This window comes from Psychrobacter sp. UBA2514, assembly GCF_002341255.1.
Taxonomy (GTDB): Bacteria; Pseudomonadota; Gammaproteobacteria; order Pseudomonadales; family Moraxellaceae; genus Psychrobacter; species Psychrobacter pacificensis.
Genome location: NZ_DDNS01000038.1, coordinates 1 through 47,864 on the forward strand (window position 1 = coordinate 1; position 47,864 = coordinate 47,864).

Genomic DNA, 47,864 nt, shown 5'->3' on the forward strand with positions numbered 1-47,864 from the left:
GCTCCTTATTCCTGATTAGCCCCTTGATACGTTAGTATCAAGGGGCTTTTCTTTGCTTACGATATAGACTTATACTATTCAATTGATAAAAATTATTTTTAAAAGCTTTGAACTATAAAACATAGTTTTTTTTAAATCAAGGATGAAAAATGGATAGTTTTTTGGTTTCTTTAGTTGTAGGAATTAGTAGCAGCCTTTTTGCCACAGCTTTATTTATATTAGTTAGTGAGTTTTTTAGGAGAAAAGTTTTGCCTTGGTATGGCGACAAAATATATAGAGGAGTAAGAATTGATGGAGACTGGGAGGTATGCGAATTTAAGGGAGTAAATCTTAAAGACCTCAAAGATAGTGATGGTTTTATCAAGCTATCCCTTAAGCAAAGTGGTGATGTTGTTGAGGGTATATATTCTCATAAAGGAGGTGATGAAGAAATTGATCAGTATGTGCTTCAAGGTCGTATTAGGGATATGTACTTTCTTGCTACAGCAGTCCCAAAGTCTAATCGACATGTAGATGCTATTACATTACTTCTTTATATAACTAATAGTAAATCGCGACTAATTATGACTGGAGGGCTTACTCATAAAAGTACACCAGGTAAGGTTGACTGCACGTTAGGTGTTGAGTTTCAGTGGAAGAGAACCTAAAAATCCTATACTCTACAATACTTATCACATATTAATTTTATCTATTTTCTGTAATTGAATACATCGGCTGTATTGTATACATAATTTTCTCAATATTTATAAGTTTAGAGATTAATTTTCTACGTGAAAAATTCGAAGTGTTATGTATTTATCACAATTCTAATTCCTAAAACAACTCACCCATCTCAAACTTTTCTTCAAAATCAAATCCTAGCTGCTCATTTTTACGCAGCCGCATGAGCTCGATACGTAGTTTACGTCCTGCGATAAGCCTTAGCACCTCGCGTTGCTGCTCTGTCGTCATATCATGCCATCGTTGGCGCTCGGCTCGACTGCGCAGGCATCCAAAGCAATAGCCTTTTTTATTGCTTTGACAGACACCGATACAAGGGTTGTCAATGTCGAACAGCTCAAACTGTTGATTCATGGCGACTCCATTGCGATTACCGTCATTCCTTTGACTGGTACCGGACGATTATGACCATATTATTATGTCGCAAATATTGACTAATAGTGTGCCGTTTTATTGTTATTATTTTTGTGCATCGGGTGCTATGCTTAGCGTCACTGGTCTATATGAGACAATCATAACAAAATTAATAAGTGAGATGATACGTGAACCTGATTTATATCCATGGACTGGACAGCGATGCAAACTCGACTAAAGGGCTGCTGTTAGAAAAATATTGCCAGCAGTATCATCCTGATATCAATGTACTGCGTCCTGATTTGAATAAATCACCTGCGCAAGTGCGTGAGCAGTTATTGTCATTGGTAGAAGAACTAAGCAGTAGCAAAGACCAACAGACGGGATCGTCCAACACGGTATTGGTCGGTAGCTCATTGGGTGGGTATTTTTCTACCTTAATCAGTAATCAAATAGATTGTCCTGCATTGCTGCTAAATCCTAGCACGCAGCCTCACGTTACGCTACAGCGCTTTTCTGATAATTCAGCATCAAATCAAGATAGTAGTGATGAGTCATCGGATAATAAAGTCCTGCATACGACGGCAGGCGGTTGGCGTATTACGCCGTCAGATTTGCAATGGTTTGCAGATCATCGGATATCTCAAGTTATTTATCCCAATAAAGTTGCTGTACTGCTGAAACAAGGTGATGAGCTATTAAACGCTGAGTTGTCTCAGGCCTTTTATCAAAGTCAGGGCGCATCAGTAACCGTACAAGCAGGAGGAGACCATCGCTTTAGTGACTTTGGTGAGCAGCTACCGATGGTGATAGAGATGCTACGAGAGTTAGTAAGGTCTTAGATAGACGACATTATATGACGTGAACGATGGACTATTGACCTTAACGTCGCTGTTTTTGGTTATAATGGTTTTATAGAGTTAAACGCACATGAATAGTTAAGGATGCATTTGTGAGTCAATATAATGCGCAATCGTTAGAAGTTTTAGAAGGGCTGGAACCCGTACGTCGTCGCCCAGGTATGTATACCGATACTACGCGACCAAACCATTTGGCGCAAGAGGTCATTGATAACTCGGTGGATGAAGCGTTGGCGGGTTATGCCAAAACCATCAAAGTGCAGCTGCATAGTGATGGGTCGCTGTCTGTCGAAGATGATGGGCGCGGTATGCCAACCGATATTCACCCTGAGTTTGGTCAATCAGGGATTGAGTTGATTTTGACCCGTTTGCATGCGGGTGGTAAGTTCTCGACTTCTAATTATGAAGTATCGGGCGGTCTGCATGGTGTAGGTATCTCTGTCGTCAATGCGCTATCTACGCGCGTCGAAGTGACGGTATGGCGTGATAGCACCCAGTTTGATATGGCGTTCGAAAATGGCGCAGCCGTGACGCCGTTGACGGAATCAGTCAGCTCAAACAAACGCAAACGTGGTACCAGAGTGCACTTCTGGGCAGATGGTAGCTTTTTTGATACGCCCAAATTTAATGTTAAACAGCTCAAGCACAACTTGAAAGCCAAAGCGGTTTTGGCCGCGGGACTAACGATTGAGTTCACCGATGATATCAATGATGAAAAGGTCGTTTGGCAATTTACCGATGGGGTTGTCGAGTATCTAAGCGAGCAGCTAGACGGTCTTGAGACACTACCTGAAGCACCGTTTTATTATAATTATGATGCAAAAGCGGGCGAACGTGCGGGTGTGACCTTTGCCTTGTCTTGGCTGCCTGAGGGTGGTACACCGATTCAAGAAAGCTATGTCAACCTGATTCCGACAGCGCAGGGCGGTACCCACGTCAATGGACTGCGTACAGGTATCCTAGAAGCGTTGCGTGAGTTTTGTGATATTCATAATTTATTACCACGCAGTGTGAAGCTAACCGCAGAAGATGTGTGGGATGGGGTGAACTATATCTTATCCCTGAAGTTTTCTGAGCCGCAGTTTTCTGGTCAAACCAAAGAACGTCTCTCTAGCCGCGAAGCTGCAGCCGCTGTACAGACCTTGGCAAAAGATGCCTTTAGCTTGTGGCTAAATCAACATGCGGATATGGGCACGCAGATTGCTGAATTGGCGATTAATAAAGCAGGACGTCGCCTAAAGTCAGCCAAAAAAGTCGCTCGTAAGAAAATCACTCAGGGACCAGCGTTACCGGGAAAATTGGCGGATTGTCGCGGTGATTTGCGCGATGGCGCAGAGCTGTTCCTAGTAGAGGGTGACTCGGCAGGCGGTAGTGCTAAGCAAGCACGTGATCGTCACTATCAAGCGATATTGCCACTGCGGGGTAAGATTTTGAATACATGGGAAGTCTCTTCGGATACGGTACTATCAAGCCAAGAGATTCATGATATTGCTATTGCGATCGGTGTGGATCCTGCCTCTGATGATCTGTCCGAGCTGCGCTATGACAAGATATGTATCTTAGCAGATGCTGATTCTGATGGCCTGCACATTGCGACGCTGATCTGCGCGTTATTTGTGAAGCATTTCCCTGCGCTAGTGGATGCCGGTCATTTATTCGTTGCCATGCCGCCGTTATACCGTGTCGATGTGGGTAAAGAGGTGCATTACGCGCTAGATGAGCCAGAGCTTGCGCATATATTAGCCAAGGTACCGGGCAATAAAAAAGCGCAAATCACCCGCTTTAAAGGACTGGGTGAGATGAGTGCTGAGCAGCTACGTGAGACGACGATGAGCCGCGATACGCGCCGCTTGGTGCAGCTTGATATGGACGATATGGTACTGACCAATGGCATCATGGATATGCTACTCGCGAAAAAACGTGCCGCTGATCGCAAGTCATGGCTTGAGAATAAAGGTAACTTAGCCGATATTGCGTTATAGAGTTACAAAGTTTTTAAACGATTTTCACACAGGGATAAGCGTTAAGCGTTATCCCTTTTTTATGACTAAAATCTAGTCAAGCTATACAGATAAAGCAAAATATAAATAATAAGTTAGTCCGCTCAGGTTAATGCTATGATGGGGTATTCTCATTGTGTAGTGCTATTATGTCCTCAAACCCAAAAACCAGTCCCACTGCTAAACCTACTGCGAACAGACGCTCTAAAGTATTGCCTGAGCTTAATAAAAAAGATCTGGGCAACTTAATCCCTAAGCGCGGCGGTAAACTGACTCCTAAAATAGGTCGTATGCTGATGAAGTCGGCGGGCTGGAAGACCGTAGGCTCTATCCCTAATATCTCACAAGCGGTGGTCTTGGCTGTCCCTCATACCTCCAACATCGACGGGATATATGCGCTACCTTGCTTGTTTGCACTGGATCTCAAAATCAGTATTATGGGCAAGCATACGCTGTTCAAAATACCAGTGCTGGCGCAGCTCATGCGCTGGCTTGGTATCATACCTATTAATCGCGAAGCCAAAGGCTCAGTGCTACAAGCGAGTATCGATAAGTTTAAAAATAATAAGACTTTGTTTTTGGGTTTAGCGCCTGAAGGCACGCGCAAATATACTGACAGCTGGAAAACTGGGTTTTATTACTTGGCAGTAGGAGCCAATGTACCTATCTTACCAGTAGCGTTAGATTATAATACTAAAGAAGTGCGATTTTTGGAGATGGTTTACCCGACGGGTAATATCGAAGAGGATTTGCCAAAGATTTATGCCCAGTACGGCGGGGTAATGCCTTATCATCCTGAGCGGCTCTCACAGCCGCTACAAGATGTTAATCAAGCCTTCTTTAAAGGATAATCGTAGAGTATAGCAGGTTTAGAAATTAGGCTGCCCATTAGATGCGCTGACACCACCATCAACTGGTAGATTTACCCCAGTAATCATCGCCGCATCTTCGCTGGCTAAAAAGGTAATCGCGGCGGCGATATCTTCAGGAGTCACAAAGCGTCCTAGAGGGCAGCGTGCTAAAAATTTATCGACCTTTTCTTGATCTTCTCGCATGTCTTTGGTCATGTTGGTCTTAGTCGCGGTAGGGTTGACCGCATTGACGCGCACACCATCAGGGCCATGATCCATCGCTAACGTACGTGTCAAGTTGGTGACGCCTGCTTTGGCAGCGTTGTAAGCGGCCATGTTCCAATCACCGCCGATACCTGAGAGCGATGAGACATTGACGATATTGCCTTGTGTCTTGATGAGATGCGGCATTGCAGCCTGACAGACATAAAAAGTACCATTTAAATTGACATCAATAGCTGCGTGCCAATCCTCACTAGATAAGTCCGTTATTTTGCCTTCCATACCTTTGCCCGCATTATTGACGACGATATCGAGCTTTTCAAACCTCTCAATCACTCGTTTTACCATTTCTTGTACTTGGCTTTGTACACTAATATCACAGGTGATGGTCATGTAGTTGTCGGTATGAATCCATGTATGATCTTCTGGAAACTGTTTTGCGGTCTCCTCTAAAGTTTCAGAGGTTCGTCCCACTAGTACCACAGTCGCGCCTTCATTAGCGAAACGCAGAGCAGTGGCGCGTCCCATACCTGAGCCGGCTCCAGTGACAATGACGGTTTTTTCTTTAAAACGCTTCATAATGCTCAATCCTTGTTATTATATAGTGCTTATTAAAATTCGATAAACGTACCTGACATTGATACGTGAGCGCAGCTTATAATTATAAGATCTACGCACAAGCATTGCTGCTTTGATATCATCATAACAAGTCATTACGTTGAAAGCGACTGCGTCTGATAGTGCTTATGTAGCGTAATTTTACATTCGTAAAAATGTTGAAATGCTGATGACTATGTTTATAAATATGCCACCATTTTAATCAGCCAAAATGTCATTCATCACATATCATAAGATTATAAAGGGCTAGAATCTGTGTCTCATTCGTCTACTATAATATCCGATGGGGGCTACCTTGCTAGTGAGCTGGCCTGTTACTTACAGACAGCAGCGGTAGACATCGCTCTGGCTGATATGCAGACTACTGAACAGCAATATGATGCTCGCTATAGCGCACGCTCGTATCATTACCAGCTCTCGTCGGGCAAGCTGCAACTGCTGGCACTGACATTATACTTGCCAATGAGTACAAGCTCAGCTGATATTGAGCGAGCACGTATGACTGCTATAAAAGCTGCGCTGGCATGGCATAAATCTTCATTGTCTCAAAATGAACATGTTGCACAGACTCATGATATTTTGGTTTTCGATATTCAGCTGACTGATAATGTAGTAGATGGTCATAAGAAAAATACTGATAGTCAGGACAGCAAGCAATTAAATCACTTGCAACATGCTTTTGGTGCTCGTTATTTTTTGGAGGACTTGGTTGTAGACATGAGTGAGGGCGGGCAGCAATTGCAAGTCTTCAGCTGGCATGACTGGCACTTAATACTGGTTGCGGTACAGACACCCTGTGAGTTATGGCGGTTTTTGAATTATCACTTAGAGCAACTACAATATTCGGCTATCAGCCATGTCCCAAGTTTTGTATCAGAAGAAATGCTAGTCGCTGAATTTTTGCAAAGCGCCTCTTTATTCACACCTGCGATCACAGTAGACAATGCACTTATCAAGTACGACATTCAGGACAAACCTAATCCAGCGTTGGTGGCCATGGCGCTTGCATATAAGAATCAGAGCACGACTGCGCAGATGTACCAACAGCATATGCAGCAGGCAGCCACGCTATGGTCACAGCTCAGTACACAAATGATAGCAGCATATGCTGATAAGCAGACATCTAGTAATGACCAAGAATCATCAACTGAGCCGTTGGGGTTTCGTTGGCAGCAGCAACTATTAGATGAGTCTTTATTTTCGCGTCATGAGCTGATCCGTACGCTATATAGACATCCTAAGCAAAGTAAGACGCTGCAACAAGATGGTTATATCGTACATCAGCATTCCTACGAAACCTTGGGGCGGCATTATGTACTGATATTCTATGGACAAAACGCTCAAGCAAAGAATAGCAAAAATGTTATTCAACCGAATCTAGCAAAAATTGCACAGGATGTTGCGACTCGATTGCCAATAGCAGAGCTGCATCATATCGTTGTACTCGGTATCGACTTTATTACTGAGGCAAATGAAACGTTCATCGATATTGATGTGTGGATTCAGTCAGTGGACGCGATGACGCAAAGAGAGCGACAGCTAACCAAGCAAATACAACAATTAAAGAGCAAAAAGTCGCATCAAAATACGAAAGAGGTAGAGAAGCAAACTGCTCAAAACTCTGAAAGTCATCCTCAATCTGACAAGTTGCCTCAAGTACGTCTAAGCCTTTCTATACCAGCGCGAAAGAAATAATAAGCATGTAACATATTTTGAAAATCGAGCTGAGTATTCTGCTAGAAGCTGCTGTAAGTCTAACTTATACTGACACTCACAAAAAAAGACAGCCTAGGCTGTCTTTTTCTTATCTAAGAGTAGGTAATTATTGATACTTATTTATTGATGTCATCGTTAAGATCATTACCAGGAAGGATTTGATTACTGTTATAGATATCATTGGTATCAGTATCTACGCGAGGAGTGTCAATCACATCAGTGCGCAAATCAGTCGTTGACGTGCTAGCAGCTGAAGGTGTGTTGTCACGAACTGAATCAGCAACTTTTTCTTGCGTTGATGAGCTTGGCTGCAGCGTGGATTTTGCTTTTGCTTCGTCGCGCTCACGATCCATTTTATCTTGCATTTTACGTAGGAAACGTGCGGCTGCTTCTTGACCACCAAGACCAAATGATAGGGCAAAGGCGACGGCGACGGCACCTAGCGTTAGACCAAATGCTAGATTCACGATTGAATCTGCAATACCCATTGCTTTTAGACCCATAGCAAGTACAAGGCCCATAATCAATACACGCACAATGTTTGCTAAGAATTGTGAACCTTGTTCAGAACGCTCAACAACACCTGCAATAATATTGGCAAGCCAAAATCCGATGAACAGGATAATCGCACCTAAGATGATGTTAGCGCCAAATGCGATAAACATCGTAATAATAGCTGAGATAGGCTCGAAACCTAGTAAATCAGCAGCTGCGATAGCAGCAAATAGCATAGCAAAGAAGATAATCGCATAAGCAACTAAGTCAGAGATTCTCTTGTCACCCATAGTCTCTTGCAAGCCAACTTTGGCAGGCATTTGATTGATTTGAGTGTTTTCAAGCAATCCTTTGACGATATTTGCAACCATACGTACAACATAAAAAGTCACAAATAAGATAGCCACTGCCATGAAGATGTTAGGCAATGCTTCCATGATTTTATTCAACATATTGGTCGCAGGGCGAGCAATAACGTCGATTTTTAATGCGTTCAAAGCAGCAATAATCGTTGGGATAATAACCACTAAAAATGCTAGCGAACCGGCAATATTAGGTAGGCTGTTTTGTTCACTTAAGCCAGCTTTCGTCGCTAACTCTTGAACATTAAAAGTAGAAACAAGATTGGTCACAATGCCGCGTACGACTTTGGCAATGATATAACCAACAACAAAGACCACACCAGCGATTAGGATGTTAGGGATAAAGCTGAAGATTTTGTCGACCATATTAGTCAATGGTGCAAACAAACCATCAAGCTCTAGCTGACCGAGTACCATGGTCAAAACAACCAATAAGATGAACCAGTAAACCATATCAGCGATGGTGCTGCTCATTGGTTTTACGCCTGCTTGTGCGCTTAGACGCTCGTCCATTGTCGTTTTAGAAAGCGCCGCATTGATTGCAGTGCGTGCGACAGTGGCGATAACCCAACCAATTACACCAAGCGCGATCGCACCGACGAGGTTAGGGATAAATGCCAATACTTGATTAACCATATTTGCAAATGGCGCCGAGATTGAGTTTAAATTTAGTTGGTTAAGCGCCCCTGAAATAGCAATGATAAAAATAAACCAAAAAACAATCTTGGAGATAATTCCCTCAAGATCGTAAGTTTTACCGGTTGAAGAGTTCATACGTTGATTAAGATTGACTTTAGATAGGACACCGCGCACAAGTGCTGCGATACCAAGTGCGACCAGCCAACCAATGATAAATATCAAGATAGCGCCAATGATAGAACCGATAGGCCCACCAAGATAACCGTTAAAAGATGTATACATTGGGTTCATCTTATCCTCCTTGAATCATTCTATAGGTAACACTCAAAAGTATTGTTATTACAATCACTGTTGAATGAGACAAATATACAGATAGTTTATTATAAATAGTGTCTTTAAATTGAGTTATGGGAAGATATTATCATTTTCGAATATTCGAATAAAAGTAATTATCAAAAGTATCAGGCTGGTTTTTAGTTATCGCTTTGCTACTGACAATCATATATCAATGATAAATACCAACATTCGATTACTTATCTCCTTACCTAATTTAGCTTAGCCTATGTATTGATGGATTTAAAGATAGAAAGCTTTACCTGCCACTATATTTGTGTGATAACTTGTTATTATAATAGGAAATATTAACACAGACTGTACATTCGCCCGATAATTTCATGTAAAGCGTGGTTCCCAAAACTAAGATTTGTTATTATAGAGCAATGTGACATCTCGCCACTATTCTTACAATCAGAGAGTAATCTATGAAAAAAATCACTACTTTAAGCATTAGTGCCCTTGCTAGTGCTATGTTGTTAATGACAGGCTGTAGCACCAATAACGGCAGTCAAGAAACAGCTGCTCAAAGCGTTTCTATCACAGAGCAAAGCTCAGCAAGTGAAAAAGTGGGCTATAGCTTAGGATTCATGATGGCAGAAGGCAATAAAGAAGCTGTCAAAGATTTGAACCTGGATACTTTTGAAAAAGGTTTCCGTGATGGTTACGAAGGCAATGATTCAGCATTGACCCAAGAGCAAATGCAAGAAGTATTGATGACGTATCAAAAAGAGCAAGAAGAGCAGTTCGCAAAAGACATGCAAACCAAAGCAACAGAAAATAAAACTGCTGGCACAGCATTCTTAGCAGAAAATGCGAAAAAAGAAGGCGTGAAGCAAACGGATTCTGGCCTGCAATATAAAGTATTGAAAGAAGGTACAGGTAAATCGCCAAAAGCAACTGACGTGGTGGAAGTGAACTACGAAGGTAAATTGATCGATGGTACCGTATTTGACAGCTCATATGAGCGTGGTGAGCCAATTGAGTTCCCACTAAACCAAGTAATCGCTGGCTGGACGGAAGGTCTACAGTTGATGAAAGAGGGCGGCAAGTACGAGTTCTATATCCCATCAGACATCGCCTATGGCGAAGCGGGTAACGCTGGTATCGAGCCAAATAGCACGCTTATCTTTACGGTTGAGCTATTAAAAGTAAAGTAATGCGCGGCTGAAGCATTCATCTATAAAAAAAGCCTTCATAATGATTATGAAGGCTTTTTTATGCGCAGAGGTTTTATATCAGTTTGTCTATAAATTATAGGTTTTTTTGAAAGACTTTAGAGTTGCGACCATTGTGGTACTTCTCCAGACGTGCTGCTGGTAAGGCACTTGCCTCAACTTCCGCAAAGCCTTGCTCAACGAACCAATGGGCGGTACGCGTGGTCAGTACAAACAGTTTATGTAGACCATGGCTGCGCGCTTGCTGCTCTAAAAACGCGAGCAAATCAGCACCGCGGCTACCATTGCGATATTCAGGACGTACGGCAACACAAGCGACTTCTGCGGACTCTGCGTCTAGCGTATGCAAGGCTGCACAACCCAAAATCATACCATCACGTTCGATGACGCTATAGTTGTCGATTTCTTGCTCTAAGCGTTCACGTGAGCGGCTGACTAAGATACCTTGCTCTTCTAGAGGGGATAACAGCTCGATAAGGCCAACGACGTCATCGATATTGGCACGGCGAATTTCTTCGTAAGGATCATGGCTAATTAGCGTACCAGAACCGTCACGAGTGAATAATTCTTCTAATAATGCACCGTTTTTGGCATAGGAGATGATATGCGTGCGATGGACACCTTGACGGCAAGCCAAGCTTGCGCAGTTCAAGAAATAATTGATTTCACAGTTCAAATCACGGTCACGTAAGAAGCGATCCACTTCGTTAGGAATCATCTCATGTAGCAAACGATCACCATCATTGATACCTGCTTCTTCGCCTAAAAATATCAGCTTATCAGCACCCAGCTCTACTGCGGCGCTAAGTGCAACGTCTTCAGCGAGCAAATTGAACACTTCACCTGTCGCAGAGTAGCCCATCGAGCCCAATATCACGATGTGGTCATGCAGTAGGTTGTTTTTGATGGCCTCAACGTCAATAGAGCGCACTTCACCCGTCATTTGATAATCAATGCCTTCACGAATGCCATAAGGGCGCGCCGTGACAAAATTGCCTGAGATGGCGTCAATACGTGAGCCGTACATCGGCGAATTGGCCAGTCCCATCGACAGCTGTGCTTCGATCTGTAAGCGAATTGCGCCAACCGCTTGCAGGATAGCGGGCATTGCGGCACGCGGCGTGATACGAATGTCTTGATGCAGCGGAGATTCAATATTGTCGTCTTTTAGGTTTTTTTCGATCTGCGGTCGCGCCCCGTGTACCAGTACCAGCTTGATACCCAAACTATGGAGCAAGGCAAAGTCATGAATCAGCGTGCTGAAGTTAGGATGATTGACCGCTTCACCGCCAAACATAATCACGAAAGTCTTACCGCGATGCGTATTAATGTATGGGGCAGAGTTACGGAACCAATGGACGTATTCAGGGTTAATCTGTGGCATGGAACTAGTAGTCATAATGGGAGCAGTAGTCGTTAGAATAAGAAAAAGGGCGTAGCAAAAAAATGCCTAACGCTAAAGATTTACCATAGCAAAAAACGCGGTTATGAGCTATCTTTTATTTCAGCTGTGTTGAGGTCTTTTTATTGCCCATCGGTGATATACACAACCTCAACACGGGGTTAATGTACCCACAAATGCTTTTTGCTATGCTAAGCGCTATTGCTTTACTGTCAATGAACGAAGATAATCAATAAAAATAATGAATCTGATTCTTTTAATTATTGACTATGTGTTAAGAAAACTCAGTTTTTGCCATCTGTGCTTTACCGATATATCAATCAGGGATAATGAGAATTATGAAAAAAAGTAACCAATTTGCTAGCCCATTTAGTGCTTGGAGCGGTCATCGCTTATTTCACGTTGTTGCCGGTACGCTCATCGGTGCGATGGTAGTCACGCAGGCATCTGCCATGCTGCCGACACCAGAGCAAGCAGTTGATAGCTCAATGGCAGTTCAAGCCAATACAAATGCGAGCAGCAACTCAAGTGCCCAAGCGGTTAATAGTAAAATCACAGCATCGTTGGTCAGTGTTGATGCCAATGGACAAGAAGTACTCGTCCCTGTCGATACAAATACTCGTTTGCAATCAGGTAACGTATTGGAGTATCAAGGCTACTTTACCAACACCAATGCCGATCGCGTCCGTAAGATGACGGTCACCATGAGTATTCCGGATCAAGTAGAATTGCTTGGTACAGTGGCACCTGAGTTCCCATATGGGAGTGTCGATGGCAACAACTTCGCCCGTATGCCACTACGTACCAAGGTAGACAATCAACTACAAGATGTGGCACTAAAATACTATAAAGCGGTTCGTTGGGATCTTGAAGGTGTCGGTTTGAACGACACCGTTGCAGTGAAATATCGCGCGCGCGTAAAGTAACGCTAAGACTTTTATAGTAAAAGTTCGTCAGATAATGATGTTTATTATTGATAAAGCACCACCGTTTATAACCGTGGTGCTTTTTTATGCATTGGATTTAATGTCGCTTAACTCTTGTGATGAGTACGCAATAAAGTTAATTAAAGCGTCGCATATTTGCTAGTAGATTTCTCTCGAATCAGCTGTTTGATGGCGTTAATTTTTGGCGTCGTGGCTTGTGCACCTGCTTTTATCAGCGCACGACGCTGCCTGGTATCTATTGAGCTATTACGACCGACATTAGGCGTAATGACAATGTCCGCGCGATCTCGTTCGCGGCTTATTGATGGGGAGCGATTGGTAGGGGATACGATATTGGTTTCGAGAAAGCCCCAAAAGTCGCTTAATGAGCTGATGGTTAACGCTCTATTATCAGTAGGCCCATTAACTTGAGCGGCAGTCACATCAACAGCAATAACAATATCAGCGCCCAAGTCGCGTGCGCTGTCAACGGGTACGAGGCTGACCACGCCACCGTCAATATATTTTTTGCCGACTTTTTCTGGAATACGTGGGGCAATAAAAATATTGGGCACGCTACAGGATGCTTGGACAGCAAGCCCTGCGTTACCTGTGGTAAAGACGGCTTTTTTTAGGGTGTTTTTTTCTGCTGCAACGGCGGCAAAGGCAATTGGAAAGTCTTCTATGACTTGTCCGCGAACTTTTTCATTCACAAAGTTTTTGAGTTTGATGCCTTCGACAAAGCCTTGATTAGACAACGTAAAGTCCGTCAACTGGCTATCGGTGGTGGTCAGTGCCAACTGCTCAAGCTGTAACGGCGTGTATCCACTGGCATACAGGCTACCGATTAAACTGCCGACACTCGTGCCGACGATCAGGGTAGGTTTGATGCCATTCTCTTCCAATGCCTTTATCACACCCACGTGGGCAAACCCTTTGGCACCGCCGCCACCCAAGACCAATGCGACGCTAGGTAACTCCACGATAGGCTCTGGCGTTTTAGGTGTTTGAGCAGTGGGTGTTAGGGTACTGCAAGCACTGACGCATAACCCAGCTACGGCAAACATGCTAAGACGTAATATACTTAAACCTTGATGAGACGGTCGATATAGAGCAGAGTCTGACATAAAAAACACCTTATAAAATGACCGTGGTTTATAAAAACCATGATGCAGAAAAACCATGTTGTAGAAAATAAGACAGCTACTATTTATATAATAGATGTAAACAAGTTGTCTTAAAGGGTTTTGCAGTCATGACGGAATAGCTTAGCATAAGTCATTGACTGTTCAGCTATAATGAGATGAATCGATATTTATATTTTGCTGTTTTTACGGGTCATTTTATGACAATCTTTCTTAGGTGAGTTATATTTAAAACAGCCGATGACATAGATAAAAATAATAAATAACCTTGTTAGGATCTTTGATGCCAGTATCGATGAATGTTTCTTCAGCCAATTCAGCAGACCATATAAGGTCTGACTTGCCACTCTCGGCGTTAGATATGCCAGTGACAGCGTTGGCAGGTGTTGGGACAAAGGTAGCTGAGCAATTGGCACAATTGAATATCAAGCGGATATTTGATTTGCTACTGCATTTGCCGCGTGATTATGAAGATCGCAGTCGACTGGTATCAATCGCAGAAGTGGCGCACGGACAGTCGGCTATGATTACCGGACGTGTGGTCCATGTCGATACTAAACGTAGCGGCATGACCGTAACTGTGGATGATGATACGGGCACCATAGCTTTGCGGTTTTTTAAAGTCTATCGCGGCCTTGCGCAGACCATGAATGTGGGGACGCGATTACAGCTGTTTGGTGAAGTCAAAGTCAGTCGTTACGGCAAACAAATACACCATCCTGAATATCAAGTTATCACAGATAATATAGCTACGACTGATACGGGTCTACAGCCCATTTATCCTAGTGTGAAAGGCTTACACCAAAATAAGCTACGGACTTTGATCAAACTGGCCCTGCAAACAGTTCGTAGTCAGGGTCTACCGATGACGTTGTTTACGAAGGAGGATTTTGCCGTCGTGGCTGACTTACCATTAGTACCTTTTGAGCCAGCCAAATCTGTACTGCTAGAGACAGAGTTTCCAGAAGATATTTTTTCGACATTGGCGCGAAGTGTGCCTGATCATGTGATTGGTAATAGTGTGAATAGGCCTACTACGTCCATTTATGACGTCAATAATGATAGCCATAGCGCAGCTGCTCGCATCGCTCATAGCAATGTTTATAACTTAACGATATTTGAAGCGCTAGTACTGCTGCATACACCGCCGACTTATACCAACGCAAGTCAGCAATATAAGCTGTTGACCCAACTGACGGCGCGTACTCATGCTGCCTGTCAGCGCTTGATTATCGAAGAGTTAACCGCCCATCAGCTCAGCTTGTTGTACCGTCGTCAGCAGCTGCATCAGCACAAAGCACCCAAATGTACGACCCACAGTCCGCTAGCTGATAAGCTGTTTGGTGCATTGCCGTTTGATCTAACAGGTGCACAAAAACGAGTGATGAAAGACATCACGACTGATATGGCAACCTCTATCCCAATGCTACGACTGGTACAAGGTGATGTGGGCGCTGGCAAGACGTTGGTTGCAGCAGGAGCGGCGGGTTATGCGCTTGATAGTGGTTGGCAGGTGGCAGTCATGGCGCCGACTGAGATTTTAGCAGAGCAGCACCTCGTGAACTTTAAGCAATGGTTTGAGCCGCTAGGTATCGGTGTGGGTTGGCTTGCGGGTAAGCAAACTGCCAAACAGCGCCGCGAAGCATTGGAAGCGGTTGCGGAAAACACGGTACAAATTGTCGTTGGTACGCATGCCTTGTTTCAAGAGCAAGTACAGTTTGCCAAGCTAGGGCTCGTGATCATTGATGAGCAGCATCGATTTGGCGTTGAGCAGCGTATGGCATTGACCAATAAAGGCGTGGCCAATAGCACACCGCATCAGCTAATCATGACCGCTACCCCGATTCCGCGAACGCTTGCCATGAGCGTTTATGGCGATATGGACACCTCCATTATTGATGAGTTGCCGCCAGGGCGTACCCCCATTACCACGGTGACCATCGATCGCAATCGCCGCGATGAGGTGATCGAACGTATTGCCGTGAATTGCGAGGCAGGCAGGCAAGCTTATTGGGTGTGCTCCTTAGTCGAGGCGTCTAGCGTGCTCGATGCACAAGCAGCTGAAGCCACGTATGAAGATTTAAATGAGCGCTTAGACATTCGCATTGGCTTAGTACACGGCAAAATGAAGTCTGCGGATAAACAAGCCATCATGCAGGCGTTCAAGGCGGGTGATTTGGATTTGTTAATTGCCACAACCGTGATTGAGGTGGGGGTCGATGTACCCAATGCCTCACTCATGGTGATCGAAAATGCGGAGCGTCTAGGGCTTTCACAATTGCATCAGCTTCGCGGGCGCGTCGGGCGCGGCTCAACCAAGAGCTTTTGTGTGTTGTTATACCAAAAACCGTTATCAGAAACAGGCACAGAGCGTTTGAACGTGCTACGTGATAGCACCGATGGTTTTGTTATCGCTCAAAAAGACTTAGAGCTGCGCGGGCCGGGTGAACTGCTCGGTAAACGTCAGACAGGCAATATTGGCTATTGTTTGGCCGATCTTATCCGTGATGAGCAGTTATTTGCGATTGCGCAGCGTTTGGCCAAGCACTTGATTGCAGACCCTACCAGAAAAGCGGATGTCAGCCAACTGATTCACCGCTGGATGCCTGAGGCGAGTCGTTATACCAATGCTTAAAAGGGCTATTATTATATACCGTTTGGATATCTAAAACGTTTGACTCAATCAATTGATTGATTAATAATGACCCATGACAAAATTATCTGAAATTGACTTTGAAACCGCGCTTGATCGAGTCGAATCTGAACCTAGTAGTAGCGCCGCCTCTATTTTACGATGCGCCGAAGCGCTGTTTTCGGCTAAAGGCTTTAAAGCGGTTACTACTCGAGATATTGCCAAGGCTTCTGGCAAGAATATTTCCACCATTCACTTTCACTGGCAAAGCAAACGGTCGCTGTATGAAGCGGTATGTAGAATGCATGCTCGTCAGCTGTTGGCTTTTGTGTCTCAAACAGAAGCCGCGATTGCAGATAGTACACTTGAGCCCGCCCAAGCGTTAGAGCAGTGGATCGATAAAACTTTGGATTTACTGATTGAGAATCCAGCGATTGCTAAGCTAGCGTCACAGAATATCTCAGTACAAAATAACCCAGAAATGGTGACTTTGTTTGAACATGACATTCAAGTATTGGCGCGGTTTCAAGGCTATCTGTCTACATTTCTTGGTCCAACTGACGATCATACTAAGCCATTGCGCCTGTTCACCTTGCTTTATTTTACCATCGGTATGTTTACAGACTCGTCACTACAACAAGCCACGCTTGGCGGGTCGGTTTATGAGCAACCAGAGTTACAACAACAGCTTAAATCGTTTGCAAAAAATCTCGCAATGAGCTTGCTACAAAGAAATAGCGCACTAACCACTAATTCATAAGCTGTTCTGACTAGTGGCTGTCCAGTAATTGTTTTTGAGTAATGGTTTAAGTGAGCGTTTAAGCGCTGCTTTTATTATTATCCGTATTTATAGAGACCGACTATGAGTGACTTTAAAGACCCTGATAATAAGCAAGAACCGACTAGCGGACAGCAAACCAATATTGAGACACCTCAACACGCTGAGCTACCCCCGTATCGTCAAGCTGAGGCTACCTCTACCAATAAATCTGCAAAACTACCCCCGTTGCTCATACCTGCATTGATTGCGGTGCTGGTGATTGGGTTTGTGCTAGGTAAGTATTGGGGCGGTAGTGCAGACGAGTTACGAGAGGAGCCAGTCGCCTCTAGTGGTGTGGCAGGTGGCAATGAAGCTGATAGCACTGCGAGTATGGAGCAGTCTGTTTTGTCAGTAGAAACCGTTAGCCCAAGCCAAGATGATATCGGTCGCACACTTAGCGCTGATGGCACCATCAACGCCAAAGATATCGCTAGTGTCAGTGCAAAAGTCAGTGGTGTGGCCATCGAGCGTGTATTGGTCGAAGAGGGCGACCGCGTGAGAGCGGGGCAAGTGCTCGCAATGTTTGATACCGATGCGATGGAGCAGCAAGTGCTGCAAGCTGAGGCAGATGTGGCAGAGGCAGAAGCCACACTTGCCAACGCCAGCGCCGATGCGGCCCGCGTATTGCCACTCATCGATATTGACGCCATTAGTAAACAAGAAGCCGATCGCTACCGTACTTCTGAGGTACGTGCCCGCGCAGCTTTGCAAGCATCCAAAGCCCGTTTAAGCAATCAGCGTTTGACCCTTGATAATGCCACAGTAGTTGCGCCAGTCAGCGGCGTCATCAGTGATAAAATGGTGGAGGTCGGCATGGTCGTCGGCATGGTCGCAGGCGGTGAACCGCTATTTACCATCATAAAAGGCGGGGAATTAGAATGGCGCGCAGATATCGATCCAAAGCTTGTCGGCGATATCAATATTGGTACACCTGTACGAGTCGCTCTACCCGGTGATGATAGTGTGATGGGACAGGTGAACCGTATCGCACCGACGGCAGATAATAATCGCCAAATCACCATCTATGCTAGCCTAGCGGCCAACGCAAAAGTACGCGCTGGCATGTATCAAACGGGTGAGTTTTTATTGGGTAGCAGCAACACCCAAACCGTTCCTAACAGTGCGGTGGTCAGCAATGATGGCTATGACTATGTGATGATGGTCACACAAATTCGCACCAACCACGCAGCGCAAAAAACAGGCCGTATCAAGCAGCAGCGTGTGAGTTTGGGTGAGCGTCTCGGCGATAGTGTGGCGGTCACAGAGCCATTGCCGAGCGACAGTCAAATCGTCAAGCAAGGCGGTAGTTTTTTAAACGATGGCGATTTGGTGCGCATCGTCGATGGTCTTAATCAATCCAATAATAACGCTGATACAGCTTCGCAGGCGCGCTCATGAGCCTAAATGTATCTGCTTATTCGATTAGAAATCCGTTGGTCGCTATTTTGCTGTTTGTACTGCTGACGTTGGGCGGTATCTATGGCTTTATGCAAATGAAGGTGCAGCAGTTCCCTGACATTGATTTGCCTGCCGTGGTAGTGACCGTCACCCTGCCTGGCGCGGCACCTACCCAGCTCGAAAACGACATTGCCAAAAAAGTCGAAAATAAGCTGACCAGTATCGAAGGTGTCAAGCATATTCGCACCACCCTACAAACCGGCGCTGCCACCATGGTCACTGAGTTTGTCCTAGAAAAAGACATCCAAGAAGCGGTCGATGATGTGCGCTCAGCCGTCGGTGAGGTGCGAGGGGATCTGCCAGCCGCGGCCAATGATCCGATTATTACTAAGGTCTCAACCGCAGGGTTTCCGGTGGTGACTTATTCTGTCGCCGCAGAAAACATGAATGTGGCAGATCTGTCTTGGTTCGTTGATGATACGGTCACCAAACGGTTATCTGATATCCCTGGTGTCAGTACCGTTAGCCGTATCGGTGGCCTGCAGCGTGAGATCACCGTGGCAGCGGACCCGATTGCGCTCAGTGGTTTAAAGTTTCCTATCTCTCAGCTATCGCAGCAAATCGCTGGGATTCAGCAGGACAGCTCAGGTGGTGAAGCCGAGGTCGGTAAAACCACGCAAACCATTCGCGTGCTTGGGGCGGTCGAGCGCGCAAGCGAATTAAACGACCTACAAGTGGCCGTGCCGACAGGTGGCACGCAAGCGCTTGGACGTATGGCGCAAATCACCGATGGTGCTGCTGACCCAAGTTCGATTGCTAAGCTCGATGGGCAGACGGTGGTGGCGTTTAACATCACCCGCTCGCGCGGTGCCAGTGAGGTCGAGGTCATGGAGCGCGTCGATGCCGAGCTTGCCAAACTGGCGGCCGATACGGGTAATATCAGCATCGAAAAAGTCTATGATCGAGCCACCCCTATTGCCGAGGATTATCAAGCATCACTGCGTATGCTGATAGAAGGTGGACTATTGGCCGTCGTGGTGGTGTTTTTATTTTTGCGCAATATCCGTGCGACCATTGTCGCAGCTGTGGCGTTGCCATTGTCCGTTATTCCTACCTTTTTGGGTATGTATCTGTTTGGCTTTAGTCTCAATATTATTTCTTTATTGGCATTGTCATTGGTGATTGGGGTGTTGGTCGATGATGCCATCGTAGAGGTCGAAAATATCATTCGTCATCTGCGTATGGGCAAGACACCTTATGAGGCGGCGATGGAAGCGGCTGATGAGATTGGTCTGGCAGTCGTTGCTACTACCTTTACCTTGATTGCTGTGTTTTTGCCGACGGCCTTTATGGGCGGTATTGTTGGGCAGTTCTTCCGTCAGTTTGGCTGGACAGCGGCTTTATCGATATTTGCGTCCTTGATGGTAGCGCGACTGATCACGCCGATGATGGCAGCTTACGTACTGCGGCCAGAAAAAAATCGCGTGGAAAAACAAAGCGCGCTGATGGATTGGTATCTTAAGATTGTTTCATGGACCTTACGACAACGCTGGATCACCATTGGCGCAACTTTGGTGCTGTTTGTCGCTTCATTGATGCTGGTGAAGTTGCTACCAACTTCCTTTATTCCTGACAATGATATCGATCAGACGCGTGTTGAGATTGAGCTGACGCCAGATGTGGCGCTCGAAGATACCGAGCGCGTGGCAGCGATGGCCAGTGAGCGTATCTTGGCCATGCCTGAGGTGACGAATATTTTTACCTCGGTAGGGGAGGCGCAAGCTGCTATGGAGCCCAGCTCTGGCGGCAAAGCCGAAAATATTGCAGGGCTAGATATCGTCCTTGCGCCGCGAGCAGAGCGTATCTCTAAGCAAGAGATTGAGCGCAAAATCAGTCATCTGCTCGCGGAGGTACCTGGCGCACGCTTTACCGTTGGTCTATCGAGCGGCGGCGAGACGGGCTATAACTTTTCTTTGACCAGTACCAATCCAGAGGTGCTAGAGCAGACCGCCCAGCAGATTATGACTGAAATCCGAGCGCTGCCCAGCGCCGGCGCAGTGACCAGTGACCGTAGCCTGCCGCGTCAAGAGCTGACGGTAACACCTGATAGACTGGCAATGGCTGACAAAGGGGTGACGACGCAAGACATTGCGACCACATTGCGTGTGGCGACTGTTGGCGACTATGAGCAGCGCTTGTCTAAGCTCAATCTTGATACGCGTCAGATTCCTATCGTGGTGCGTCTACCCGATGTCGCCAAGCAAAACGTCAGTCAGTTAGAAGGCTTATATGTGCCGAGTACCATGCCTGCAGGGCAAGGGGTACGGGTGGGCGAAGTCGCAGCGCTCGATTTTGGGACAGGGCCTGCGCAGATTAGCAGGCTGGATCGGGAGCGTGCGATTAGCATCACAGTGCAACCAGCAGATGGCGAGCTAGGTGATCTAGTACAAGCGGTCAAATCCGTGCCAACGATGCAGCAATTACCGCCTTCGATTACCATCATTGATCAAGGTCAAGCCGAAAATATGGCGGAGCTGTTTAGTGGGTTTATCATTGCGATGTCGGTGGGTGTGGTCTGTATCTTAGGCGTGCTGATCTTGCTGTTTGGCCGTTTATTGCAGCCATTTACCATTTTGATGGCACTGCCGTTGTCGATAGGCGGCGCGTTTGTGGGTTTGGTCATTACCAATAGTAGTCTGTCGATGCCGTCGATGATTGGTTTTATTATGCTCATGGGTATCGCAACCAAAAACTCAATCCTACTCGTCGATTACGCGTTGATTGCTCAGCGCCGCGGGCTCGCGCGTTTTGAGGCCATTATGGATGCCTGTCGCAAGCGTGCGCGGCCTATCATCATGACCACCATTGCGATGGGTGCAGGCATGTTGCCACTGGTCTTTGGTTGGGGTGATGCCGATCCTACGTTTAGGCGACCGATGGCGGCCGCCGTATTGGGCGGTCTGGTCACCTCAACGCTACTCAGTCTGGTGGTCATTCCAGTTGTTTATACGTTGATGGATGATGTGTCAGGATGGTTTGCCAAATGGCTGGTGCCACATGGGAAGAAGAGAAGCCCACATATTTAACATACTGCAATATACAGTCATCATGATGATCATGCACCCCATACGTGACTACCACGAATGGGGTTTTTTGATACATCTCACAACCAAACTGTTATAGAATGTGTATGCCTTTTTACTTATCGTTTAATTGTCTGATATATCAATGCGTTATAGTAATGACATTATCAAACAATATCTTATGATTTGTCGTTAGGAGGCACTCATGAAGCTAACCGCCATCATTTTCAGTATGGTCGCCGCCTTATCACTAACCAGTTTTGCAACGCGGCAGGCAGCCAGTACCGACTGGACCCCATATCTCAAATCCATGCAAAAAGGCTGTGATTATCCTAACCCGACAACCAGCAGCTTGCCCATAACGTATCAGCAGTCCATTATTGATACCGATACACGTATCAAACCTTACAATTCGTCTGATGAGGAGCAACTGGAGCATTTGGACGAAACCATCACCACTTACACGCTAAATAACGCGACCGCCTTTGGTAAACAGCTCTCAAAAATTGAATATCTCAGCGGTTTTGAATGGTCGCATTTGAAGCTGTATTTTGCCAATAACCCACAGTCGCTACGCAGTGAATTCACGCTGCCTGTTGATAAACATGATATTAACACCGTAACCAAAAACGACAGTAGTGGCTATCAAGTGACGGGCGAGGGCTACAAGCATTTAACCTTTGATAAAAAAGATAACAGCCTTACCTGTGGGTTTGGGGTGTAGCGAAGAGCAAGGTTTTTAGTGACCGATATATTTGAGCGTTTTCATACGTAAAGACTTAAGCCTCAAGATAGCAGTGCTGTTATCTTGGGGTTTCTTATATATAGAGATGTACTTTATTCAAAAAAAACAAGCAGGTCATTTTCTTAAAATGAATAAAATTCATCTTATAACAAGTTTATATCGTTTTTATTCATGTTAAAGGTTTGGTTTAATATACTCATACAGACATTTAGTGTTATCTCAATTTGTAGGGTAGGAATCACCATGACTAAGCCTTTTGCATGCTCAATCAAGCACATTCGTTTTGATGAAAACTATCAGCCTGCCAGCAGCACGCGCATGACGACCAATTTTGCCAATCTGGCGCGCGGCGAGCAGCGTGAAGACAATCTGCGTAAAGCGTTGACCATGATTAATAACCGCTTTAACGCGCTGGCACATTGGGACAACCCCAATGCCGATCGTTATTCGGTCGAAGTCGACATTGTGTCTGCCAACATGGATATCGAGGGCAATGGCGATGCGTTCCCTGTGATTGAGATGCTACAAACCACCATCGTGGACCATAAAGAAAACAAGCGCATCGATGGCATGATTGGCAACAGTTTCTCATCTTACGTGCGCGATTATGATTTTAGCGTGGTGCTACTGGAGCATTTTAATAAGCATCCAAATACCAAAGCGCCTGACGACTTTGGCGACTTACACGGCAAATTGTTTCAATATTTATTGAACTCAGAGGCCTACAAAGCCCACTTTAACAAACAGCCTGTGATTTGCTTGAGTGTCTCAACCAGCAAGACCTATTATCGTACTGCCAATCAGCATCCAGTATTGGGCGTAGAATACAAGCAAGATGAGTACTCATTGACCGATGATTATTTTCATAAGATGGGCCTAGTCGTACGTTACTTTAAGCCTGAGGGCAGCGCTGCACCATTAGCGTTTTATTTTGCGGGTGATTTGACCAGCGACTATACCGATCTTGAGCTGATCAGCGCAATCAGCACGATGGAGACGTTCCAAAAGATTTATCGTCCTGAGATTTATAACGCCAATTCAACGGCAGGTCAGGTCTATCAGCCAAGCCTAAAATACCAAGACTATTCGCTCACGCAGATTGTCTATGACCGTGAAGAGCGTAGCCAAATGGCGGTCAAACAAGGCAAATTTACCGAAACGCATTTTATCAAGCCTTACCAAGATATTCTTGAAGCATGGGCAGCCAATTACGCTGTAAACAAGAACGTCGCTTAAAAAATCCAAATATAAAAGCGCACGCTATAACACCTAAAATAGAGAAGACAATACGACATGACTTTATTATTACCAACATCGACCGCTGGCAGCTTGCCAAAACCCTCTTGGTTGGCAGAACCTGAAAAAATTTGGTCGCCGTGGCAACTTGACGGTGAAGAATTGCTTCAGGCAAAACAGGATGCGCTGCTAGTATCGCTACAAGAGCAAGTGCAAGCAGGCGTCGATATCGTCAGTGACGGTGAGCAGACCCGTCAGCATTTTGTGACTACATTTATTGAGCACTTAGACGGCGTCGATTTTGAAAACCGTAAAACCGTTAAAATTCGTGATCGCTATGATGCCAGCGTACCGTCAGTGGTTGGTGCCGTGAGCCGCCAAAAACCTGTGTTTGTAGAAGATGCCAAGTTTTTACGTAAGCATACTGACAAGCCGATCAAATGGGCGCTGCCAGGGCCGATGACCATGATTGATACCTTGTACGATGGTCACTACAAAAGCCGTGAAAAACTGGCATGGGAGTTTGCGACGATTCTTAATCAGGAAGCCAAAGAATTGGAAGCGGCTGGTGTGGATATTATCCAATTCGATGAACCTGCATTTAATGTATTCTTCGATGATGTCAACGACTGGGGTATCGCTACGTTAGAGCGTGCTATAGAAGGACTTCAATGTGAGACAGCAGTACATATCTGCTACGGTTACGGCATCAAAGCCAATAACGACTGGAAAAAAACGCTGGGCTCAGAGTGGCGTCAGTATGAGCAAGCGTTTCCTAAACTGCAGCAGTCAAAGATCGATATCGTATCTTTGGAATGTCAAAATTCGCGCGTACCGATGGATTTGATAGAGCTCATCCGCGGTAAAAAAGTGATGGTTGGTGCAATCGATGTCGCCACTAATGATATTGAAACTCCTGAGGAGGTAGCCGATACGCTACGCAAGGCCTTACAATTTGTCGATGCGGACAAGCTGTATCCCTCGACCAACTGCGGTATGGCGCCGTTGTCTCGTGAGGTGGCACGCGGCAAGCTACATGCGCTGAGCGCTGGTGCGGCAATCGTGCGGCAAGAGCTGAGCGTTTAGCAAAACTTAACAAGTTCTGGCTTGTTTAAGCTTATGAGTGGCCTCAGTTAACAAGGTACTTATAGATTTAACGTTTCTCAGGATTGTAGTAATGATAAAAGATATGATTGAAGCCACTGATTTTAGAGATGCCATGGCGCTATTGCCCACGGCGGTCAATTTGATCACCACCAATGGTCCGTCAGGCACTCATGGGTTTACTGCCTCGGCGGTATGTAGCGTCACTGATACACCGCCGACACTGCTGGTGTGTATGAATCAAGCCGCGCGCTCGCATAGGCATTTTGTGGATAATAAAGTCTTGAGCGTCAATGTGCTTGGTGCCCAGCATGAACACTTATCCAATGCTTTTGCTTCTAAACTAAGCTCAGATGAGCGTTTCGAGCAAGGGGTTTGGACTGAGCTTGTGACAGGCGCGCCTATCCTGAAAGATGCGCTAGTGAGCTTTGATTGTGAGATTGAGCACATTCAAGAAGTGGGTACGCATAGTGTGCTGATGTGCCGAGTGGTCGCTATCAAACCTCCAGAATCCCCAAGCGGGCAAGATGAGAGTTTAGTGTATTTTAACCGTGCTTATCATTACGTCGGTCAAGTTGAGCTTGTATAAGTCATAACTGGCATTAATATAGAGCACTTGCTCAGAAAATAAATCTATATAAGAAGACACTATCCCGTGGAACTACTCATTTTTTTAATCATAGGTGCACTAGCAGGTTTTGCGGCCGGGCTTTTCGGCGTGGGCGGTGGCACCATTATCGTACCGCTGTTATTTATCGTCTTTACCCAAATGGGCTACGATGCCGATACCATTATGCATCTGGCTTTGGGAACGTCGCTTGCGACCATCATCGTCACCTCGATCAGCTCCTTGATGGCGCATAATAAAAAGGGCGGCGTCATGTGGCCGGTCTTTAAAAATCTAGCACCTGGTTTGGCGCTAGGGTGTTTTTTGGGAGCAGGGATAGCAGGGCAAATATCAGGGTTATATCTGCAGCTGATTGTCGGGGTGTTTTTACTGTGGGTCGCTTATAGAATGTTTACCGCTGGTAAAAGACGTACACATATGAGTGATGCGAGTCATACGCCTGTGGTATTACCGTCTAAACCCAAGCAACTTGCGGCAGGTGGTATTATTGGTGTGGCTTCGGCCATTTTTGGTATTGGCGGTGGCAGCTTAACGGTGCCGTATCTCACCCGTTATAATGTGGTCATGCAAAAGGCGGTAGGCACGTCGGCGGCGTGTGGTTTGCCTATTGCCATTGCTGGTGCGCTCGGCTTTATGTTCTTTGGTATGCAGCAGCAAGTTGATGTACCCAATACCATTGGCTTTGTGCATATTTATGCCTTTTTGGGCATTGCGAGTATGAGCTTTTTTACCGCTAAAGTTGGGGCAAAAGTTGCTCATATGCTCTCACCACCCCTGTTAAAGAAGTGCTTTTCGGTATTGTTATTCGTAGTGGGACTTTATTTTCTGTATAAAGGGTTATTTTGAAGATTTGGATTGGTGTGTTTGAAATATGAAGACTAAGAACGATATGATATTGCTTAATATTGAAAATCACGCCTAGTTTAGTAATCTGTTATAAAATGCTACTTTTCTTACTTGCTGTGACTGCGTCTCCAGAGGCTGCGAAAAATAGCGTTTAATCTTGCTATACCATTTTTATAATGGTTTCACTATAACATCCATTATATTCTTAGCGGTTTTCTTTGGTTTAGAAGCTATTAGACTTGAGACTGTCAGGTAAGCTTCATTAACTATAGTTAGCTGAATGTAAAACTGTTATGGATTTAAACGCGCTACTGGTATAAATTTTACTTGCGTGCTGCGTTCCCAGAGGCTGCGCAAAATTCATCCCAGTAGCGCTATGACATTTTTAGAGTGTATTGACTATATCGAAAATTCTATCTAAACATCAAGAATGATGCAGGTTGTGGTGGCATGAGCATACAACTTGCCATCAGGCCCTACAATTTTTCCTTCAGCAGTTGCTGTTCTTCGACCAGCATGAATGACTTTACCTTCAGCCCGTACTAAAGGTGTTGCCACTGTCAAAGCTCGCACCATATTTACTTTTATCTCTAAAGTTGTATAGGTTTTTCCTGCTGGTAAAAGGGTATGTACAGCGCAGCCAACAGCAGAATCTAAAAGCGTACAAAACCAGCCACCATGGACTGTACCCAATGGGTTGTAATGATGACGCTTTGGACGCCCTTGAAAAACGGCAATACCTTTTTCCATATGAATAGGAGTGTAGTCGAGCGTTAGACCAATAGGAGGATGAGGCAGCTCTCCTGCAAACATAGCGTTAAAAATGTCCATACCGCTGCGAGTGGTTAAGTCTGATAATGGAATGACGTCAGCGTCACCTAGCTTTTCTCTAATGAGTGCTTCTTCTGTTTCCCATGTTGCTATAGTTTCTTCAACATTCATTTTCAATTCCTTAAAACGATAAATAAGAGGTTAGCTCATTCTTATAAAGACCAAAGTTTTATCAATTAGTGTTCTTGATGTTTGCTTTTATTTTTAAAATACATCGTTACATAGCCGATTAACCAAAAAGCACATATTGCTTGAAACCAGATAAGACTGTGCATGGTGATCGTCATAATATTATCAGTCTCAACGTTGTAGTGTAGTAGTGACAATAAACCCATCAAGGCATACAAATAAAGCCACCAATGCCCCTTGCTCATCTGGCTTTTGACAGCCACGATCAAGCCGTAGATACCGATTGGTGTCATGACGAACCAAAAAGCATCTACCAGATGAGGGGATAACCAATCAGGCTCAGGATAGTGGTCAAAATAAACCACATTATGAACATAGTGCAAAATGCTCGAGAACACATTAAGTAATACAATGAAAATTAAGGTCTTATAATGTTTGTAACGATTTATCATGGTGTACCTTGTTGATCGTCTCTAAAATATCTTGCCAAATATGAGTGTTCTTGCTTCTAAAATAGCCAAAATGCCCAATTGATTGGTCTGATCCCTTGCTAATGGTATAGCGTTTAAAAGTGATGGGTTGATCGCTAGTCACATTTTTCCAAAAATTATGCAGGTTGCGTTCAGTGCAGATTTCATCATCATCGGCAGTGAAGACGAAAGTTGGCACATTAAAATTCTTGTAAGTCCCAAGGGGAATGGTTTTCCCATAGAATTTATCTGAGAAAAACAGCTCTTTTTCTCGGCACCAAGCCCCCCATTCATCTGTAAAACCAGCTGGCAAATCTTCCATGAGTTTGAAGCTTTTAGCCGGCACATAATTAAAGACTTTATTACTAAGCGGGGCTAAAAAACGGAAAAAGAAGTTAGCCTTAAGACGATAGCGAAGCGGCATATAGCTAAAGTATCCTGCTGAGACAGCCACTGCAATTAGAGCATCTAATTGATCGGCGTTATGAGCCAGACCTACCTGTTGACCACCAGTACTATGACCCACACAATACAAGGGTAAATCCTTAAATAGGCGCTTAGCTGTATCGATGGCAGCTGGAATGTCATAGCGCCCAATATCAGAATACTGGTAATGACACTCCTTTAGATGACTTATTTTAGAATCGCAAAACCCTCTATAGTTCCAAAGAATGACATGAAAACCATGCTCTCTTAAGTATTTAGCAAACGGCAAATAATAAGAAGTTTTAGTAGCGGTTCCTGGATTTATTAGAACAACGGCCTTAGGGTTATTCGCTTTATAGAGGGTTGCACGCAGCTCGACGTTGTCGTCCGTCAGAATATTTATATCCATAAAAGAACCTACTTGTTGTTAATTAACGCCTACTATAAACTATGGACATTACTCCACAGTCAAGCGTTAATTGAGGGTGCTCGCTAATGAATATAAAAGAATTAACTGAAACAGTCGGACTAAGCAGAGATACCATTCGTTTTTACGAAAGGGAAGGATTAATTTCGTCACCATCTAGAAAATCTAATGGTTATAGAGATTACGATAACAGGATTGTAGAACAGCTCAATATGATTATTATGGCGAAGGAGTTAGGTTTCACCTTAAAAGAGATTAGAGAGCTAACAGAGCTATTGTATTCAAACAACCTGACGCAATCACAAATGGGTGAAAAGCTTCTAGAAAAAAACAAGCAAATTGAAGTTAAGATTCTAGAGTTATCTAAAATGAAAGCGTTAATAGATGATGCATTAAAAGGCATGTGTTCTTATAAGGATAAGCTAGCGCTTTAATCTAAGTTATGAAAGGTCCCGATACAGTACCTCCAGGTCTCAAATCATCTAAACCAATATCATGGGATAAAATTGACCTACTGCTATTTACTGCCTCAATCTTGTACTTTGCTTAAGGGAACTCAGACTTCATGAACTCAGCTATCTCTTCCTTGGTTGCTGACATAGGCCTATAGTGGTGTGTTCGTTTAGTCTTGTGACCAAAGACACGGTGAGATCTTCCAAGTGAGAATATATCAGCTATTTTGACAAATGGCTGATAATCTTTCGAAGACTCAGTTGTTGTGGGTCCTTTTCTATTTTTGTTATTCACAAAAAAATCCTTTGCCACCTCGTTGATACAAGATAGCAAAGGATGAATCCTCACACAATAGTGTGACGGGTAATTTATTAATAAAAATTATAATAAAATCAATAACTTGTATTACTCAACCGTCACTGATTTGGCAAGATTGCGTGGCTGATCGACATCAGTACCGCGCATCACGGCCACATGGTAAGACAGTAGCTGTATGGGTACGCTGTAGACGATAGGGGCAAGCGTCTCGCAAACTGCTTTAACATATACTACATGTAGGCGGTCTTCAGCATTGATGTGACTATCTTCACTAGCAAAGACGAACAGTTCGCCGTGACGGGCATGTACTTCTTGCATGTTGGCTTTGAGCTTATCGAGCATACTGTCTTTGGGTGCCAGCACGACGATTGGCATGTCTTTGTCAACAAGCGCTAGCGGACCGTGTTTGAGCTCACCTGCGGCGTAGCCTTCAGCGTGGATATAAGAGATTTCTTTGAGCTTCAATGCGCCTTCCAGAGCGATAGGGAACTGTAGACCGCGCCCTAAAAATAAGCAGCTTTTCTTATCTTCAAAGTGCTCCGCCATCGCTTTGATCGGAGCATCAAGGTGCAAGCTGGCATAGAGTTGACCGGGCAGCTTTTGTAGCTCGCCAAGTAAGGTGCTTAGGTTTGCGCTGTCGATACGCTGCTGTACTGCGCCTGTTTTTAAGACCAATAGCATGAGTGCGACCAGCTGGGTGGTAAAAGCTTTGGTCGATGCTACACCGATCTCAGGACCTGCAAGGGTCGGCAAGAATATGTCTGTCTCGCGAACCAAGGATGAGGTAGGCACGTTACATAGTGCTAGACTAACCAGTCCTGCTGGGTTTTGTTTTTTGATCTCACGCAGGGCTGATAAGGTATCGGCTGTTTCACCAGACTGAGAGATACAAATCACCAGCGAGTTGTCGAGTACTACAGGATTGCGATAGCGGAATTCACTAGCAACCTCAACAGAGCAGGATAGGCGCATCAAGCTCTCAAACCAATATTTAGCAACCATCCCCGCATGATAACTGGTGCCGCAAGCGATGATCTGTACATGCTGTACGCCTGATAATTGCGCTTCATTGCGTGCTAAAAAGTCATCACGCAGGGCTGATGCTTGGCGGTTATCAATCGCCATCTCAAGCGTACGCGCGACTGCATCTGGCTGCTCATAGATTTCTTTGAGCATATAGTGCTTGAACTCGCCTTTGTCAGCATTATGCTGCTTGGCATCGATTTCATGCACTTCGCGGCTGACTTCCTCGCCATTGACATAGACTTTAATACTGTCACGGGTCAATTTGGCAATATCGCCTTCTTCTAGGTACATAAAGCGGTTGGTGACTGGCAGTAGTGCCAGCTGATCTGAGGCGATAAAATTTTCACCAATACCAACACCGATGACCAAAGGCGAGCCTAAACGTACCGCGGCCAGCTCATCTGGTGTGTCCACGTGAATGATGCCTAAAGCAAATGCACCATGCAGCTTAGGAATCACTGCGCGTACCGCTTCTAGCAAATCATTGGTTTGCTCATAAATGTCATGAATCAGATGTGCCACCACTTCGGTGTCGGTCTGTGAGGTAAACTCGTAGCCTTTAGCGATGAGCTCTTTTTTGAGTTCAGCGTAGTTTTCGACGATACCATTGTGAACGACGGCAATCTTACCAGATATGTGCGGATGGGCATTGCGCTGTGCAGGTTCGCCATGCGTGGCCCAGCGAGTATGAGCGATACCAATATGCCCATCAAAAAAATCGGTACTGGCTTCAACCGCATTGACCAAGGCTTGAACCTTGCCCACTTGACGCTCGCGATGTAGCTCACCATCACGAATGACGGTTAAACCAGCCGAATCGTAGCCTCGATATTCTAGACGCTTAAGACCTTCAAGCAAGATATTCGCAATATTGCGTTCAGCAACTGCGCCAACGATTCCACACATGGCATCTCCTTAAATTTGTTTTTTAATAATTCAATATATGATGGTACAAGACTAATAAGTGTCGTTAGCTACCAATGCTCAGTTATTAGCTCAAAAGTATGATGAAGCAGTACTACCACGATTGCCGTACTGCTTAGGTTTACTCAAGAATGACGACGATTGATCAAACTTTCAATAAATCAGTTATTTTTTAGTCGGTCGTTGAAAGTCATTTTTTTGTACCTGACGAGCTCGGCCAAATGCTAAAGCACTACTATCAACGTCTTTGGTAATGACAGAACCTGCAGCGATGGTAGCCGTATCTCCGATGGTTACTGGCGCGACTAGGCTTGCATTGGAACCAATAAAGGCATTATCTCCAATGATGGTCTGCGACTTGTTGACACCGTCGTAATTACAAGTAATGACACCTGCACCGACATTGACGCCTGTGCCGACAGTTGCATCACCGATGTAGCTTAGGTGATTTACTTTACTGCCTTGACCGATTGTTGATTTTTTGATTTCAACAAAGTTACCGACTTTGCTGTTGTCAGACAATACCGTATCAGGACGCAGGTGTGCAAAAGGTCCTATGTCGACACCAGCTCCGATGTCAGCGCGATCAATCACACAGTAAGGCTTAATATAACAAGCATTGCCTATCTGAGCGTTTTTGATGACGCAGCCTGCTTCAATATAGACATTGTCGCCTAAAGTGCAGTCGCCTTCAAATACCACATTGACGTCAATAAACACATCTTGTCCGGCACTCAACGACCCGCGAATATCCACGCGCGTGGGATCGGCAAATTGAACGCCCGCTTCTTGTAGGTCGGCGACTATCTTGCGTTGCCACGTGCGCTCTAGGCTTGCGAGTTGTTGGCGGTTATTAACCCCTTCAATCTCAAACGTATGCTCAGGCTCAATCGCGGCAATCGTAATACCATCAGCGACGGCCATTTTGACGATGTCAGTGAGGTAATATTCTTGTTGCGCGTTATTGTTAGAGAGCTCTGGCAAATACTTATGCAGTAGGGCGTTGTCTACGCAGTAGATACCACTGTTGATCTCCTTAATATTTTGCTCGTCAGCACTGGCATCTTTTTGCTCAACGATGGCTTCAATGTTGCCGTTTTGGTCACGTTTGATACGACCCAACCCGAACGGATTATCGACAGTCAACGTCAGCATAGACATACCGTCAGTATTGGCAGCTTTTAAAGCAGCTAATGTCTGGCAGCTGACCAATGGCACATCACCATATAGAATGAGACTTTTCCCTGATTTCGGTAAATCAGACAGTGTCACTTTGACCGCATGACCTGTTCCTAACTGCTCAGTTTGAGCAACCCAAGTAAACGACGACTGTGTATATTGGTTGGTAATCTCTGACTTTACCTGATCACCGCCAAAACCATGGACAATGATGGTTTCATCAACAGTGAGCTGATTGCAAGTATCTAATACGTGGGCCAATAATGACTTACCAGCTAGGGTCTGCAAAACCTTTGGCTTTGCAGACTGCATGCGAGTGCCTTTACCGGCCGCTAAAATAATCACAGAAAGAGGAGATGTCATAATAAGCCTACAAATGTAACAAAATATAATGTTGAATTATAGCGTAAAAACTTGCACAAAAAAAATTATGACGTGCAAGCTTTGTAACTTGAATACTCAAAACTTAAGCAAGCAAAATCAAATACGTAAGATGGCTAAACCGAAGTAATGATTTCCGCGGAATAATATTAAAAAGACATAAACATCATCACAATGATGTAAATAATCAACCAAATCACTGCTGCCATAACCCCTGCAATAATGTCATCCAACATTACCCCAAGGCCACCCGCAACCTTTTTGTCTGCCCAACCAATCGGTGGTGGCTTTAAAATATCAAATACGCGAAATAGGATAAAAGCAGTCGGTAGCCAGCCCCAAAACATCGGCAGAATCATTATCGACAAGGTATTTTCAGACGTAGGAAATACATATGATAATATATAAGATAACGGCAATAGGGTAATCCACATGCCAGCCCATTCATCCCACACAATATGCGGATCATCGTGTACCTGCATCAACTCAGACGTACGCCCGCAAATCCAAACACCAACCAAACACGACAAAATCGTCAAGATTAAAAAAGGAACGAAACCCAAGCTCATAAGCGGCACGCCCACAATCAGACCACCAACCGTGCCCCACGTACCGGGCGCGCGTCGAGGTAGGCCGCTGCCCAAACCTAGTCCGAGCCAATAAACCATGCGGTCAAGCATACTGGCACCGATTGGTAGAGGCGGGCAGTCATTTGCTTGTCGAATATCAGGCTTAGATAAGTGTTGATCAGTCATGGATTAGCCTGTGAAATGTTGATAACCGGTGAGATTAGGCCACGTAGAGAAGGGGGTAGATTGAGTCGGTGTGACTGGCTGATTTTGATAAAACAGTTCAAGACGTGAGTGATTAGGCGATTTGGCATCTGTCGCAATAGAATCTGCGCGCGCAACGATTTCTCCAATACAAGTGACAGGCGTATTAGAAGTAGGTGGTTCAATATGTGCAGGCAAGGTAAACGCCAATTCGTAGTCATCGCCACCCGCTAATTGACATAACAAACGCTCAGATAACTCTACCGTGGCTAGTGACTTGCTACTCGGTAATTGATCTAAATGAATACGCATACTGACTGAGCTTTGCTGACAGATATGTCCAAGATCTTGATAAAGACCGTCAGAGATATCGATCATCGAGGTTGCGCCAGCTTGTGCCAAGGCGGCACCTAAGGCAATGCGCGGCGTCGGCATGTGCAAGCGATGCGCCAGTTGCTTACCAATAGGGCTATCGGGGTGCTTGAGGGCATAGGCAGCATCACCAAGGGTGCCTGAAACATAGATTTTATCGCCAACTTGTGCCCCTGAGCGATAAACAGCTGGTGTACCTGCGGCAAGCAATCCTTGCGCACTGACACTCAGCACCAATTGCGCACTGCGCGTGGTATCACCGCCAATCAACGTCACGCCAAACAGCTGGCAGGCATGAAACAATCCTTTGGCAAATGTCGTGAGCCATTCATGATTCGCTAGACGCTCAGGCAATGCCAACGCTAGCAAAATACTATGCGGCGTCGCGCCCATCGCTGCAATGTCTGAAACATTAACCGCAACAGCTTTATAACCAATTTCAAACGCAAGCTTATCTACTTGTGCAAAGTCAGCATGAAAGTGACGCCCTTGAACCAATGTATCAATGCAGCTAACCAAGCGTGATCTTGCTGGCAATGCCATCACAGCCGCGTCATCACCGATACCTTTTTCGATGCTGTTTTTAGTACCAGCCGCTGCGCTCTGTGCCGCTTGCCGCTGCAAAAATATACGCTCAATCAGCTCAAACTCGTTCATAACTAGTCTTAGTCTTTGGTATCGTTAGCGCTTTTCTTGCTCGCCTTGAAGTCACTGATATTGGCACTAGCTTTACTGGCACTACTGCGTTTAACGTTAGCTTTGTTAGCGCTGATACGTGGCTTATTTGATGCAGTCGGCGCATTATCGATCGCGCTTTCTGTTTCAGCAGCCGCTTCGATATTGTCAGCTACCGTTACTTCAGCCGAACTCGCTTCAGATTGTTTAGCCGCCGCTTTTTGTGACGTACGTAGGTTGGCATTGGTATCTGCTTGTACCTCTAAAGCACGTAGCTCACCAGCCATTTTATCCAGTACCGCATTGATCAGTTTGTGAGCGTCAGTCGCGCCAAAGTGATTATTCAGCTTCATTGCTTCATCGAGTACAACCTTGTAAGGAATCTCCATACGGTTTTGTAGCTCGTACGCACCAATCAGCAAAATAGCGTGTTCAACCGTATCTAACTTATCAATCTCACGATCAAGGTGTTGGCTGATAAGCGCGTCTAGGGCGTCGATCTGCTCTGGGATATCGCGCATCATTTCGTGATAGTAGCCGATATGGACGGTGTGCATAGCGTTGGTTGCGCGCGTGCGTGCCGCGATATCATGCGGCGCATTGTCTTTCCAGCCAAGCTTGCCATCTATATCAAAGCGGCGGTCGGTGACAAGCCACTCGTATAGACCTTGCATAGCAAAGCGGCGCGCCTTACGGATAGCGGTATGACTGGTCTTGTAAGAAGACTCACTCATATCGAAGGTTTGATCACCTGCACTACTGCTCGCTATACGGGTAGCTTCAGCTTGATTGGCTTGTGCGGTTTTCGCAGCGCGAATCGCGCGCTTGAGTTGGTCAGTCATAGGGGGTCTGTACCTAAATTTTTTGAGATGATACCCAGTCAAAATATAAATTAACAAAGTAGCTTTTTAGCTTTGTTTATTTAAAACTTTAAAGAGTATAGAAATACGGCGAAAATTCAAAAAATAGCCAGTGTGTTGATAGCTGGCGTCATGTTACAAGGTGCTGCTATTGCTCAATAGCAGCACCAGTTAGACTAATAAATTTGAGCTTTAAGGCTTAAGCTTCATCGATATCATCAATATCAAGCTGTGATAGAACAGCAATCATCTCTAATACGACCATCGCAGCTTCAGAGCCTTTATTACCTGCTTTGGTACCGGAGCGCTCGATAGCTTGCTCGATGCTGTCAGTAGTGATGATACCGTTGGCGACAGGAATATTATAATCCATTGCCACAGCGCTCAAACCTTTGGCCGACTCGCTGGCTACAATATCAAAATGTGGCGTGCTGCCACGGATGATTGCACCCAATGCCACAATGGCGTCAAAACGATCTGATTCCGCAGCACGCTGGGCCACAAGTGGCAGCTCGAATGCTCCAGGCACACGAATAACAGTAATGTTGCTACCCAATACACCATGACGGAGTAGGGCATCAATCGCACCATCAACCAATGACTCAACGACAAAACCATTAAAACGACCGACGACAATACCAATGCGCGCGTCAGCGTTTTGATGCAAGTTACCATCGATATGAGTCACGTCGTTGCGCTGCTGTTGTAAATTCGACATAAAAAATCCTTTGCTTAATAAGCGTTCAATTGAAATATAGGCATCAATAAATAGCTAAACAGTCTGATGCGTTCAATCGACTTGGCCGCCTATTATTTTGGCGTTGCTCTAGTTAATTGAACGAAAATAAATGGTTAGCACTATGATAGCATTTTTTTGGGTGTTATTTGTATTTTACGAGCGTGCTACAGACGCATCTGTATCCCTTGTGCTGCCATATAGGCTTTGGCCTCCGACACGGTATACTCACCAAAGTGAAAAATACTGGCGGCAAGTACCGCATCGACGCCGCCTTCTAACACGCCTTCTGCCAAATGTTGCAGGTTGCCGACGCCGCCTGAGGCAATGACGGGCACATTGACGCGGCTCGTAATTTGTTGCATGAGTGCCAAATCGTAGCCTTTTTTGGTGCCATCACCGTCCATTGAGGTGACCAGCAATTCACCAGCGCCCAGCTCAGCCATTTTGCTCGCCCAAGCGACGGCATCGATACCGGTTGGCTTACGGCCACCATGGGTGAAAATCTCCCAACGCGGCACAGTAATCCCATCGACGTTGATGTCAGCGACGCGTTTGGCATCGATGGCCACAACGATACATTGGTTGCCAAACTTCTGCGCGGCTTCACCGACGAACTCAGGCGTAAATACCGCAGCTGAGTTAATTGCGACTTTATCTGCGCCCGCATTGAGCAAATTGCGGATATCAGCGATTTTTCGCACGCCGCCGCCTACGGTGAGTGGGACAAATACCGTTTCAGCCATACGCTCGACCGTATGATAAGTGGTATCGCGCTCGTCATTGGTCGCAGTAATATCCAAAAAAGTAATCTCATCAGCGCCTTGTTCATTGTAGCGGCGAGCGACTTCGACAGGGTCGCCTGCGTCTTTGATATCGACAAACTGTACGCCTTTGACCACGCGGCCATTGTCAACGTCCAAGCAAGGAATGATACGCTTTGCTAACATAGGGTCTTTCACCTTATAATCAATTCATAGGCGCTAGTCTAGCAAAATCACTGCTATTTCAGGCAGGTTTTCGCAAGATTATTACGCTTTTCACCATCGTTTTATGATGTGCGGTACAATTGCGGTCATTACCGCATCAATTTATTCTATCTAACCTCTTTACCCAATTGCTATAAGTGAGATGTCATGTCCGTCTATACCCAGTTAACCGATGATCAGTTTGCCGCCTTTTGCCAAAGTTTTGGCGTATCGTTTGCCCGCGCGATTCCGATCACTCAAGGTATTAAAAACTCAAACTGGTTTATTCAAACGACTGACGATGTAGACGGCACCTACTCTTACGTGTTTACATTATTTGAAGAGCGTCCTCCTGCTGATATCGAAAAAATGGCCGTTATCCTCAATCAGTTAAATGGCAAATTACCAGTCGCCGCACCGTTAGCCGTTATTGAGTCAAATGGTTCGCGAACAGATGGTGATGATAAACGCTATGTCATCCATTATGAAGACAAAGCCATCACTTTAGTGCCGTGTCTAGCAGGCTCACATCCCGAGCAAACTACGCAAGCGATGTGTCACGATATTGGCGCAGCATTGGCGACGCTACATGAGACGCTGCAAGCATTGCAGCCAAGTGAGCAGTACGGCGTGCCTTTGTATCCATGGAGCGACGTGCGTGACCGTGAAATGCAGTTCATGCCAGGTGACGAAGGCAAGCTGATGAGCGATATTTGGCGCGCTTATTCAGAGCTGCCATTAGATACCTTGCCAAAAGGTCTATGCCATTTAGATATGTTTGCCGACAATACCTTATGGAATCTACAAAAAGGCGAGGCGCGTCTGACAGGTCTACTAGACTTCACCGAAGTCAGCGTCGAGCATTACGTGATGGATATTGCGATCACTATCAATGATTTTTGTACCACGTGGGGCGGCGCAGAACAAGGTGAATCTGTGAACTTTGACCGCAGTAAAATGGCAGCGTTCTTACAAGGTTATGAATCGATACGTCCACTCAATGGTGAGGAAAAACGTGCACTACCTGTGATGCTAGCAAAAGCGGCCGTGATTTTTTGGTTATTGCGCCTCAATGTGATTCATTACAACCGTACCGAAGGTCGTACGGGTGATAACATCATGGTCAAAAACCCTGACCTAATGAAGCGTCTGGCCGCTTACCATTGGGCGCATGTTGAAAAGTCGCAAAACACCGTATTTGTACTATTAAGCAAACCAGACAATCAAATAGTCGGTGTGTTTAGCAGTATTACCCAAGCTGAGCAAGCACATGATCACTTAACCAACACCAATGATTTTACGATTGAAACATATACGTTAGACCAATTGGCATAAGTATGTTTTACTCAGGTATGTACCTACCAACACTTTGAAGGCGATCCCATGACCGATCACGTTGACAACTGGCACAAACTGGCGCGCTTTGATACCAATATACAAGGCGAGCTGCATGCCAATCTATTACGTAATAACGGCATAACCGTGTCCTTGCAGCCGCTCAGCGCAATCCCTGGTATGAACTCGGGTATCGTTCTCTGGGTAGAAGACACCGTCTTGGCAGAAGCTCAGCGCATTTTGGATACCATCCCAACTGATGGTGCCGCTTTGCTTGATGAGATGAGTGATGCTGACTTTGATGCGCTATCTGCCAATCAAAGCAATGCTACTCAAGGCAATGCTACTCAAGGCAATGCTACTCAAGGCAATGCTACTCAAGGCAATGCTACTCAAGGTAACTCAATAATAGATGACAATAACGGCGGTACTTTATAAATGTGTCAACTCTTAGGAATGAACTGTAATACCCCAACAGATATTGGTTTTAGCTTTGCAGGGTTTCGCAAGCGCGGCGGTATGACGGACAGTCATGAAGATGGCTTTGGTATTGCGTTTTTTGAGCGCAGCGAATGCAGCAATAATGACAAAACCAATGATGAGACGGCAAATGACTCAACGGGTCTGCGTTTGTTTCATGATAATCGTCCAAGCCATCTATCGCCAGTCGCTGATTTGGTTAACAACTATCCAATCAAAGCCATGAACGTTATTGCGCATATTCGTAAAGCGACGCAAGGGCAGAACTGCTTGGCAAACACCCATCCATTCGTCCGTGAAGTCTGGGGCGAACAGTGGGTATTTGCGCACAATGGACAGATGAATAGCGAATTTATCAAACGCTGTCAGCGCTTGCAAGACAACGGCAATGCCGCGCATTGTCAACCAGTAGGCAGTACTGATTCTGAGATGGCATTCTGCTATTTGGTCAATCGTTTAAAGAGCAGCTTTAAAACCCGTCCTGATGACAAGACACTGTTTAATTTTTTGACCACCCAATGTCGCTATCTATCGGCCAATGGGTTATTTAATTGCTTAATATCCAATGGCAGGTGGCAACTGGCGTATGCAGGTAGCTTACTGTTTTATCTCACGCGCAAAGCGCCATTTGGTGAAGCCAAACTGGCGGACGATGATATGGCGATTAATTTTAGCGATGTCACCACCGATACCGATAAGGTGACGATTTTGGTGACCGTGCCATTGACTGAAAATGAGAAGTGGCAGCAGCTCGCCGTCAATGAATGCTTAATCTTTCAAGATGGTGACGTCATTTATAAAGACAGCCCAAGCCTGCGTAAATTTTTGACCATTGATGAAGGTATCGCCATTGCGCGGGAAGTGGGGGCGAGTGTTTAGGAATCAGTGTGGCAGTCAACATTAACATTTACAAAAAATAACGAGCGATTATGGTCTACAACAATCTTTTCCAAGCGTTAGAGAAAATTGATCAGGCAGCGACAGAAGAAGCATCCAATACAAAGTATGGTTTCAATATATTCTCTATCTTGAGAAGAGATGATGAAGAAGTGGGTCTACATTCTAAGTTTTTAGCGGAGCTTTTAAGTCCAACAGGTAGCCATGGTATGGATGCCTTTCAAAAGCTATTTATCGATCAGGTAGTGAATGTAGCTTTTAAAAATAAAGATGAAAAACGTCTGCCACTTTGTCTAAATCAACCCTATACGTGTCAAACTGAAGTGGCTATCACAAATTCTGGTCGGATAGATATTATTTTAAAAAATAACGAAAATATCATCGTTGTTGAAAACAAAATCAATGCTTATGATCAAAGAGCACAGCTCCAGCGCTATTATGAAGCTTGTAGAAATATGAACTATGAACCAGAAAATATCTATATCTTATATTTAAATAAATATGGTGATCCAGTTAGTACTTATAGTAAAGGGAATTTAAAAGACAGTGATTTTGCGCAAATAAGCTATAAAGAGGATGTGGCAAATTGGTTAGATGCTTGTATTATTGAGGCAAAACCATATCCCCATATTGAGCACACATTGTTACAGTACAGAAGATTGGTTGGAAAATTGACGGGTGATACAAGGTCGGCAAAAATGAAACAAGCGCATATTGAACTGTTATACCAAAAAGACAATTTTAAACTGGCGCATGAGCTGAGCGAGTCGCTTGTCAGCTTTCAAATTGATTTACAAAAGAAACTTTGGCAAGAGTTACAAGAAGTATTAAAGAAGAAAGGCTATGATTTCAATTTTTGTGATGAGAATCTACAGTTGTGTGATAGGAATAAAAAAATTAAGAACTACTATAAACCTCAGAAACCATCTAGAAAATACGGTATTCAGTGTAAAATTGGTAGTTTAGAAGAGTACGATATTAATTGTTTTATACAGGTCTATAAGAATGTTTATTTCGGTATGATTAGTTCTCGAGAGGGCAGACCTATTGGGTATCCATCTTCTTTAAATAACCTAGCAACTCAAATCGGTAGCTTGAATATACCAATAGTTGGTAATACTAAAGAATGGGCTTTAGGAGGAGATCTTAAACCAACACAGCCTATACAATTTGATAAAATTAAGAGTCTTTATAAAATTGCTAATAATAATGACAGAGCACAGTGGATTGAACAAACCACTGATGAAATCGTTTCATTTATTGAGAGTGTCAAAAGCTTAGGACTTATTGATGTTCAATCGGCTACAAATACATCCCACAACACCGTTTAAATTTCTCCCCTGAGCCACAAATACAAGGCTGTTTTTGGCTCACAGTCATGCGCACGGTCGGGTCGATAAAGTACCAGCGCGCTTGCTTGTCTTTATCCGTAATCTTCACAAAGCCTGACAGTTCGTGATGCGCCTGCACACCATTATCGGTATGAAAATAGGCTTTGAACTCTACCTGCGCGTGGCGTTTGCCCAGTTTAGGTCGATGCTGCACAATCTCAAGTCCCGCCCAGTCCGTGTCTTTGCCCCATTGCGCTATCGCGTCACTATCCAGCAGCGCTTGTTGTGCAGGTACGGTGGTCTTAACGATATAGTCAGGCAGCTGCAATACAAAGGCGCTATAGCGGCTGCGCATCAGGCGCTCGGCATCGGGCGCGGCAAGTGATTCGTGATATGGCTGGCAGCAGTCTTCATAAGACGCGCTGCTATCTTGCGTACTAACAGACGGCGGCGTGATACGGCAGGGACAGACGGACATAGACGCTCCTTAATAGATGAATAAAACTAGCCTTTGTGCGTCCACCACGTCTCAAGCAGTGTCGGCAGCAAGCCTTGGCGCAACTGTTGCCAATGGGTGGGGTCACTGACATCGTCCACAAAAGGCGCAAAAGGCGGTGCAGCATAAATCAGTAATGCCAGTACGCCATAAATCAGCAAATACCACCATTTATCCTTGTGCTGATAAAACTTCATCGCCGTACCTGCCGAGCGTTTTAGGCGCATGCCTGTCAGATTGACGCTATAGATTTCATCCAGTGCCAAATGCACCATCGCGCCGCCAAATAAAAACAGACCATAAAACCAACTGGTTGTCAGCGGTAGATGCAGACCATAATAGCTTAGACAGGTTAACCCCAGTCCAAGTATCGCCATATAAGGCACAGAGTGGATGACGCCGCGATGCACCGTCATAGTGGTAAAAATATGAAAGATCACATAGCGCATAAAACCATACCCCGCGAGCCATAATGCGATCAATGCGAGCAAACTCAGATCGCTACGCCAATGCATGACCAGACCAAAAGCAAAGACAAACGAGGTGATATTAAAACCGAGCTTAATCGGTGTTGAATTATCTGAATCCAAATCTGGTAGTAATCCACCGATAGTACCAAGCGCCACGCATACTAAAAACCCTGAATCATCAATCAAGCCTGCCTTATAAACCGTCAAACTCAGAGTGCCGCTGACCATAAAAGCGACATTTAAGTGGGTATTAAAATTTGCCATAAAACTCATTCATCCATAGCGCTCAAAAAGACCTTTCGAGCGGTGCATCTAGCTGTAAAAAAGCGCCCCATGATACCATAGAGTAGCCAGACATCTAACAGAGATAGCCTTTAAGAGATAGCGCCTATGCCTGCCAGTGATTTACCTACCAAACCTGATTCTACCGCCTGTATTGAGCCGCCGTCTAAAATAGAGGGCACACTTGATAACAGCTTTGCTGAGATTGATTGGCAAGCGCCGTGGCTGTTGCACATTACTCAACGACATTACTTGAGCACCACTATTGAGCACCTTAGTAGACCAAGTCAGCAGATGAATAGCTTTAATGAATTGGATAGTTTGGATAATGCAGAAAGTCTAGATACGCATGGTATCAATGCTTGTAACATCAGCACGCCTGACACGATTGCCAACGTCTTAAAAACGGCGATGCAGCAGAAGGCCAGTCATTTAGAACAGCCATTACCGCAGACCAAACCTACCCATAACCAAACGCCTCAAACGCTACAGTTTGTCTCTCAAAATGCATTGCCTGAAGGGGAGGCTTACGAGCATTTCATCGGTACAACTGGAAACATTCCGACGCGTGATAACTTGCATGACCTATTTAATGGCAGTATTTGGCTGACGTTTCCCAAGACCAAAGCGGTGCTGAATTATTACCATATGCTGGAAATCGCCAAACAAGGCATCAGTGAGCGCCGAGGGCGTGTTCGCGACACTATTACGGTGTTTGATGAGAATGGGGCAGTTCTGGTCACGGCAGACCCTAATATTGGTGAGGCATTGGTTGATTTCGACTGGCAGTCAAGTTTGGTGAGACCCCGTGATAAATGGGACGATCCAACACAGCCTGATGACAGCGCTCAGGCAGCCGTGTATATCTTTGGGCATGCCTTACTAGAGCAGTTACTCTATCCGCGCAAACCCTTATGTGCGCACAGCATTGTCATCCATGTGACCCAACGTTTCTTTACCCTACCATTAGCTGAGTGTATACGTTTTTTGGATGACAAAGTTGCCGAATACATGGACACATTATTATCAAAAGATGACGTGACACCGCGCCAGCTTGCGCCATTGCCAATCTTAGGTGTGCCGCATTTCTGGGCAGAAAACGCAGAACCTAGCTTTTATGAAGACAGCTATGTATTTCGCAGTGGTCGACGCCAAAAGAATAAAAAGGAATGAGTCACTCAAGATCGGTTAGCCAAACCTTTGGTACGTTTACGATTGTGCCACGATTTGACAACGTCCAGACGTTAACAAAGCCTCATATGTTTGTTATGGTAAAAGGACGTTTCTGTTAAACAGCAAAGAGATGGTTATCTCTTTTGTTAACACAGAGTCACATCAGACCGTTTTATTAAACTGCTCTGCTGATTAAAGATATATCGATCATCTATTGAGCCACCCGTTATACATAAACTTATAAGAATTTATGTCTAGGATCTATAACAACGATAAGGAAGCTATCATGAGTGATATTTTTAATGTAAAAGACACCCTTTCAGTTGCTGGCAAGGAACATGCCTACTACAGCCTGCCCAAACTTACCGAAACTTACGAGCATATCAAAACGCTACCATTTTGTATGAAGGTCGTGTTAGAGAATCTACTGCGTAACGAAGACGGTGGTCAGTCAGTCGGCAAAAACCATATCGAAGCGGTTGCCAATTGGGATGCAGGCGCCGAGGCGTCAAAAGAAATCGCCTTTATGCCAGCGCGTGTGGTATTGCAGGATTTCACCGGTGTGCCCTCAGTCGTTGATTTGGCTGCGATGCGTGATGCAGTGGTCGAGCTTGGAGGTCGTGCTGAGCAAATCAACCCATTTATCCCTAGTGAACTGGTCGTCGACCACTCGGTACAGGTCGATGCTTATGGCCGTGAGGATGCGCTGGATCTCAACGAAAAGATTGAATTTAAGCGTAATAATGAGCGTTATGAGTTCTTACATTGGGGCCGTAATGCCTTTGAGAACTTTGTCGTTGTCCCGCCCGCGACGGGTATCGTGCACCAAGTCAACCTTGAGTATCTTGCGCGCGTGGTCATGGCAGCAGAGGTCGATGGCGAGCTGACCGCCTATCCTGACACGGTATTTGGTACCGACAGTCACACGACGATGATTAATGGTATTGGCGTACTGGGTTGGGGCGTTGGCGGTATCGAAGCTGAAGCGGCGATGCTCGGTCAGCCATCTTCTATGCTGATTCCGCAAGTCGTCGGGTTTGAGCTGACAGGCAAACTCAGTGAAGGCGTCACCGCGACGGATTTGGTATTGCGTGTGGTCGAGATGCTACGAGCACATGGCGTAGTCGGTAAGTTTGTCGAATTCTACGGTGAAGGCTTGCATCAAATGCCATTAGCGGATCGGGCGACGATTGCCAATATGTCGCCTGAGTATGGTGCGACTTGTGGTATCTTCCCGATTGACCAAATGGCGATTGATTATCTGCGTCTATCAGGCCGTGACGAAGCGCAAATTGAGCTGGTCGAAAAATATGCCAAGGCGCAAGGCTTATGGCATGATGCCGATACACCAGCGGCGACTTACTCAAGTAAGCTAGAGCTTGATCTGTCCTCTGTCCAGCCAGCACTGGCAGGCCCTAATCTGCCGCAGCAGCGTATCAACCTGTCTGATATGCACGAAAAATTCGGCGAAACGCTTAAGAAGATGACCAAGGACCGCAAGGCAGAAGTTGAAGGCAAAGTACGCTTTGATCAAGAAGGCGGCGAGCAAGAGCAAGCGGAACACTTGGCAGCTGAACCCAACATCGACGTTGATACCGAAACTGACGATAGCAAAGGCTACCAGCCAGCCAATAACGTGTTCTCAAGCGTTAATATTGACGACAAAGAGCACAAATTGCGCGATGGTTCCGTGGTGATTGCCGCTATTACCTCTTGTACCAACACCTCAAATCCAGCCGTTATGATTGGTGCTGGATTGGTCGCCAAAAAGGCCGCTGCCAAAGGCCTCAAAGCCAAGCCTTGGGTTAAGACCTCATTGGCGCCCGGCTCAAAAGTAGTGACGGATTACTTAGAAAAAACCAAACTGATGGATGAGCTAGAAAAAACAGGCTTTTATCTCGTTGGTTATGGTTGCACCACGTGTATCGGTAACTCAGGGCCGCTTCCTGATGTGATCGAAAAAGGCATCGAAGAGAACGATTTAGTCGCCTCAGCGGTGCTCTCTGGTAACCGTAACTTCGAAGGTCGTATTCACTCACACGTCAAGGCCAGCTACCTAGCATCGCCGCCATTGGTTGTCGCTTATGCCTTAGCAGGTACAGTCGATATTGACTTGACTACCCACCCACTCGGTCAAGATCAAGACGGCAACGATGTGTACTTAAAAGACATTTGGCCAACGTCAGATGAGATCAACGAGCTGATTGCCAATAATATCGATGCTGATATGTTCCGTAAAAACTATGGTGAAGTGTTCGATGGTAGTAAAGAGTGGAACGCGATTAGCTCAGCCGATAGTCAGCTATATCCATGGGATGAAGGCTCAACGTACATCAAAAACCCACCGTTCTTTGATGGTATGACCATGGAGCCAGAAGGTATCCCTGATATCGAAGGCGCGCGTATCTTAGGTCTATTCGGTGACTCAATCACCACCGACCATATCTCACCTGCAGGCAATATTGATCCAAATTCACCAGCAGGTAAGTACCTGCAAGAGCGCGGCGTCATGGAAGCGGACTTCAACAGTTATGGCTCACGCCGTGGTAATGATGCAGTCATGACCCGTGGTACCTTTGCCAATATCCGTATCAAAAACCAAATGATGGGCGGCAAAGAAGGCGGTTATACCTATTACTTCAAAGATGACAAGTCGACGCTACAAGATGGCGAAGAAATGGCCATCTATGATGCAGCGATGAAGTATAAAGAAGATAAGCGTCCACTCGTCGTCCTCGGTGGGGCGGAGTATGGCTCAGGCTCTAGCCGTGACTGGGCAGCGAAGGGTACGATTTTGCTTGGTGTCAAAGCGGTACTCACCACCTCATTCGAGCGTATTCACCGCTCAAACCTCGTCGGTATGGGCGTGCTGCCATTGACTTTCAAAGATGGCGAAGACGCTCAAACCTACAAGCTCGATGGCTCTGAAGTGCTGAGCATCACTGGCCTAAACAATGGCGAGAGCAAAACCGCTCAAGTCACTGCCACCCGCGCCGATGGCTCGACTGAAACCTTTGAGGTCAATGTCGGTCTACAGACACCAAAAGAGCGCGAATACGTACGTCATGGCGGCGTACTGCACTATGTATTACGTCAGCTAGCGGCGGAGAGTAAGAGCGCTGCTTAGTGGTTCGTTAGACTTACAACGAAAAAGCCCAGTCTCCTTAATGTAGGGGATTGGGCTTTTTTATGGGTAGTTAGATTTTATAGAAAGTAGCTTATTTGGACATTTATAGCAGCTTTTTTAACCCTTCTCAGTCAATAGCTTAACCCCCAAACCAATAAAAACCACGCCGCTTATTTTATTTAACAGAACTTCGATAGCTGGGTTTTTTCTTAAGTTGGCACTAAATCTTGATGCCAATAAAGCAAGGCACAAACACCATACAAAGCCCGTCAGCGCAAAACTCAATCCTAAGATCAGAAATGACAAGGCGCTATGAGCATAGCTAGGATCGATAAACTGCGGAAAAAATGCGAGGAAGAATAGCGCGACTTTTGGGTTAAAGACATTGGTTAATACGCCCTGTTTGTATATTTGCCAGTGCGCTATAGAGTTGGCAGGTGCAGATGGGCTGCTTTTTGGTAAATGATTTGCCAGTACAGAAGGCTGCTTGCTCATCAGCATTTTTATACCCAGATAGCATAAGTAGCTGGCACCGATATATTTTACAACCGTAAAGGCCAGAGGCGAGTTGATCAAAATGATCGATAGACCCAATGCGGCGAATACCGTGTGTACCAAGATGCCTGAAATGATACCGAGGACAGAATAAAACCCTGCTGCGCTGCCATGTGAGACGCTGCGGGTAATGATATACATCGTATCGGTGCCTGGAGTGAGATTTAACAAAATCGCCGCCAAGACAAAGCCCAGATAGTTTTCGATACCGAACATGGCTCATACTTCCTTGTGATAGCAATAATAGGGGAGTGTTTTATTTATCGTTTATTTCGTAGTTTACCTGGTATCGGTCGTCATGAGCAGCTCATATCGATGATTTTTATAAACGACAAACGAAAAAAATCCCAGTCACTGGATGATGACTGGGATTTTTTAGTGTTCGCTTATTAGTCTAACCTGATGCTAAGCAAAAGTGCTAATAAGTGACGCCGAATAGTGGCGTCCCCAGGGGGAT

General features: G+C 45.3%; 40 protein-coding genes and 1 pseudogene. 23 read left to right on the forward strand and 18 right to left on the reverse strand.

From position 1 onward, the window contains the following. The first annotated feature begins 149 nt into the window (after window positions 1–149). Complete coding sequence (locus B3V51_RS09975; protein ID WP_186474997.1) at window positions 150–647, forward strand: hypothetical protein; 498 nt, start codon at window positions 150–152, stop codon at window positions 645–647. Window positions 648–813: 166 nt separating this feature from the next. On the opposite strand, the gene B3V51_RS09980 is transcribed toward B3V51_RS09975, so the two are convergent. Further along, window positions 814–1,074 carry a DUF1289 domain-containing protein gene (locus B3V51_RS09980; protein WP_071002718.1) on the reverse strand — a complete coding sequence of 87 codons (261 nt, stop codon included), beginning with the start codon at window positions 1,072–1,074 and terminating at the stop codon, window positions 814–816. A gap of 188 nt (window positions 1,075–1,262) precedes the next feature. Here B3V51_RS09980 and B3V51_RS09985 point away from each other — a divergent pair, with 188 nt between their 5' ends. The 3 genes from B3V51_RS09985 (at window position 1,263) to B3V51_RS09995 (ending at window position 4,785) form a co-directional block, all read left to right on the forward strand. Then, window positions 1,263–1,916 carry a YqiA/YcfP family alpha/beta fold hydrolase gene (locus B3V51_RS09985; RefSeq protein ID WP_186474996.1) on the forward strand — a complete coding sequence of 218 codons (654 nt, stop codon included), beginning with the start codon at window positions 1,263–1,265 and terminating at the stop codon, window positions 1,914–1,916. A 110-nt stretch (window positions 1,917–2,026) separates the two neighbouring features. Beyond that, window positions 2,027–3,916: a DNA topoisomerase IV subunit B gene (gene parE / locus B3V51_RS09990; RefSeq protein ID WP_186474995.1), complete on the forward strand. Its 1,890-nt coding sequence runs from the start codon at window positions 2,027–2,029 to the stop codon at window positions 3,914–3,916. A 167-nt stretch (window positions 3,917–4,083) separates the two neighbouring features. Beyond that, window positions 4,084–4,785, forward strand: a complete 702-nt coding sequence (locus B3V51_RS09995) for a lysophospholipid acyltransferase family protein (protein WP_093070053.1) — start codon at window positions 4,084–4,086, stop codon at window positions 4,783–4,785. Between the two features lie 18 nt (window positions 4,786–4,803). Here B3V51_RS09995 and B3V51_RS10000 read toward each other — a convergent pair whose 3' ends face one another. After that, window positions 4,804–5,586 (reverse strand): SDR family NAD(P)-dependent oxidoreductase, encoded by a 783-nt coding sequence (locus tag B3V51_RS10000; RefSeq protein WP_093070056.1) that lies wholly within the window; start codon window positions 5,584–5,586, stop codon window positions 4,804–4,806. Window positions 5,587–5,880: 294 nt separating this feature from the next. Between B3V51_RS10000 and B3V51_RS10005 the strand changes: the two genes are divergently transcribed. Then, window positions 5,881–7,320 (forward strand): hypothetical protein, encoded by a 1,440-nt coding sequence (locus B3V51_RS10005; protein ID WP_286708347.1) that lies wholly within the window; start codon window positions 5,881–5,883, stop codon window positions 7,318–7,320. A gap of 137 nt (window positions 7,321–7,457) precedes the next feature. On the opposite strand, the gene B3V51_RS10010 is transcribed toward B3V51_RS10005, so the two are convergent. Then, window positions 7,458–9,128, reverse strand: a complete 1,671-nt coding sequence (locus B3V51_RS10010; protein WP_286708348.1) for a mechanosensitive ion channel — start codon at window positions 9,126–9,128, stop codon at window positions 7,458–7,460. Window positions 9,129–9,598: 470 nt separating this feature from the next. Between B3V51_RS10010 and B3V51_RS10015 the strand changes: the two genes are divergently transcribed. Beyond that, the gene (locus B3V51_RS10015; protein WP_058025059.1) at window positions 9,599–10,330 is read left to right on the forward strand and encodes an FKBP-type peptidyl-prolyl cis-trans isomerase; all 732 of its coding nucleotides are present in this window, start codon (window positions 9,599–9,601) and stop codon (window positions 10,328–10,330) included. 94 nt (window positions 10,331–10,424) lie between these two features. Here B3V51_RS10015 and argA read toward each other — a convergent pair whose 3' ends face one another. Further along, window positions 10,425–11,747: an amino-acid N-acetyltransferase gene (argA, locus tag B3V51_RS10020; RefSeq protein WP_071002725.1), complete on the reverse strand. Its 1,323-nt coding sequence runs from the start codon at window positions 11,745–11,747 to the stop codon at window positions 10,425–10,427. A 341-nt stretch (window positions 11,748–12,088) separates the two neighbouring features. Between argA and B3V51_RS10025 the strand changes: the two genes are divergently transcribed. Further along, complete coding sequence (locus B3V51_RS10025) at window positions 12,089–12,676, forward strand: hypothetical protein (protein WP_058025061.1); 588 nt, start codon at window positions 12,089–12,091, stop codon at window positions 12,674–12,676. Between the two features lie 140 nt (window positions 12,677–12,816). Here B3V51_RS10025 and B3V51_RS10030 read toward each other — a convergent pair whose 3' ends face one another. Continuing rightward, window positions 12,817–13,803, reverse strand: coding sequence for a patatin-like phospholipase family protein (locus B3V51_RS10030; RefSeq protein WP_093070063.1), 987 nt, complete (start codon window positions 13,801–13,803; stop codon window positions 12,817–12,819). Between the two features lie 301 nt (window positions 13,804–14,104). Here B3V51_RS10030 and recG point away from each other — a divergent pair, with 301 nt between their 5' ends. The 9 genes from recG to B3V51_RS10075 all read left to right on the forward strand — a co-directional run bounded on the left by recG (window position 14,105) and on the right by B3V51_RS10075 (window position 26,313). Further along, entirely contained in the window at window positions 14,105–16,456 is a 2,352-nt protein-coding gene (gene recG, locus B3V51_RS10035) for an ATP-dependent DNA helicase RecG (RefSeq protein WP_093070065.1), read from the forward strand. Between the two features lie 73 nt (window positions 16,457–16,529). Then, the gene (locus B3V51_RS10040; RefSeq protein ID WP_071002728.1) at window positions 16,530–17,213 is read left to right on the forward strand and encodes a TetR/AcrR family transcriptional regulator; all 684 of its coding nucleotides are present in this window, start codon (window positions 16,530–16,532) and stop codon (window positions 17,211–17,213) included. A gap of 102 nt (window positions 17,214–17,315) precedes the next feature. Continuing rightward, on the forward strand, window positions 17,316–18,671 hold the full coding sequence (locus B3V51_RS10045) for an efflux RND transporter periplasmic adaptor subunit (protein ID WP_083328910.1): 1,356 nt from the start codon (window positions 17,316–17,318) through the stop codon (window positions 18,669–18,671). After that, complete coding sequence (locus B3V51_RS10050) at window positions 18,668–21,757, forward strand: efflux RND transporter permease subunit (RefSeq protein WP_286708349.1); 3,090 nt, start codon at window positions 18,668–18,670, stop codon at window positions 21,755–21,757. The genes B3V51_RS10045 and B3V51_RS10050 overlap by 4 nt, the downstream gene beginning before the upstream one ends. A gap of 202 nt (window positions 21,758–21,959) precedes the next feature. Further along, the gene (locus tag B3V51_RS10055) at window positions 21,960–22,478 is read left to right on the forward strand and encodes a hypothetical protein (RefSeq protein ID WP_286708350.1); all 519 of its coding nucleotides are present in this window, start codon (window positions 21,960–21,962) and stop codon (window positions 22,476–22,478) included. Window positions 22,479–22,742: 264 nt separating this feature from the next. Beyond that, window positions 22,743–23,735 carry a DUF1852 domain-containing protein gene (locus B3V51_RS10060; RefSeq protein ID WP_071002731.1) on the forward strand — a complete coding sequence of 331 codons (993 nt, stop codon included), beginning with the start codon at window positions 22,743–22,745 and terminating at the stop codon, window positions 23,733–23,735. 57 nt (window positions 23,736–23,792) lie between these two features. Next, a complete protein-coding gene (locus tag B3V51_RS10065) occupies window positions 23,793–24,821 on the forward strand; it encodes a methionine synthase (protein ID WP_212564082.1) in 1,029 nt (342 codons plus the stop codon). A 103-nt stretch (window positions 24,822–24,924) separates the two neighbouring features. Further along, window positions 24,925–25,428 carry a flavin reductase gene (locus B3V51_RS10070; protein WP_201587532.1) on the forward strand — a complete coding sequence of 168 codons (504 nt, stop codon included), beginning with the start codon at window positions 24,925–24,927 and terminating at the stop codon, window positions 25,426–25,428. A 66-nt stretch (window positions 25,429–25,494) separates the two neighbouring features. After that, window positions 25,495–26,313, forward strand: coding sequence for a sulfite exporter TauE/SafE family protein (locus B3V51_RS10075; RefSeq protein ID WP_071002733.1), 819 nt, complete (start codon window positions 25,495–25,497; stop codon window positions 26,311–26,313). A 417-nt stretch (window positions 26,314–26,730) separates the two neighbouring features. On the opposite strand, the gene B3V51_RS10080 is transcribed toward B3V51_RS10075, so the two are convergent. The 3 genes from B3V51_RS10080 to B3V51_RS10090 all read right to left on the reverse strand — a co-directional run bounded on the left by B3V51_RS10080 (window position 26,731) and on the right by B3V51_RS10090 (window position 28,578). Further along, window positions 26,731–27,255: a PaaI family thioesterase gene (locus B3V51_RS10080; RefSeq protein ID WP_058023454.1), complete on the reverse strand. Its 525-nt coding sequence runs from the start codon at window positions 27,253–27,255 to the stop codon at window positions 26,731–26,733. Between the two features lie 65 nt (window positions 27,256–27,320). Then, window positions 27,321–27,725, reverse strand: coding sequence for a hypothetical protein (locus B3V51_RS10085; RefSeq protein ID WP_201604183.1), 405 nt, complete (start codon window positions 27,723–27,725; stop codon window positions 27,321–27,323). Then, window positions 27,700–28,578 (reverse strand): alpha/beta fold hydrolase, encoded by an 879-nt coding sequence (locus tag B3V51_RS10090; RefSeq protein WP_071002736.1) that lies wholly within the window; start codon window positions 28,576–28,578, stop codon window positions 27,700–27,702. The genes B3V51_RS10085 and B3V51_RS10090 overlap by 26 nt, the downstream gene beginning before the upstream one ends. Before the next feature lie 86 nt (window positions 28,579–28,664). Between B3V51_RS10090 and B3V51_RS10095 the strand changes: the two genes are divergently transcribed. Continuing rightward, window positions 28,665–29,030: a MerR family transcriptional regulator gene (locus B3V51_RS10095; protein ID WP_071002737.1), complete on the forward strand. Its 366-nt coding sequence runs from the start codon at window positions 28,665–28,667 to the stop codon at window positions 29,028–29,030. A 424-nt stretch (window positions 29,031–29,454) separates the two neighbouring features. Here B3V51_RS10095 and glmS read toward each other — a convergent pair whose 3' ends face one another. The 7 genes and pseudogenes from glmS to hisF all read right to left on the reverse strand — a co-directional run bounded on the left by glmS (window position 29,455) and on the right by hisF (window position 37,243). Continuing rightward, window positions 29,455–31,299 carry a glutamine--fructose-6-phosphate transaminase (isomerizing) gene (glmS, locus tag B3V51_RS10100; RefSeq protein ID WP_071002739.1) on the reverse strand — a complete coding sequence of 615 codons (1,845 nt, stop codon included), beginning with the start codon at window positions 31,297–31,299 and terminating at the stop codon, window positions 29,455–29,457. Window positions 31,300–31,482: 183 nt separating this feature from the next. Then, window positions 31,483–32,859, reverse strand: a complete 1,377-nt coding sequence (glmU, locus tag B3V51_RS10105) for a bifunctional UDP-N-acetylglucosamine diphosphorylase/glucosamine-1-phosphate N-acetyltransferase GlmU (protein ID WP_093070089.1) — start codon at window positions 32,857–32,859, stop codon at window positions 31,483–31,485. Between the two features lie 167 nt (window positions 32,860–33,026). Next, window positions 33,027–33,632 (reverse strand): phosphatidylglycerophosphatase A family protein, encoded by a 606-nt coding sequence (locus B3V51_RS10110; protein ID WP_093070092.1) that lies wholly within the window; start codon window positions 33,630–33,632, stop codon window positions 33,027–33,029. Window positions 33,633–33,635: 3 nt separating this feature from the next. Beyond that, a complete protein-coding gene (gene thiL / locus B3V51_RS10115) occupies window positions 33,636–34,679 on the reverse strand; it encodes a thiamine-phosphate kinase (protein WP_093070094.1) in 1,044 nt (347 codons plus the stop codon). A gap of 11 nt (window positions 34,680–34,690) precedes the next feature. Then, window positions 34,691–35,539: pseudogene (gene nusB / locus B3V51_RS10120) on the reverse strand (transcription antitermination factor NusB); the annotation flags it as partial. Window positions 35,540–35,756: 217 nt separating this feature from the next. Continuing rightward, entirely contained in the window at window positions 35,757–36,275 is a 519-nt protein-coding gene (gene ribE, locus B3V51_RS10125; protein ID WP_057762077.1) for a 6,7-dimethyl-8-ribityllumazine synthase, read from the reverse strand. Between the two features lie 185 nt (window positions 36,276–36,460). Beyond that, a complete protein-coding gene (gene hisF / locus B3V51_RS10130) occupies window positions 36,461–37,243 on the reverse strand; it encodes an imidazole glycerol phosphate synthase subunit HisF (RefSeq protein WP_071002744.1) in 783 nt (260 codons plus the stop codon). A 186-nt stretch (window positions 37,244–37,429) separates the two neighbouring features. On the opposite strand from hisF, the gene B3V51_RS10135 reads away from it, so the two are divergent. From B3V51_RS10135 to B3V51_RS10150, 4 genes are read left to right on the forward strand one after another with little or no spacing between them, the layout of a single operon-like run. Beyond that, a complete protein-coding gene (locus B3V51_RS10135; RefSeq protein WP_093070099.1) occupies window positions 37,430–38,596 on the forward strand; it encodes a homoserine kinase in 1,167 nt (388 codons plus the stop codon). 48 nt (window positions 38,597–38,644) lie between these two features. Then, on the forward strand, window positions 38,645–39,034 hold the full coding sequence (locus B3V51_RS10140) for a hypothetical protein (protein ID WP_240365614.1): 390 nt from the start codon (window positions 38,645–38,647) through the stop codon (window positions 39,032–39,034). After that, a complete protein-coding gene (locus B3V51_RS10145) occupies window positions 39,035–39,955 on the forward strand; it encodes a class II glutamine amidotransferase (RefSeq protein ID WP_093070101.1) in 921 nt (306 codons plus the stop codon). Between the two features lie 50 nt (window positions 39,956–40,005). Next, window positions 40,006–41,304, forward strand: coding sequence for a PD-(D/E)XK nuclease family protein (locus tag B3V51_RS10150; protein ID WP_212564083.1), 1,299 nt, complete (start codon window positions 40,006–40,008; stop codon window positions 41,302–41,304). Here the strand turns inward: B3V51_RS10150 and B3V51_RS10155 are convergent. Then, the gene (locus B3V51_RS10155; protein ID WP_212564084.1) at window positions 41,276–41,782 is read right to left on the reverse strand and encodes a YchJ family protein; all 507 of its coding nucleotides are present in this window, start codon (window positions 41,780–41,782) and stop codon (window positions 41,276–41,278) included. The genes B3V51_RS10150 and B3V51_RS10155 overlap by 29 nt on opposite strands. A 26-nt stretch (window positions 41,783–41,808) precedes the next feature. Further along, on the reverse strand, window positions 41,809–42,534 hold the full coding sequence (locus B3V51_RS10160; protein ID WP_212564085.1) for a metal-dependent hydrolase: 726 nt from the start codon (window positions 42,532–42,534) through the stop codon (window positions 41,809–41,811). A 126-nt stretch (window positions 42,535–42,660) separates the two neighbouring features. Here B3V51_RS10160 and B3V51_RS10165 point away from each other — a divergent pair, with 126 nt between their 5' ends. Further along, the gene (locus B3V51_RS10165; RefSeq protein WP_212564086.1) at window positions 42,661–43,725 is read left to right on the forward strand and encodes a DUF3025 domain-containing protein; all 1,065 of its coding nucleotides are present in this window, start codon (window positions 42,661–42,663) and stop codon (window positions 43,723–43,725) included. Between the two features lie 286 nt (window positions 43,726–44,011). After that, entirely contained in the window at window positions 44,012–46,852 is a 2,841-nt protein-coding gene (gene acnA, locus B3V51_RS10170; protein WP_212564087.1) for an aconitate hydratase AcnA, read from the forward strand. 117 nt (window positions 46,853–46,969) lie between these two features. Here acnA and B3V51_RS10175 read toward each other — a convergent pair whose 3' ends face one another. Beyond that, window positions 46,970–47,623 (reverse strand): LysE family translocator, encoded by a 654-nt coding sequence (locus B3V51_RS10175; protein WP_286708351.1) that lies wholly within the window; start codon window positions 47,621–47,623, stop codon window positions 46,970–46,972. Window positions 47,624–47,864: the final 241 nt, after the last annotated feature.

Bases quoted from the DNA above. Each gene is read 5' to 3' on its own strand.
- B3V51_RS09975 (WP_186474997.1), top strand. From the start codon at position 150: ATGGATAGTTTTTTGGTTTCTTTAGTTGTAGGAATTAGTAGCAGCCTT.
- B3V51_RS09980 (WP_071002718.1), bottom strand. From the start codon at position 1,074: ATGAATCAACAGTTTGAGCTGTTCGACATTGACAACCCTTGTATCGGT.
- B3V51_RS09995 (WP_093070053.1), top strand. From the start codon at position 4,084: ATGTCCTCAAACCCAAAAACCAGTCCCACTGCTAAACCTACTGCGAAC.
- B3V51_RS10000 (WP_093070056.1), bottom strand. From the start codon at position 5,586: ATGAAGCGTTTTAAAGAAAAAACCGTCATTGTCACTGGAGCCGGCTCA.
- B3V51_RS10010 (WP_286708348.1), bottom strand. From the start codon at position 9,128: ATGAACCCAATGTATACATCTTTTAACGGTTATCTTGGTGGGCCTATC.
- B3V51_RS10015 (WP_058025059.1), top strand. From the start codon at position 9,599: ATGAAAAAAATCACTACTTTAAGCATTAGTGCCCTTGCTAGTGCTATG.
- argA (WP_071002725.1), bottom strand. From the start codon at position 11,747: ATGACTACTAGTTCCATGCCACAGATTAACCCTGAATACGTCCATTGG.
- B3V51_RS10025 (WP_058025061.1), top strand. From the start codon at position 12,089: ATGAAAAAAAGTAACCAATTTGCTAGCCCATTTAGTGCTTGGAGCGGT.
- B3V51_RS10030 (WP_093070063.1), bottom strand. From the start codon at position 13,803: ATGTCAGACTCTGCTCTATATCGACCGTCTCATCAAGGTTTAAGTATA.
- recG (WP_093070065.1), top strand. From the start codon at position 14,105: ATGCCAGTATCGATGAATGTTTCTTCAGCCAATTCAGCAGACCATATA.
- B3V51_RS10040 (WP_071002728.1), top strand. From the start codon at position 16,530: ATGACAAAATTATCTGAAATTGACTTTGAAACCGCGCTTGATCGAGTC.
- B3V51_RS10045 (WP_083328910.1), top strand. From the start codon at position 17,316: ATGAGTGACTTTAAAGACCCTGATAATAAGCAAGAACCGACTAGCGGA.
- B3V51_RS10050 (WP_286708349.1), top strand. From the start codon at position 18,668: ATGAGCCTAAATGTATCTGCTTATTCGATTAGAAATCCGTTGGTCGCT.
- B3V51_RS10055 (WP_286708350.1), top strand. From the start codon at position 21,960: ATGAAGCTAACCGCCATCATTTTCAGTATGGTCGCCGCCTTATCACTA.
- B3V51_RS10060 (WP_071002731.1), top strand. From the start codon at position 22,743: ATGACTAAGCCTTTTGCATGCTCAATCAAGCACATTCGTTTTGATGAA.
- B3V51_RS10065 (WP_212564082.1), top strand. From the start codon at position 23,793: ATGACTTTATTATTACCAACATCGACCGCTGGCAGCTTGCCAAAACCC.
- B3V51_RS10070 (WP_201587532.1), top strand. From the start codon at position 24,925: ATGATTGAAGCCACTGATTTTAGAGATGCCATGGCGCTATTGCCCACG.
- B3V51_RS10080 (WP_058023454.1), bottom strand. From the start codon at position 27,255: ATGAATGTTGAAGAAACTATAGCAACATGGGAAACAGAAGAAGCACTC.
- B3V51_RS10085 (WP_201604183.1), bottom strand. From the start codon at position 27,725: ATGATAAATCGTTACAAACATTATAAGACCTTAATTTTCATTGTATTA.
- B3V51_RS10090 (WP_071002736.1), bottom strand. From the start codon at position 28,578: ATGGATATAAATATTCTGACGGACGACAACGTCGAGCTGCGTGCAACC.
- B3V51_RS10095 (WP_071002737.1), top strand. From the start codon at position 28,665: ATGAATATAAAAGAATTAACTGAAACAGTCGGACTAAGCAGAGATACC.
- glmS (WP_071002739.1), bottom strand. From the start codon at position 31,299: ATGTGTGGAATCGTTGGCGCAGTTGCTGAACGCAATATTGCGAATATC.
- glmU (WP_093070089.1), bottom strand. From the start codon at position 32,859: ATGACATCTCCTCTTTCTGTGATTATTTTAGCGGCCGGTAAAGGCACT.
- B3V51_RS10110 (WP_093070092.1), bottom strand. From the start codon at position 33,632: ATGACTGATCAACACTTATCTAAGCCTGATATTCGACAAGCAAATGAC.
- thiL (WP_093070094.1), bottom strand. From the start codon at position 34,679: ATGAACGAGTTTGAGCTGATTGAGCGTATATTTTTGCAGCGGCAAGCG.
- ribE (WP_057762077.1), bottom strand. From the start codon at position 36,275: ATGTCGAATTTACAACAGCAGCGCAACGACGTGACTCATATCGATGGT.
- hisF (WP_071002744.1), bottom strand. From the start codon at position 37,243: ATGTTAGCAAAGCGTATCATTCCTTGCTTGGACGTTGACAATGGCCGC.
- B3V51_RS10135 (WP_093070099.1), top strand. From the start codon at position 37,430: ATGTCCGTCTATACCCAGTTAACCGATGATCAGTTTGCCGCCTTTTGC.
- B3V51_RS10140 (WP_240365614.1), top strand. From the start codon at position 38,645: ATGACCGATCACGTTGACAACTGGCACAAACTGGCGCGCTTTGATACC.
- B3V51_RS10145 (WP_093070101.1), top strand. From the start codon at position 39,035: ATGTGTCAACTCTTAGGAATGAACTGTAATACCCCAACAGATATTGGT.
- B3V51_RS10150 (WP_212564083.1), top strand. From the start codon at position 40,006: ATGGTCTACAACAATCTTTTCCAAGCGTTAGAGAAAATTGATCAGGCA.
- B3V51_RS10155 (WP_212564084.1), bottom strand. From the start codon at position 41,782: ATGTCCGTCTGTCCCTGCCGTATCACGCCGCCGTCTGTTAGTACGCAA.
- B3V51_RS10160 (WP_212564085.1), bottom strand. From the start codon at position 42,534: ATGGCAAATTTTAATACCCACTTAAATGTCGCTTTTATGGTCAGCGGC.
- B3V51_RS10165 (WP_212564086.1), top strand. From the start codon at position 42,661: ATGCCTGCCAGTGATTTACCTACCAAACCTGATTCTACCGCCTGTATT.
- acnA (WP_212564087.1), top strand. From the start codon at position 44,012: ATGAGTGATATTTTTAATGTAAAAGACACCCTTTCAGTTGCTGGCAAG.
- B3V51_RS10175 (WP_286708351.1), bottom strand. From the start codon at position 47,623: ATGTTCGGTATCGAAAACTATCTGGGCTTTGTCTTGGCGGCGATTTTG.